This is a genomic window from Halosimplex rarum (assembly GCF_047715405.1).
In the GTDB taxonomy this organism is placed as follows: Archaea; Halobacteriota; Halobacteria; order Halobacteriales; family Haloarculaceae; genus Halosimplex; species Halosimplex rarum.
On sequence record NZ_CP180412.1, the window covers coordinates 1,506,485 to 1,561,169 of the forward strand.

The 54,685-nt window shown below is 68.7% G+C and carries 56 protein-coding genes and 1 tRNA gene (2 of these 57 cut by a window edge); 30 read left to right on the forward strand and 27 right to left on the reverse strand.

Translation table 11 applies throughout. The features are described 5' to 3' along the window. The 3 genes from ACMGFH_RS07235 to ACMGFH_RS07245 all read left to right on the forward strand — a co-directional run. On the forward strand, nucleotides 1-96 hold the final stretch of the coding sequence (locus ACMGFH_RS07235) for a hypothetical protein (RefSeq protein WP_415382242.1). Its footprint begins 186 nt before the window's first position; only the last 96 of its 282 coding nucleotides appear in the window; its start codon lies off the left edge, out of view; its stop codon occupies nucleotides 94-96. 84 nt (nucleotides 97-180) lie between these two features. Further along, a complete protein-coding gene (locus ACMGFH_RS07240) occupies nucleotides 181-516 on the forward strand; it encodes a hypothetical protein (protein WP_415382243.1) in 336 nt (111 codons plus the stop codon). A 189-nt stretch (nucleotides 517-705) separates the two neighbouring features. Continuing rightward, nucleotides 706-1,344, forward strand: a complete 639-nt coding sequence (locus ACMGFH_RS07245) for a hypothetical protein (protein WP_415382244.1) — start codon at nucleotides 706-708, stop codon at nucleotides 1,342-1,344. Nucleotides 1,345-1,482: 138 nt separating this feature from the next. Here ACMGFH_RS07245 and ACMGFH_RS07250 read toward each other — a convergent pair whose 3' ends face one another. Continuing rightward, nucleotides 1,483-2,820 (reverse strand): aminotransferase class III-fold pyridoxal phosphate-dependent enzyme, encoded by a 1,338-nt coding sequence (locus tag ACMGFH_RS07250; protein WP_415382246.1) that lies wholly within the window; start codon nucleotides 2,818-2,820, stop codon nucleotides 1,483-1,485. Between the two features lie 75 nt (nucleotides 2,821-2,895). Continuing rightward, complete coding sequence (locus ACMGFH_RS07255; RefSeq protein WP_415382248.1) at nucleotides 2,896-4,167, reverse strand: MgtC/SapB family protein; 1,272 nt, start codon at nucleotides 4,165-4,167, stop codon at nucleotides 2,896-2,898. 137 nt (nucleotides 4,168-4,304) lie between these two features. On the opposite strand from ACMGFH_RS07255, the gene ACMGFH_RS07260 reads away from it, so the two are divergent. Continuing rightward, a complete protein-coding gene (locus tag ACMGFH_RS07260) occupies nucleotides 4,305-5,627 on the forward strand; it encodes an AI-2E family transporter (RefSeq protein ID WP_415382250.1) in 1,323 nt (440 codons plus the stop codon). Nucleotides 5,628-5,707: 80 nt separating this feature from the next. On the opposite strand, the gene ACMGFH_RS07265 is transcribed toward ACMGFH_RS07260, so the two are convergent. Then, nucleotides 5,708-5,983, reverse strand: coding sequence for a PadR family transcriptional regulator (locus ACMGFH_RS07265; RefSeq protein WP_274323010.1), 276 nt, complete (start codon nucleotides 5,981-5,983; stop codon nucleotides 5,708-5,710). A 305-nt stretch (nucleotides 5,984-6,288) separates the two neighbouring features. Here ACMGFH_RS07265 and ACMGFH_RS07270 point away from each other — a divergent pair, with 305 nt between their 5' ends. Together ACMGFH_RS07270 and ACMGFH_RS07275 are read left to right on the forward strand one after the other, a co-directional pair. Beyond that, nucleotides 6,289-6,561, forward strand: a complete 273-nt coding sequence (locus tag ACMGFH_RS07270) for an amphi-Trp domain-containing protein (RefSeq protein ID WP_415382251.1) — start codon at nucleotides 6,289-6,291, stop codon at nucleotides 6,559-6,561. A gap of 425 nt (nucleotides 6,562-6,986) precedes the next feature. Continuing rightward, the gene (locus tag ACMGFH_RS07275) at nucleotides 6,987-7,706 is read left to right on the forward strand and encodes a TFIIB-type zinc ribbon-containing protein (RefSeq protein WP_415382252.1); all 720 of its coding nucleotides are present in this window, start codon (nucleotides 6,987-6,989) and stop codon (nucleotides 7,704-7,706) included. 49 nt (nucleotides 7,707-7,755) lie between these two features. On the opposite strand, the gene ACMGFH_RS07280 is transcribed toward ACMGFH_RS07275, so the two are convergent. Further along, the gene (locus tag ACMGFH_RS07280) at nucleotides 7,756-8,646 is read right to left on the reverse strand and encodes a tetrahydrofolate dehydrogenase/cyclohydrolase catalytic domain-containing protein (protein ID WP_415382253.1); all 891 of its coding nucleotides are present in this window, start codon (nucleotides 8,644-8,646) and stop codon (nucleotides 7,756-7,758) included. Nucleotides 8,647-8,765: 119 nt separating this feature from the next. Between ACMGFH_RS07280 and ACMGFH_RS07285 the strand changes: the two genes are divergently transcribed. The 4 genes from ACMGFH_RS07285 to ACMGFH_RS07300 all read left to right on the forward strand — a co-directional run bounded on the left by ACMGFH_RS07285 (nucleotide 8,766) and on the right by ACMGFH_RS07300 (nucleotide 11,916). Continuing rightward, the gene (locus ACMGFH_RS07285; RefSeq protein ID WP_415382254.1) at nucleotides 8,766-8,960 is read left to right on the forward strand and encodes a hypothetical protein; all 195 of its coding nucleotides are present in this window, start codon (nucleotides 8,766-8,768) and stop codon (nucleotides 8,958-8,960) included. A 34-nt stretch (nucleotides 8,961-8,994) separates the two neighbouring features. Continuing rightward, a complete protein-coding gene (locus ACMGFH_RS07290) occupies nucleotides 8,995-10,095 on the forward strand; it encodes an mRNA surveillance protein pelota (protein ID WP_415382256.1) in 1,101 nt (366 codons plus the stop codon). 109 nt (nucleotides 10,096-10,204) lie between these two features. Beyond that, entirely contained in the window at nucleotides 10,205-11,383 is a 1,179-nt protein-coding gene (locus ACMGFH_RS07295; RefSeq protein ID WP_415382257.1) for an ATP-binding protein, read from the forward strand. A gap of 80 nt (nucleotides 11,384-11,463) precedes the next feature. Further along, nucleotides 11,464-11,916, forward strand: coding sequence for a pyridoxamine 5'-phosphate oxidase family protein (locus ACMGFH_RS07300; protein ID WP_415382259.1), 453 nt, complete (start codon nucleotides 11,464-11,466; stop codon nucleotides 11,914-11,916). Nucleotides 11,917-11,942: 26 nt separating this feature from the next. Here the strand turns inward: ACMGFH_RS07300 and ACMGFH_RS07305 are convergent, their stop codons facing one another. The 4 genes from ACMGFH_RS07305 to ACMGFH_RS07320 form a co-directional block, all read right to left on the reverse strand. Continuing rightward, nucleotides 11,943-12,374 (reverse strand): hypothetical protein, encoded by a 432-nt coding sequence (locus ACMGFH_RS07305; RefSeq protein WP_415382261.1) that lies wholly within the window; start codon nucleotides 12,372-12,374, stop codon nucleotides 11,943-11,945. A 189-nt stretch (nucleotides 12,375-12,563) separates the two neighbouring features. After that, a complete protein-coding gene (locus tag ACMGFH_RS07310; RefSeq protein ID WP_415382263.1) occupies nucleotides 12,564-12,938 on the reverse strand; it encodes a hypothetical protein in 375 nt (124 codons plus the stop codon). A 380-nt stretch (nucleotides 12,939-13,318) separates the two neighbouring features. Continuing rightward, nucleotides 13,319-14,122, reverse strand: coding sequence for an MBL fold metallo-hydrolase (locus ACMGFH_RS07315; protein WP_415382264.1), 804 nt, complete (start codon nucleotides 14,120-14,122; stop codon nucleotides 13,319-13,321). Further along, on the reverse strand, nucleotides 14,076-14,345 hold the full coding sequence (locus ACMGFH_RS07320) for a dihydrodipicolinate synthase family protein (protein ID WP_415382266.1): 270 nt from the start codon (nucleotides 14,343-14,345) through the stop codon (nucleotides 14,076-14,078). The genes ACMGFH_RS07315 and ACMGFH_RS07320 overlap by 47 nt, the downstream gene beginning before the upstream one ends. Nucleotides 14,346-14,455: 110 nt before the next feature. Here ACMGFH_RS07320 and ACMGFH_RS07325 point away from each other — a divergent pair, with 110 nt between their 5' ends. Together ACMGFH_RS07325 and ACMGFH_RS07330 are read left to right on the forward strand one after the other, a co-directional pair. Then, on the forward strand, nucleotides 14,456-14,662 hold the full coding sequence (locus ACMGFH_RS07325; RefSeq protein WP_415382267.1) for a hypothetical protein: 207 nt from the start codon (nucleotides 14,456-14,458) through the stop codon (nucleotides 14,660-14,662). 68 nt (nucleotides 14,663-14,730) lie between these two features. Further along, nucleotides 14,731-17,478, forward strand: coding sequence for an ATP-dependent helicase (locus ACMGFH_RS07330; protein WP_415382269.1), 2,748 nt, complete (start codon nucleotides 14,731-14,733; stop codon nucleotides 17,476-17,478). 46 nt (nucleotides 17,479-17,524) lie between these two features. Here ACMGFH_RS07330 and ACMGFH_RS07335 read toward each other — a convergent pair whose 3' ends face one another. The 9 genes from ACMGFH_RS07335 to ACMGFH_RS07375 form a co-directional block, all read right to left on the reverse strand. Further along, nucleotides 17,525-17,992, reverse strand: a complete 468-nt coding sequence (locus ACMGFH_RS07335) for a hypothetical protein (RefSeq protein WP_415382270.1) — start codon at nucleotides 17,990-17,992, stop codon at nucleotides 17,525-17,527. A gap of 135 nt (nucleotides 17,993-18,127) precedes the next feature. Further along, nucleotides 18,128-19,351 (reverse strand): lactate racemase domain-containing protein, encoded by a 1,224-nt coding sequence (locus ACMGFH_RS07340; RefSeq protein ID WP_415382272.1) that lies wholly within the window; start codon nucleotides 19,349-19,351, stop codon nucleotides 18,128-18,130. Nucleotides 19,352-19,424: 73 nt separating this feature from the next. Continuing rightward, nucleotides 19,425-20,273 (reverse strand): phosphatase PAP2 family protein, encoded by an 849-nt coding sequence (locus tag ACMGFH_RS07345; RefSeq protein ID WP_415382273.1) that lies wholly within the window; start codon nucleotides 20,271-20,273, stop codon nucleotides 19,425-19,427. Nucleotides 20,274-20,655: 382 nt separating this feature from the next. Beyond that, on the reverse strand, nucleotides 20,656-23,436 hold the full coding sequence (locus ACMGFH_RS07350) for an AAA domain-containing protein (RefSeq protein WP_415382275.1): 2,781 nt from the start codon (nucleotides 23,434-23,436) through the stop codon (nucleotides 20,656-20,658). 39 nt (nucleotides 23,437-23,475) lie between these two features. Continuing rightward, nucleotides 23,476-24,588: an AAA family ATPase gene (locus ACMGFH_RS07355; protein WP_415382276.1), complete on the reverse strand. Its 1,113-nt coding sequence runs from the start codon at nucleotides 24,586-24,588 to the stop codon at nucleotides 23,476-23,478. A 90-nt stretch (nucleotides 24,589-24,678) separates the two neighbouring features. Continuing rightward, a complete protein-coding gene (locus ACMGFH_RS07360) occupies nucleotides 24,679-26,109 on the reverse strand; it encodes a glycosyl transferase (RefSeq protein ID WP_415382278.1) in 1,431 nt (476 codons plus the stop codon). After that, the gene (locus tag ACMGFH_RS07365; RefSeq protein ID WP_415382279.1) at nucleotides 26,109-27,416 is read right to left on the reverse strand and encodes a DUF58 domain-containing protein; all 1,308 of its coding nucleotides are present in this window, start codon (nucleotides 27,414-27,416) and stop codon (nucleotides 26,109-26,111) included. The genes ACMGFH_RS07360 and ACMGFH_RS07365 overlap by 1 nt, the downstream gene beginning before the upstream one ends. Then, the gene (locus tag ACMGFH_RS07370) at nucleotides 27,409-28,320 is read right to left on the reverse strand and encodes a hypothetical protein (protein WP_415382280.1); all 912 of its coding nucleotides are present in this window, start codon (nucleotides 28,318-28,320) and stop codon (nucleotides 27,409-27,411) included. The genes ACMGFH_RS07365 and ACMGFH_RS07370 overlap by 8 nt, the downstream gene beginning before the upstream one ends. Beyond that, nucleotides 28,317-30,593, reverse strand: a complete 2,277-nt coding sequence (locus ACMGFH_RS07375; RefSeq protein ID WP_415382281.1) for a DUF4129 domain-containing protein — start codon at nucleotides 30,591-30,593, stop codon at nucleotides 28,317-28,319. Before ACMGFH_RS07375 ends, ACMGFH_RS07370 begins: the two co-directional genes overlap by 4 nt. 263 nt (nucleotides 30,594-30,856) lie before the next feature. Here ACMGFH_RS07375 and ACMGFH_RS07380 point away from each other — a divergent pair, with 263 nt between their 5' ends. The 3 genes from ACMGFH_RS07380 to ACMGFH_RS07390 are packed head-to-tail and all read left to right on the forward strand — an operon-like array spanning nucleotide 30,857 to nucleotide 32,224. Next, on the forward strand, nucleotides 30,857-31,414 hold the full coding sequence (locus ACMGFH_RS07380) for a hypothetical protein (protein WP_415382282.1): 558 nt from the start codon (nucleotides 30,857-30,859) through the stop codon (nucleotides 31,412-31,414). Then, nucleotides 31,414-31,824, forward strand: a complete 411-nt coding sequence (locus tag ACMGFH_RS07385; protein WP_415382283.1) for a nuclear transport factor 2 family protein — start codon at nucleotides 31,414-31,416, stop codon at nucleotides 31,822-31,824. Before ACMGFH_RS07380 ends, ACMGFH_RS07385 begins: the two co-directional genes overlap by 1 nt. Nucleotides 31,825-31,855: 31 nt before the next feature. Next, complete coding sequence (locus ACMGFH_RS07390) at nucleotides 31,856-32,224, forward strand: hypothetical protein (RefSeq protein WP_415382284.1); 369 nt, start codon at nucleotides 31,856-31,858, stop codon at nucleotides 32,222-32,224. 40 nt (nucleotides 32,225-32,264) lie between these two features. On the opposite strand, the gene ACMGFH_RS07395 is transcribed toward ACMGFH_RS07390, so the two are convergent. Further along, the gene (locus ACMGFH_RS07395; protein ID WP_415382285.1) at nucleotides 32,265-33,215 is read right to left on the reverse strand and encodes a zinc-dependent metalloprotease; all 951 of its coding nucleotides are present in this window, start codon (nucleotides 33,213-33,215) and stop codon (nucleotides 32,265-32,267) included. Nucleotides 33,216-33,266: 51 nt separating this feature from the next. Then, the gene (locus ACMGFH_RS07400) at nucleotides 33,267-33,575 is read right to left on the reverse strand and encodes a hypothetical protein (protein ID WP_415382286.1); all 309 of its coding nucleotides are present in this window, start codon (nucleotides 33,573-33,575) and stop codon (nucleotides 33,267-33,269) included. A 125-nt stretch (nucleotides 33,576-33,700) separates the two neighbouring features. Here ACMGFH_RS07400 and ACMGFH_RS07405 point away from each other — a divergent pair, with 125 nt between their 5' ends. From ACMGFH_RS07405 to purF, 7 genes are all read left to right on the forward strand, one after another. Then, a complete protein-coding gene (locus ACMGFH_RS07405; RefSeq protein ID WP_415382288.1) occupies nucleotides 33,701-34,876 on the forward strand; it encodes an enolase C-terminal domain-like protein in 1,176 nt (391 codons plus the stop codon). Between the two features lie 126 nt (nucleotides 34,877-35,002). After that, nucleotides 35,003-36,421 carry an alpha-L-fucosidase gene (locus ACMGFH_RS07410; protein ID WP_415382290.1) on the forward strand — a complete coding sequence of 473 codons (1,419 nt, stop codon included), beginning with the start codon at nucleotides 35,003-35,005 and terminating at the stop codon, nucleotides 36,419-36,421. Nucleotides 36,422-36,469: 48 nt separating this feature from the next. Next, a complete protein-coding gene (locus ACMGFH_RS07415) occupies nucleotides 36,470-37,576 on the forward strand; it encodes a Gfo/Idh/MocA family protein (protein WP_415382291.1) in 1,107 nt (368 codons plus the stop codon). Between the two features lie 78 nt (nucleotides 37,577-37,654). Beyond that, a complete protein-coding gene (locus ACMGFH_RS07420) occupies nucleotides 37,655-38,722 on the forward strand; it encodes a M20/M25/M40 family metallo-hydrolase (RefSeq protein WP_415382293.1) in 1,068 nt (355 codons plus the stop codon). 119 nt (nucleotides 38,723-38,841) lie between these two features. Next, a complete protein-coding gene (locus ACMGFH_RS07425; RefSeq protein WP_274323039.1) occupies nucleotides 38,842-39,027 on the forward strand; it encodes an LSM domain-containing protein in 186 nt (61 codons plus the stop codon). Continuing rightward, on the forward strand, nucleotides 39,024-39,197 hold the full coding sequence (locus ACMGFH_RS07430; protein WP_415382295.1) for a 50S ribosomal protein L37e: 174 nt from the start codon (nucleotides 39,024-39,026) through the stop codon (nucleotides 39,195-39,197). The genes ACMGFH_RS07425 and ACMGFH_RS07430 overlap by 4 nt, the downstream gene beginning before the upstream one ends. Before the next feature lie 3 nt (nucleotides 39,198-39,200). Further along, the gene (gene purF, locus ACMGFH_RS07435) at nucleotides 39,201-40,628 is read left to right on the forward strand and encodes an amidophosphoribosyltransferase (RefSeq protein ID WP_415382297.1); all 1,428 of its coding nucleotides are present in this window, start codon (nucleotides 39,201-39,203) and stop codon (nucleotides 40,626-40,628) included. 45 nt (nucleotides 40,629-40,673) lie between these two features. On the opposite strand, the gene ACMGFH_RS07440 is transcribed toward purF, so the two are convergent. Continuing rightward, a complete protein-coding gene (locus ACMGFH_RS07440; RefSeq protein ID WP_415382299.1) occupies nucleotides 40,674-40,865 on the reverse strand; it encodes a XapX domain-containing protein in 192 nt (63 codons plus the stop codon). Between the two features lie 399 nt (nucleotides 40,866-41,264). On the opposite strand from ACMGFH_RS07440, the gene ACMGFH_RS07445 reads away from it, so the two are divergent. Further along, nucleotides 41,265-41,858, forward strand: coding sequence for a response regulator transcription factor (locus tag ACMGFH_RS07445; protein WP_415382301.1), 594 nt, complete (start codon nucleotides 41,265-41,267; stop codon nucleotides 41,856-41,858). A 291-nt stretch (nucleotides 41,859-42,149) separates the two neighbouring features. Here the strand turns inward: ACMGFH_RS07445 and ACMGFH_RS07450 are convergent. After that, nucleotides 42,150-42,234: transfer RNA gene (locus tag ACMGFH_RS07450), tRNA-Leu, on the reverse strand. A 148-nt stretch (nucleotides 42,235-42,382) separates the two neighbouring features. Between ACMGFH_RS07450 and ACMGFH_RS07455 the strand changes: the two genes are divergently transcribed. The 3 genes from ACMGFH_RS07455 to ACMGFH_RS07465 all read left to right on the forward strand — a co-directional run bounded on the left by ACMGFH_RS07455 (nucleotide 42,383) and on the right by ACMGFH_RS07465 (nucleotide 44,760). Then, on the forward strand, nucleotides 42,383-42,877 hold the full coding sequence (locus ACMGFH_RS07455; RefSeq protein ID WP_415382302.1) for a helix-turn-helix domain-containing protein: 495 nt from the start codon (nucleotides 42,383-42,385) through the stop codon (nucleotides 42,875-42,877). Between the two features lie 115 nt (nucleotides 42,878-42,992). Then, a complete protein-coding gene (locus ACMGFH_RS07460; protein ID WP_415382303.1) occupies nucleotides 42,993-44,129 on the forward strand; it encodes an acyl-CoA dehydrogenase family protein in 1,137 nt (378 codons plus the stop codon). Between the two features lie 103 nt (nucleotides 44,130-44,232). Beyond that, nucleotides 44,233-44,760 (forward strand): HAD family hydrolase, encoded by a 528-nt coding sequence (locus tag ACMGFH_RS07465; RefSeq protein WP_415382305.1) that lies wholly within the window; start codon nucleotides 44,233-44,235, stop codon nucleotides 44,758-44,760. A gap of 57 nt (nucleotides 44,761-44,817) precedes the next feature. Here the strand turns inward: ACMGFH_RS07465 and ACMGFH_RS07470 are convergent, their stop codons facing one another. The 3 genes from ACMGFH_RS07470 to ACMGFH_RS07480 all read right to left on the reverse strand — a co-directional run bounded on the left by ACMGFH_RS07470 (nucleotide 44,818) and on the right by ACMGFH_RS07480 (nucleotide 47,199). Further along, complete coding sequence (locus ACMGFH_RS07470) at nucleotides 44,818-45,051, reverse strand: DUF5822 domain-containing protein (protein WP_415382306.1); 234 nt, start codon at nucleotides 45,049-45,051, stop codon at nucleotides 44,818-44,820. Between the two features lie 76 nt (nucleotides 45,052-45,127). Further along, nucleotides 45,128-45,907: an alpha/beta fold hydrolase gene (locus tag ACMGFH_RS07475; protein ID WP_415382307.1), complete on the reverse strand. Its 780-nt coding sequence runs from the start codon at nucleotides 45,905-45,907 to the stop codon at nucleotides 45,128-45,130. 80 nt (nucleotides 45,908-45,987) lie between these two features. Beyond that, nucleotides 45,988-47,199, reverse strand: a complete 1,212-nt coding sequence (locus ACMGFH_RS07480; protein ID WP_415382308.1) for a PQQ-binding-like beta-propeller repeat protein — start codon at nucleotides 47,197-47,199, stop codon at nucleotides 45,988-45,990. 233 nt (nucleotides 47,200-47,432) lie between these two features. On the opposite strand from ACMGFH_RS07480, the gene ACMGFH_RS07485 reads away from it, so the two are divergent. The 3 genes from ACMGFH_RS07485 to ACMGFH_RS07495 all read left to right on the forward strand — a co-directional run bounded on the left by ACMGFH_RS07485 (nucleotide 47,433) and on the right by ACMGFH_RS07495 (nucleotide 50,620). Beyond that, entirely contained in the window at nucleotides 47,433-47,660 is a 228-nt protein-coding gene (locus ACMGFH_RS07485) for a hypothetical protein (protein ID WP_415382309.1), read from the forward strand. Continuing rightward, nucleotides 47,657-49,924, forward strand: a complete 2,268-nt coding sequence (locus ACMGFH_RS07490) for a CDC48 family AAA ATPase (protein ID WP_415382310.1) — start codon at nucleotides 47,657-47,659, stop codon at nucleotides 49,922-49,924. Before ACMGFH_RS07485 ends, ACMGFH_RS07490 begins: the two co-directional genes overlap by 4 nt. A 141-nt stretch (nucleotides 49,925-50,065) precedes the next feature. Next, entirely contained in the window at nucleotides 50,066-50,620 is a 555-nt protein-coding gene (locus ACMGFH_RS07495; RefSeq protein ID WP_415382311.1) for a DUF420 domain-containing protein, read from the forward strand. Between the two features lie 9 nt (nucleotides 50,621-50,629). Here the strand turns inward: ACMGFH_RS07495 and ACMGFH_RS07500 are convergent, their stop codons facing one another. After that, nucleotides 50,630-51,352 carry an alpha/beta hydrolase gene (locus ACMGFH_RS07500; protein WP_415382312.1) on the reverse strand — a complete coding sequence of 241 codons (723 nt, stop codon included), beginning with the start codon at nucleotides 51,350-51,352 and terminating at the stop codon, nucleotides 50,630-50,632. A gap of 135 nt (nucleotides 51,353-51,487) precedes the next feature. Next, the gene (locus ACMGFH_RS07505) at nucleotides 51,488-52,594 is read right to left on the reverse strand and encodes a Gfo/Idh/MocA family protein (protein ID WP_415382313.1); all 1,107 of its coding nucleotides are present in this window, start codon (nucleotides 52,592-52,594) and stop codon (nucleotides 51,488-51,490) included. Nucleotides 52,595-52,810: 216 nt separating this feature from the next. Here ACMGFH_RS07505 and ACMGFH_RS07510 point away from each other — a divergent pair, with 216 nt between their 5' ends. Then, a complete protein-coding gene (locus ACMGFH_RS07510) occupies nucleotides 52,811-53,440 on the forward strand; it encodes a hypothetical protein (RefSeq protein WP_415382314.1) in 630 nt (209 codons plus the stop codon). A 293-nt stretch (nucleotides 53,441-53,733) separates the two neighbouring features. Here the strand turns inward: ACMGFH_RS07510 and ACMGFH_RS07515 are convergent, their stop codons facing one another. Beyond that, nucleotides 53,734-54,685, reverse strand: partial view of an FAD-binding protein gene (locus tag ACMGFH_RS07515; RefSeq protein ID WP_415382315.1) — the 3' portion only. Its footprint extends 872 nt past the window's final position; 952 of the gene's 1,824 nt are visible here — the last part of the coding sequence; its start codon lies beyond the right edge, outside the window; it ends in the stop codon at nucleotides 53,734-53,736.

The window sequence follows — 54,685 nt, forward strand, 5'->3', positions numbered from 1 at the left end:
CGCTCGCGCGGCGAGTCGGGCGACTTCGTCCTCGTCGCCGACCTCTGGGACCGCACGTTCGTCCTCACGCCCGAGGCCATCGAGGTGTATCCCTGACCGCCCGTTCAGGCGCGACGGACGCCCCGCACCGACCACGGTCGGAACGTAAGGTGTTTGCGAGCGCCCCGCCCACTCCGTGGTATGAGCCTCGACGATCTCCAGGACGACGTCCAGTCCGAGTACGGCGACCTCGACGAGGAGTTGTCCGTCGACACCGACCGCGAGACTCGCAACGAGCTCGCCATGCTGCTGGCAGCCTTGGACACCGACGACCCCGACGAACTCGTCCGACGCGGCGTCCACCTGCTGTTCCAGTCCGCCGTCGAGACCGGCAACCTCGACTTCCACCTTCGCAGCGAGTACGACGTCACCTACGACGAGTACCTCTCCGGCATGACTTTCGAAGAGATGACCGGCGGCGCCGACCTGCCCCAGACCGGCACCGGCGATCCCGACGACCGCCGGTATCAGTTCTAGGGACCCCATCTTTTTCCGCGCGGGGTTTCCTCGGTCGCCTTCGGCGACCTGCGGGAACCCCGCACGCAAAAACATGGGTGAAAAAGGCCGGAGCCTCGCTCTGCTCGGCTCCGGTGAACCGCGCTCGCTTCGCTCGCGCGGATGCTCAGTACAGACAAAGTATTTACTGAACGCAAGATCGGTCCTGATATGGAGCTATCACGACGCAGTGTTCTCTCGGCGCTCGGAGTGGTACTTTCTTTCTCCGTTAGCGGATGCTCGTCTGACTCATCTGAGTCGCCTACTCCCGCTTCGCCTCCTGCGACGAAAGCTGAGGGAACGAGACAAACACCGCCTCCAGTAACGCACTCACCGACACAGACCGCTACACACACGACTGAGCCGATCCCTACGCCACGGAACTGTCCCGACGAACCACTTGTTGATGACGCCGAACGAGACGACATCTCACCCGTTCCGGAACCACCCGAGTCACTCGACGACGGGGCTACACTCGCCGAATACGTTGCGGACTACGAGAAGGCGTATCAGTGGCAGGAGTGGAAGGGGTACGGCGAGAAGATTCACGAGTTCGTTCTGGAGATTGAGTCGGAAGTGACTCGACTCAGCGATACCGCGGTGATCGTCAAGTCAGATTTCGCCGTAGTATCCGGGCGAGTCGATCACACCGGTGACGGGACGCCTGGCCACTTCGACGGCGCGCCCTACGCCGTTAGATACCTCCTGACCACGGAAGCAGTCTGGCGGACTGCGAAGCGATACGACACCGTTCGTACCGTGCCCGAACCCGACCCGCGCGAAAACGGTGTACTTCTAGAGTGTTACTGACAAGTAATATGTACTATCGGTAGAAACGGGAATCTGTACATCGCGTCTGTGTGTCGCTCCGCTCGCGGATGTTCAACTTGCACGGCTACTGAACAGAATTCATCGGATCGTAATGGGGTGTCTTCCCGCTCTACTCCGTCACGCGGCGTCCGCGATAGCGTCGGTTAGCAGGTCGACGCCGAGGTCGATCTCCCGTTCGGTCACGTCCATCGGCGGGAGGATCCGGAGCACATCGTGGCCGCAGCCGAGCGTCAGGAGGCCGCGCTGCATCGCCGCCTCCTGCACGTCGTCACGGCGCTCCTTCGTATCGAACTCGACGGCGAGCATGAGGCCCTTGCCGCGCACGTCGACGACCGGGTCGAGGTCGGCGTCGCGCATCGACTCCTTGAACTGCCGACCGCGGACGACGGCGTTGTCCATGAGGTCGTAGTCGTCGATAACGTCGAGCGTGAGCGCTCCCTGCAACGCTGCGACGATGTCCCCGCCGCCCCACGTCGAGGAGAGGCGGCTCTTCTGCTCGGGGAACACCTCCTCGCGGGAGATGGTCGCGCCGACGCGCAGGCCCTTGGCGCTCGCGATGACGTCCGGTTCGAACGGGTAGTGGTCCGACGCCCAGAACTCGCCGGTCCGCCCGACGCCGGACTGGATCTCGTCGACGACGAGCGTCAGGTCGTGTTCGTCGCACAGGTCGGCGATCTCTTCCGCGAAGGCGTCGCTGGGGAAGCGGTACCCGCCCTCGCCCTGGACCGGTTCGAGGATCAGGTAGGCCACGTCGTCGGGATCGATCGCACCGCGCTGGGGGTGGAGCAGTTTCCGCAGCTGAGACCCCTTTCCGGTGAAGAAGCCGCACGTGCAGGACTGCGCGTCGCAGGCGCGGTCGTCGCAGAACGGCACGCCGTGGATCTTCGATATCTCGGGGAACTCCCGCCGGTAGACCGACTTCGACCGGTTGAGCGAGAGCGCGCCGAGGGTGCGCCCGTGGAAGCCGCCGCGGAACGTGATGCCGTAGTCGGCGCCCGTGTGGTCGTAGGATATCTTGATCGCGTTCTCGACGGCCTCGGCGCCGCTGTTCGAGAGGAAGACGGTGTCCATCCCGTAGTGGTCGCTCCGGTCGGTCAACCGGTGCATGAGGTCGGTGGGCGTCGGGAACGGATGGTCGTCCAACTCGCCGCTGGTGACGTAGAAGTCCTGGCCGGCCATCTTCAGCGGGTCGACGAGGTCGAACCCCTCCATCCGCTCCATCAGCTTGGGGTTGTCGTACCCCAGCGGGGCGGCCGCGACGTGGCTGGTGAAGTCCATGAGGACGTTGCCGTCGACGTCGGTGCAGAACGGCCCCTCCGCCGGTTCGGTGTAGTCCCAGACGAAGTCGTAGACGTAGGTGCTCGTGGCGGCCGACTCGTGGTGGTAGTCGACCCACTCGCGGGCGAGTTCGCCAGGCAGGGACCCCACTGTCGGCTCGGCCGTGTCCCGGTTCATGTCGGCAAGAGGGTCAGTCGCCAGTTAAATGATGTGACTACCGCAGGGAAGCGGGATACGGGTAGCCGGACGGCGCTAAATCGTCGCGACGGCGGTCACGACGCCGGCGGCGACGAGCAGGACCGTGCTGACCGTCATCGTCTTGACCGCGAACTCCCGGTTGGGACTGGCGAAGGTCAGCCCGGCCTTGACGACGATACTCGACGCGGTCGCGAGCAGGATAGCGAATACTGCCGCGTCGGCGGAAAGTCCCCCGCCGCGATAGAGGATCACCGCCGAGGTGGTCGCGCCGGCGCTGGAGACCAGCCCGGTGAGCGCCGCGGTGACGTAGAACCCCAGGCGACCGAACTGGGCTGCCGCGAGACCGCCGGCGACGACGACGAACAGGAACAGGCCGCCGAACCCGAGGACCTTGCGCAGCGAGAACGGACTATCCATGTCCATTTCGAGGTTCTCCGACCAGTCGGCGGTGTAGGCGGCGATGGCGAAGCTCCCGACGATGACGCCGCCGAGGGGGACGACCGCCCCGAGAAGCACCCCCGTCTCGAACGTGAACAGCAGGGCGATGGCGAGGTTGCGGGCGGCCATCGCGGCGTCGGCGAGCAGGATGGCCGCGACGGCGTAGGAGCTGACCGCCGGTCGCTGTTCGACGTGGTCGAGCATGGCGCCGACCACCGCCGTCGAGGAGGCCAGTCCGCCGAAGAATCCCGTCACCGCGATGCCGCGGCTGCCGTAGGTCTGGACGATGGCGTAGTTGACGATGCCGATGGCGGCGACGGTGACGACCATCAGCCAGATGACGCGCGGCTCGATCTCCACGGCCAGGTTCGCGGTGCCGACGTCGTAGCTCTCCGCGGGGAGCAGCGGGTAGATGACGAACGCGAGGATCGCGAACTCGGCCGCCGAGCGCAGTTCCGTCCGGGTCATCCCCCAGGCGAACGAGTGGAGCTCGCGCTTGAGCACGAGCAACAGCGCCGAGAAGACGGTGACGGTCACCGCTTCCAGGGTGAAGCCCGAGGCGACGAGGGTGCCGACGCCGTAGGCGACGAGCATCGACATCGACGTCGTCAGCGAGAGCCCCTCGTCCTCGTCGTCGATGAGCCCGCGGACCGCCAGGAGCGTCCCCTGCACGATGACGAGGACTCCCCCGACGACGACCAGCGGGACCGACCCGAGCACGGTGAACGCCGCGCCGAGAATGCTGATGAGCGAGAACGTTCGCACGCCGGCCGACTTGTGTGACCACTCGCGCTCCAGCCCCAGGAACAGACCCAGGACTCCAGAGAGCGTTATCTGGAGCACCTCCGTGTCCAGCGGGATCGACGCGAACTGCGCGACTCCGTGCACTCCCCGACGTAGACGACTGTCGGTAATAAATATCGGGCCGCTACCCTGCGGACCGCGCCGCCGACCCGCTCGATATCGCGCGCGGACTTCGCCGCGTCGGCCGGTATTTATGTGTCGCCCCGATGATAGCGAGGACGATGGTCGAGTTCGAGTTCAATCCGAACTGGGGGCGGATCGGCTGGGTCACGGTCGGGGCTGTCCTCGGGATCACGGTGCTGTGGGTGTTCTACTCGTTCGTCGGCACCTTCGTGTTCGCGCTGTTCATCTACTACTCGACCCGGCGGGTCAACGGGCACATCCGCGACCGCGTCGGCCAGCGGTCGGTGTCGGCGGCGCTGGCGCTCGTCGCGCTCGCGCTCCCGGCGGTCCTGCTGTTGCTCTACGCGACTGCCATCGGGTTCCAGGAGCTCCAGGAGTTCGCCGGCAACACGGACCTCGGAGAGTACATCGAGGTCGCCGGGCCGTATCTCAACGTGTCCGAGGCCGTGGAGAACCCGCGCGACGTGTTCGACAGCGCGGGCGGTGTGGGCCTGCTCCAAACGGCGCTGACCCGTGGAACCAGCTACCTCGGCCTCCTCGCGACCGGACTCCTCCACCTGTTCATCATGTTCGCGGTCGCGTTCTACCTGCTGCGCGACGACCACAAACTCGCTGACTGGGTATCGAACTTCGACGGCGACGGGCCTACCGTGTTCGAAGCGTTCGCCCGCGAGATCGACGATAGCCTGGAGCTGATCTTCGCCGGGAACATCCTCAACGCCATCGTCACGGGCACGGCCGGAGCCATCACGTACAGCATCTTGAACATCTTCGCGCCGCCCGAGGTCGCGATCCCTTACGCCGCGCTCGTCGGCCTGCTGACCGGTATCGCGAGCCTCATCCCGGTCGTCGGGATGAAGCTCGTCTACATCCCGATGACCGGCTATATCGCGGTGACCGCCTTCTCCGAGGGGTCCGGCTGGGGCTTCGTCGTCGCCTTCGGGGCCGTCTCGTTCGTCATTGTCGACGTCATCCCGGACCTGATGGTCCGGCCGTACGTCACCGGCGGGACCCTCCACACCGGCAGCGTCATGTTCGCCTACATCCTCGGGTCGCTCCTGTTCGGCTGGTACGGGCTGTTCCTCGGGCCGATGATCCTCGTCTTCGTGACCCACTTCGCCAAAGTCGTCGTCCCGGAACTGTTCTGGGCGGACGACGACGAGCCCGGACCGGCCCCATCGGCGCAGGGCCCGGGCACGGCCGAAGCGCCGCTCGACGGTGCGAACGACGAGCGCGGTGCCTCCGCTCGGCCCGCCGACAGCGACCCGGTCGCCGGCGGCGAACCCGCCGCCGACAGCGATTCCGCGACGGATTCGCCACAGGACGGCGCGGCGGACGAACGAGCGGACGGCTCAGACGACGGAGAATCCGCGGGCGACTCCGGGAGCGGGGAGTCGTCGGGCGACTCGCGGGCGGACTGACGGCGAGATAGAGTCCACGGGCGACAGAGCGCGGAAATGCGGCCATCAGTCGGTGAACGCGGTGTTCGCGTGCGGACCGACTACAGGTCGACGTACTGTTCTTCCCAGTCGCGGCGGGCTTCGATCTCGCGGCGACCGCGGCGGGTGAGGCTGTAGAAGTTGGTCCGCCGGTCGCGCTGACCCTTCTCGACGAGTCCCTTGTCGACGAGCGTGTCCAGGTTCGGATAGAGACGGCCGTGGTGGATCTCCTTCTCGTAGTACTCCTCGAGTTCCTCCTTGATGGCGAGCCCGTGTGGCTCCTCCTTCCCAGCGATGACGTACAGCAGGTCTCGCTGGAATCCTGTCAGGTCGTACATCGGTAATGTCCGTGTAGACGTTACTGTCTGATATTCATAAATATGTCGACTGATGATCCAGGTACATCTCCGAACGTCGGCATTAGTCCGCTGTTACTCCCATTCGAATAGTTAAATCAGCTGATATTCTCGGAGTAGTGCTCGTATTCGTTGGATTTCAGGTATCGACTCCGAGACGTTGCGACGGGGGGTTTCGACGAACCCGCGAACCCGGTCGATCGGCACGTGGGCCAGCATCAGTCGACACGCAGCCCGTCGTCGGTCGGCACGGTGATACTTATGCCGCCGGTGCGTCTAGCAGACGTATGCCCGAAGAAGTCCTCTTCGAAGACGAACGGAATCTGACCCGGACCGACGTGGCGTCGTACCTCCGGACCGTGGCCGACCGGCTAGACAGCGGCGAGTCGCTCACTCTGGAAACCAGCACCGACTCGATCACCGTCGACGTCCCGCGCGACGTCGAGTTCGAGGTGAAAGTCGAACGCGAGGGACCGGCCGGCGGCCCCGGCGAACTGGGTCTCGAACTGGAACTCGAGTGGGACGAGAACGCGACCGACGACTCGCTGTCTATCCAGTAGGGGTCGCTGACTGAGCGGCCCGTCTCTCCCCGAGACGTCCGGACAGTCTCTCCCCGAGACGCACGGATATCGTGGGTCCGACCGGCCGAGCGGTTGCAGTAACGAGGCGTTACTCGGTATAGAACGAGGCAGTGGCTGTCTGGTTCGTGACGTTCGAAAGGAATGGAAAGCGAACGCGTGGGTGAAAAGCCCACGCGAACGCTTGCCGCCCTGAATTGGTCCCCGCTGACGCTTCGGCCCTCCAAGCGAAGCGTCATCCGAAATTCTGGCCGGGAATCACATAAAGGTACCGGCACCGGCCGCCATCGCCACCTGTGTATTCGTTGTCTCGTCCGGACAGGCGAGCGGATCCGGCCGCCGCGGCGGCCTGTCTCTGCGCGGGACCGACCGGGCGGATTTTAGGCGCCCGGGCGTTACGGACGCGTATGAAGATCCGCGGCGAGCGCGAGTGTCAGTCCTGCGGAACCCGCTGGTCGTATTACGAGACGGGGAGCGTGGTCTGCCCGGAGTGCGGGAGCATGCGCAGCGTCGGCCTCGACGACCCAACCGAGCACACGGCCAGCCCGGCCGCGCTGGAGTTGAGCGCGATCAGGAACCTCGTGGACGAGCAGCCGCTCGCGGACGTGGCCGAGGCCACCGCCGAGACGTGCCGCGAGTACGTCCGCAAGCGCGGCTTCGTCCGCGGCGGCGACCTCCAGCCGCTCGACGATACGTACCTCGCCGCCGCCGAACTCCGGCTCGCCGCCGAGGAGCTCACCCACGCCATGCGCGTCACCGACGACGAGGAGTACTACTTCCTCGAACTGCTGCGCGGGGCGGACGACGGCGAACGGCCCCCCGCCGACGGCGTGCCCGAGTCGCTGCGCGCCGTCCGCGGCCTCGCGTACGCCCGTGCCGTCGACGCCTACCGCTCGGACGTGCGCCGGTACCTCGACGACCACCCCGACGAGACCGTCCGGGGGCTCCTGTCGACGCTCCGCGACCAGCAGAAACGCGTCGAAGCGCTCGACGGCGACGTGTCCCCGCGGACCGCCGGCGAACTCGTCTACGTCGCCCGGTCGATCGGTCGCGCCCTGATCGACGACGACGAGACCGCGCTCGCAGAAGCGCAGCGCCGGCTCGACGAGTTCGACATCGAACTCTGAGGACCGACCGCTGAGAAGCGTCCGCCACCGAACCTGACGCGCGCGCGGCCTACAGCGCGCTCTCGGTGCCGGACTGCAGCGCGGCCGCGTTGACGGTGTTGTACAGCAACATGGCGCGCGTCATCGGGCCGACACCACCGGGGACGGGCGTGATGGCAGCGGCTTTCTCCTTCGCGCTCTCGAAGTCCACGTCGCCGACCAGCTCGTAGCCCTTCTCGGTGTCGGCGTCGACCTGGTTGATGCCGACGTCGACCACGACGCTCCCCTCGCCGACCATCGAGCCGTCGATCATCTCCGGCACGCCCGCGGCGGCGACGAGGATGTCCGCGTTTCGGGTCTTCTCGGCGAGATTCTGTGTCCGCGAGTGACAGACCGTCGTCGTGGCGTTCCCGCCCTCGCCGTACTGGATGAACAGGTTCGCCATCGGCTTGCCGACCAGCCGCGAGCGGCCGACCACGACGGCGTCTTTCCCCTCGGTCTCGACGTCCGCGGCGGCGAGCAGGCGCTGGATACCGTGGGGCGTGCAGGGCTTGTAGCGCGCGTCGCCGGCGACGAGCCGACCGATGTTCTCCGGGTGGAGCCCGTCGACGTCCTTCTCGGGGTCGATGCTCCGGAGGACGCGGCGGTCGTCGACGTGGTCCGGCACCGGCATCTGCACGAGGATGCCGTTCACGTCGTCGTCGGCGTTCAGCTCGTCGATGGTGTCGTACAGCTCCTCGGCCGGCGCGTCGGAGTCGATGTCCACGTCGACCGTGTCGATGCCGACCTCCTCGCAGTCGCTCTGCTTCATCGAGACGTACGTCTCGCTGGCGGGGTCGTCGCTCATCAGCACCGTCGCGAGCGTCGGCGTGACGCCCTCGTCGGCGAGTTCGTCTACCGCGTCACTGACCTCCGCGCGCACGTCCTCGGCCACCGCGTTGCCGTCGATGATCTCGGTCATACTCGAACGGGCGAGGCGCGACGGTATGAAGCTCCCGGAAACAGGGGCGCGACAGACGACACAATCGACACAGTATTCTCGTCCGACAAGACTATTCCGCAGTCCTCTCAACGCGGGGTATGGACGTTCCGTGGTGGACCTGGCTCGGCTTCAGTGCCTGTTTCCTCGCTATCGCCTGGGGACAGGCGTACGTCGGCAATTCGTTGCTGAGCGTCGGGTTCGTCGTGGTCGCGCTGCTCCACGCCGGCAGGGCCGTCTGGGAACGGATGGGTGAGACGGTTCTCGGTGGAGAGGATCGGTACCAGACAGAATAACAGCACACTTGCCGACGGACGCTGAAATCCGGGTATGCAGATCAACGACCGCCACCACACGACCGAGGGGCGCGAGCGCGTGACGCTCGTCCCCGAGAGTCTGGACGATCTGTGGCATCTCACCTACGTCGTCGAGCCGGGGGACCTGGTGGCCGGCGACACGACGCGGCGGATCCAGCGCAACGACGACGACATGCGCGACACCGGCGGCGAGCGCGAGCCCATGTGGATCGAGGTCGAAGTCGACGACGTGGAGTTCGCCAAGTTCGCCAACCGCCTGCGCGTCGGCGGCGTCATCGTCGACTGCTCCCGCGAGGACCAACTGGACTTCCACCACACGCTCAACGTCGAACCGCTCACCGAGATCGAGGTCGAGAAGGTGTGGAAACCGGACCAGGACGACCGCCTCGCCGAGGCCGTCGAGGCCACCGAGAACCCCGACGTGGCCATCGCCACCGTCGAGGAAGGCCAGGCGTACGTCCACACCGTCGCCCAGTACGGGACCGAGGAGCGGGCGAGCCTCACGGGGTCGAGCGGGAAGGGTCAGTCGACGCTCACCGGCTCGATGGGGTCGAGCGGCGGCGGGAGTTCCCGCGAGGACCTCTACGAGGAACTCACGGAGGTGCTCGGCCGAATGGACGTCGACGCGGTTATCCTCGCCGGCCCCGGGTTCACGAAACAGCAAGCGCTCGACTATATCGAGGAAAACGACCCCGACCTGGCGAGTCTGATCACGACCGTCGACACGGCCGGCGTCGGCGATCGCGGCGTCCACGAGGTGCTCAAACGCGGCGCCGTCGACGAGGTGCAGACCGAGACCCGTATCTCGAAGGAAGCCGACCTCGTGGACGAGCTGACCGAGCGCATCGCGACGGGATCTGAAGTCGCCTACGGCCCGGACGGAGTCGCCGAGGCCGCCGAGTTCGGCGCCATCGAGACGTTGCTCGTCCTCGACGAACGGCTGCGCGCCGAACGCGGCGACGAGGGCGAGTGGGTGATCGACGTCGACGACGTCATCGAGACGACCGAACAGAAAGGGGGCGAGGTGACCGTCTTCTCCGGCGAATTCGACCCCGGCCAGCAGCTCCGGAACCTCGGCGGGATCGCCGCACTGCTGCGCTATCGGATCGACTGACTGGCCCCGGTGCGTCCGGATCACCGGAGATCTCATCGCTGATAACACCACCGGAACTGCTTTGCTGCCGGTTCGGGATCGATCGGCAACGATCGGTCAGGAGACGCCGATGGGATTCGAACAACGCCAGGACTTCGCGCGGCAGGTCGCCGACCTCAACAAGTACGGACAGGCGCTGAACCAGTGCGAGACGGTCGACGAGGTGGTCTCGCTCACGCTGGAGGCGATCACCATCCTGTTCGAGCTAACGGACGTGACCGTGGTCGAGGTCCGCGGGAGCGACGGTGCGGTCGACGACGACCTCCGCGTCGCCGGGAGCACGAACCCGGAGCTATCGGCGGACGCGCCGCCGAGCGAGGTCGCCCGACGAGCCCACGAAACGGGCGAGACCGTCGTCCTGACCGACGACGAGGCGGGGATCGAGCCGGACTCGGACACGACCGCGACCCTCGCGGTCCCCGAGGGGATCGTCGACGAGACGATCTGCGTGATCGTCGTCCGATCGGCGGCGGTCACCGAGTTCGGCGACGAGTTCGTGCGGCCGATGGAGATCCTGGCGACCCACGCCGCGACGGCGATCAGCAACATCCGGTCGCGCGAGCGCCTCGAACGCGCGAGGCGGGACCTGGAGACCCGCAAGGAGATGATCGAGCTCTACGACCGACTGCTGCGACACGACATCGGCAACGACCTGCAGATCATCGCCGGGTTCGCCGACGTCGTCGCCGACGAGGTCGAGGACGAGCAGGCCGCCGAGTACGTCGCGAAGATCGAACGCGCCGCCGCCAACTCGGTCGACCTCGTCGAACGCGTGGGCGACCTGGTGTCGACGCTCGAAGCGCAGTGCGAGCCCGAAGCCAGGGACCTGCGCGCGCTCCTCGAGCGGTCCGTCGAAGACGCGACCGACCAACACGAGTCCCTCTCCGTCGCGTTCGACCCCGCCGACTTCGACTACCGCGTCTACGCCGGCGACCTGATCGACTCGGTGTTCGGGAACGTCCTCTCGAACGCCGCGGTCCACAACGACGGGGCCGTGACCGTTCGCCTGATCGCCGTCGAATCGACGTCGGACGACGTCACCGTCGCTCTCGCCGACGACGGCGCGGGCATCCCGCCCGACATCCGCGGCGACATCTTCGAGATGGGCGTCAAAGGCGCGGACAGCGACGGGACCGGGTTCGGGCTCGGGTTCGTCCGCGCGCTCACGGAGTCCCACGGCGGCACCGTCGCGGTCGGCGAGAGCGACGCCGGCGGCGCCGAGTTCCAGATCACGCTCGAACGCGCCTGAAACGGGATATCCGGCCGCGACCGATCCAGTTGAAACCCACGTTTATCCCGCCGGCGACCGTTGATCAGAGAGACCGCACTATGGAGACTCTCACCGGCGACTGGACGCGCGAGCGGACCGAACAGTTCCTCGACGAGCGGACGATCCCGGTCCGGCTCGCGATGCACACGCCGGACGGCGGGCTCTGGATGCTCTCGCTGTGGTACCGCTACCGCGAGGGCCGCCTCGAGTGTGCGACCGGCGCGAACGCGAAGGTCGTCCGATACCTCCGGGAGAACCCGCCGGTCGCCTTCGAGGTATCGACCAATCAGCCGCCCTATCGCGGGGTCCGCGGGGCCGGCGCCGCGTCGATATCGCCCGACCCGGACAAGGAGGTCCTGCGCGCGCTCGTCGACCGATACCTCGGCGAGCGCGACGGCGGACTGGCCGAGTCGCTGCTCTCGCCCGAACGCGACGAAGTCGCGATCGAGATCGACATCGACCGGGCGTACACCTGGGATTTCTCCGACCGGATGCGGGCTCGCGAGGAGTAGCGGGGCGCGCAGCCGTCGCTCGCGGTTTACCGAGTCGCGGGGGGAGTCGTGCCGAGCGTTGCCGTCAGCTGCTCGTGCGTCCGGAGGCCAGCGCGGAAGCGCTCGACGATCGCCGACTGGTGGGTGGGGCACGCGGTGACGACGACGCCTCCTTCCCGTACCGGGACGATAGGATGAGACGGCTCGTACCGGGCGTTGCGGCAGCCGGGACAGCGGACTCCGCCGGCCGGTCGGTGGTCGAGGAGGTCGGCGGATCCCTCGGTAGTCAGCCCGCAGACCGAGGTGAACTCCCGAAGGTGGTCGTCGCAGCTGAGAACGGGGATCGTGAGCTGGTCGACGAGGAGGAACGAGACCGTCTGCTCGCTCTCCGACTCGAGCGCCGACCGGCACGCCTCGCAGCGCACGGGCGGTTCCTCGCCGCCGTCCGACTGCGAGGGGTCGAGGTCTGTCGACGGCATCTATCTACGTTGCGGGGGCCCCACACGGGTAAGTGATCGGGTCCGGCGGGTCCGATGACCGCTTCGCGCACCGGAAGACCCGCTGGGTTCTCCCTCCGAGCCCTTCTCGCCGCGACCCTTCGTCTCCGTTCGGACTGACGAGGGAGAGAACCGAGCGGTCGCGTCCGTCGGTTCGCCGCCGCCGCCGCGCTACCGAAGCGGGGCGAGGGGGTCGGTCACGGAGTGCTTCCGTCGCCGGTCGTCCAGCAGTTCGAGGGCCGGTTCCACATCGTCGAAACGCTCGCCCCTCGTGACGAGGTTGTCGGTCGGGTCCCACTCGACGAACTCGTATGCCGCCAGTTTCGGCAGGTGGACGCAGTGCATTCGCAAGAGCGACTCGTCCACGGACGACACCTCCCGCGAACTCGCCAGGTGAGTGCGGAGGAGCCCCCCGTGCGCGTCCGCCAGATCCCGCGAGACGCCCGAGAGCGGAGCGACGAGGTAGATATCGCGGTGGTCGAGCCCGAGCAGCAGCTGGCGCCGCTGCTCGTCCGCCAGCGCGTCGAACACGTCGTCGTAGCTCATCGGTCACCTCGGGACGGGGCGCGTTCGAACCCCCAGTACCTCGCGAGTGCGGTTTCGCGAGCGACCGCTCGACTCCGAACGCCGTCGCGGTAGCCCCTCGGTTCGCGACGGTGGCGACCCGGCCGGCGCTGCTCGCTCGATCCCGGGCCGGAGTGTGACCGTTCGCCTGGACGTGGCGGTACCGATCCGCTCGACGGGTCTCGCTTCGGGAGCGGATCCGAGGCCTGTGGCCCGTCGTCGACCGTACGTAGTTCACCCGTGTCGCGCATGTAGCCGTGTTCCGCTCGGAACCAGATAACGTGTAGACTATTTCCGGTTCACTAGACGTTTGATCAAACGAGTAACACCGTTGGCGAGGCGACCGGCCCGACGCCGCCGCCTCACTCGATGTCGAGCGAGAGCCCGTCCGAGGCGAACCGGACGTCGCCGTCGTAGCGCTCGGCGATCGAGTCCAGCATCGCCTCGTGCTCGCCGTCGGTGTGCGGGTAGAGGTGCGTCAGGTAGACGCGCCCGACGTCCGCGTCGGCGTCAGCCAGCACGCCGCCGAGTTCGTTCGGCGTCGGGTGGTTGTCCACGTCGACGCTGTCCGGGAACGAGCAGTCGTGGGCCAGGACCGCGGCGCCGTCGGCGAACTCGATCAGGTCCGTGAACGCCTCGGTATCGCCGCTGAAGACGAACGCCGGACGGTCGCCGTCGGTGGAGTCAGGCGCGCCCGACGACCCGGCGGACCCGGTCGCAGCCGACGCCTCGAACCGGTACGCGAGACAGTACATCGAGTGGTGGACTTCCATCGCGGACACGTCGAAGCCGGCGAGCGAGAACGAGCCGGGCTCGACCTCCCGGAAGCGGAGATCCATCCGGTCCCGCATGTAGTCGTGGACCTCCAGCAGGTCCGTGACCAGCTCCTCGGTCCCCTCGGGGCCGGCGATGGTGAAGTCGGTCTCCCCCGCCAGCCACCGGGCTTTCAGGAGCGGTAGCAGGTCCGAGACGTGGTCGAGGTGGTGGTGGGTCAGGAGGACGGCGTCGATGCCGTCGTAGCCGACGCCGGTCCGCTGGAGGCCGTGGAGGGCGCCGCTGCCGCAGTCGACGAGCAGGTTCCCGCCCGCGGACTCCAGCAGGAGGCCAGTCTGGAACCGCTCACCGGTTGGCATCGCGCTGCCCGTGCCCAGGAAGGTGACGCGCATACTCGCTGTTCGAACGCCGGGTGAAAAGGCCTTCCTCGACGACCTCGGTGCGTTCGTCCTGGGTCAGACTGGCGAACTCGCCGGTGGTCCCGCAGGGGACGAACCCATCGACGCCGCGGTCCGCCAGATGTTCCACCACCTCCGCGAGCCCGTCGTGGTCGACGGCGCCGTCCTCGAAGGGCGTCACGAGCAGACAGAGGACTCGCGTCTCGTTCGAGAGCACGTGAACCGTTGGGTCGCGATCCCCTTCCTGTCCGCCGGCCCGTCGAGTCCGGCCTCGGCCCCACCTGTCGGCGCACAAGGTATTTGTCCCTCACGCGACGACGTGATCGCATGGGATTCCGCATCGACTCCCCGCTCTCGAAGGCGGCGGGCCTGCTGTTCGCGACCGTCGCGCTCGGCTACGTGGTCATCCGTGAGGCCTGGGGGTTCCGTCTCGACGCGTTCGGCGGTGGCACGGCTGGGACCGCGCTGGCCGTCCTCGCCGTTGTCGTCCTCGCAGTCCTCATGATCACCACCGACAACGCCTTCGAACGGTGAAGACCACTTTCACTCCGCTGTCCAAACCCACTTGACGGCGCGGCTCTAACGGAAGCCACGAAGCCCGAATGGGAGGACGCGAGTTGCTCGACGCGGCGGAGGTGGGTGTCGACCCGGCCGGCGTCGAGATCGACGACGGCGACGTGTTAGACCTGCTGGAGCCGCCGGTCCGCGAGTGGTGGGTCGAGCAGTTCGGCGCGTACGTCCCCGAGAACGGCGGCTTCTTCACGCCGCCGCAGAAGGAGGCCGTCCCGCTCATCCACGAGGGCGACAACGCCCTGATCGCGGCGCCGACCGGCTCCGGCAAGACGCTCGCGAGTTTTACCGGTATCATCAACGAGCTCTTCCGGCGCGACCGCGCCGACGGGCTCGAAAACTCCGTCTACTGCCTGTACGTCTCCCCGCTCAAGTCCCTCGCCAACGACATCCACCGCAACCTGGAGGTACCGCTCGACGGCATCACCGAGAAGCTCGACGAGCGGGGCGAGGACGTCGAGATCCGCCACGCGATCCGCCACGGCGACACCAGCGACGCCGACCGGCAGAAGATGCTGAAACAGACGCCGCACATCCTCAACACGACGCCGGAGACGCTCGCCATCCTCCTCAACTCGCCGAAGTTCCGGGAGAAGCTCCGCACCGTGGAGTACGTGGTCGTCGACGAGATCCACAGCCTCGCCGAGAACAAGCGGGGCACGCACCTCTCGGTCTCGCTCGAACGCCTCGAAGCGCTGGCTCACGGCTCGCCGACGCGCATCGGCTGTTCGGCGACGGTCGAACCGCTCGACGCGATGGCCGAGTTCCTCGTCGGGCAGGAATCGCCCGGTGGCCATCCCCGCGACTACGAGATCGTCGACGCCCGATTCGCCCGCGAGTTCGACATGGAACTCGTCTGTCCGACCGACGACCTGGTGAACACACCCCCCGACGTCGTTAACGACCGGTTCTACCGCGACTTGCACGACCTGATTCAGGACCACACGAACACGCTCGTGTTCACCAACACCCGCTCCGGCGCCGAGCGCGTGCTTCACAACCTGCGCGAGCGCAACGACGAGTACGACGAGGAAAACTCCGGCTGCCACCACGGCAGCCTCTCGAAGGACCGCCGTCAGGCGATCGAGGAACGACTGAAATCGGGCGACCTCGACGTGGTCACCACCTCGACGAGCCTGGAACTCGGCATCGACATGCCCCACATCGACCTCGTGGTGCAGGTCGGCTCGCCGAAATCAGTCGCGTCGCTGCTCCAGCGTGTCGGCCGCGCCGGTCACCAGCTCGGCGAGACGGTGACCGGTCGAGTCGTCGCGCTCGACCGCGACGAACTCGTCGAGTGCGCGGTGATGCTGAAGAAGGCGACCGAGGGGTTCGTCGACCGGGTGTTCGTCCCGGAGAACGCCCAGGACGTGGCCGCCCAGCACGTCTACGGCATGGCCATCGCCGAGATCCGGCCAGAAGCCGACGTCCGCGGGATCCTCGAACGTGCCTACCCCTATCGGAACTACGGCGACGAAGGGTGGGAGTCGCTCATGCGGTACCTCACGGCTGACTACGACGGGATGGAGGACCGACACGTCTACGCGAAGGTCTGGCGCGACACGAACGACGCGCCCGACGGGGAGCACCACTACGAGGAGTACCCCGTCGGCGAGCACCTGCTGGGCAAGCGCGGCCGCCTCGCCCGGGTCATCTACATGACCAACATCGGAACGATCCCGGACTCGTTCACCTGCGACGTGTTCACCCGCTCGGGCGACGACTGGGTCGGGCAACTGGACGAGTCCTACCTCGACACGCTCGATTCGGGCGACGTGTTCGTCCTCGGGGGCGACCGCTTCGAGTACCGCTACCGCCGCGGGTCGAAGGTGTACGCCGACCGGACGAACGCCCGCCCGACGGTGCCCTCGTGGTTCTCCGAGCGCCTGCCCCTCTCGTACGACCTCGGTCGGGAGATCCTCGCCTTCCAGCGGGACCTCCTCGACAGGCTCGACCGCGGCGGCGCCGGCGCGGTGCGTCACTGGCTCCGAGAGTATCCGCTCGACGAGAACAGCGTTCGCGCGGTGACGCGCATGTTCGAGGAGCAGGTCAAGTTCGCGGGCTTCGAGAGCGTGAGCACCGACGAGCGCCTCGTCGTCGAGGAGGAACTCGACCGCGAGGAGTACGAGCGCCGGTACTACGTCCACTCGAACTACGGTCGGCGATTCAACGACGGCTTCTCGCGGCTGCTGGCCTACCGCGTCGCCCAGGAGGCCGACGCCAACGTGCAGGTCGCCGTGGCCGACAACGGCTTCACGCTCTCGATGCCACTCAACCGGAAGGTCGACGTGACGGGCGTCCTCGCCGATCTCGAACCCGTGGACGCGCGCCCGGACCTCCGGGCGAGCCTCGACGGCACGGACCTGCTCCAGCGATACTTCCGGATCAACGCCACCCGGGCACTGATGATCCTCAAGCGCTACAAGGGCTACGAGAAGTCCGCGAGCGAGCAGCAGATGAACTCCGAGATGCTGCTCGGGTTCGCGGAGGACCTCGAAGAGTTCGCCGTCATCGAGGAGACCTACCGGGAGATCCTCGAAGACAAACTGAACGTGGACGCCATCGAAGACGTGATCGACGCGATCAGAGCCGGCGCGGTCACGATCGAACACCACCGCGTCGACACGCCGTCACCGCGGGCGTTCGGTCTGGCGACCCTGATGGCCTCGGACGTGGTGCTCGCCGAAGACGAGAGCGAAGTGCTCCAGCGCTTCCACGAGCGCGTCATGGCCGAGATCGACGGCGAGGGGACGCCCGAGCGCGAACCCGGGACGAACTGACCGGCCCGTCAGCGGTATCGCACCGTCATCGCCCAGCGTTAGTCGCTTACATCCCGTCGTCCGTCTCGGTCGACTCGTCCATCGTCTGGTCGCCGCTCATTCCGTCGTCCATCCCGTTCTCCGTTTCGTTCATCTCACCGTCCGTCTCGTTCATCCCGCCCATTCCGGCATCTGTCGCTTCCATTCCGCCCATGCCGCCGTCGGTCTCGGTCATCTCGCTCATTCCGTTGTCCATCCCCTCAGTCGTCGTCTCGTCCATTCCGCCGTCCATGCCGCTCTCGCCGTCCATGGAGTCCTCATCGTCCATCGACTCAGTCATCGATTCGTTGTCGTCCATCGATCCGTCGCCGTCGTCCATGGAATTCCCACCCTCGTCCATCGAGCCCTCGCCGGGTTCGGTCGTCTGGCTGTCACTGCCGTCGTCGCCGCCGGTCGAACAGCCGGCCACTGCGCCGGCCGCGACGGTTGCGATCGCGCCACTCACGAACGTGCGTCGAGTCGTCTCGTCTGCCATGATTCGTTCGCGTCGGCGCCCGGATCGGGGATAAGGAATTTTCAAACTCTGCTCGGAGGCCCCGCAAACTCCGTTCGGACCGCGTCCGGACTCCCTTCGAACTCCGTTCAAAATTCGGCCGGGCGACCGCGCCGCTCAGACCAGCAGCGTGTCGAGCGCGTCGGGGACGACGAGCACGTCGCTCCCCGGTTCGACGGCCTCGTCGACGGACTCGCGGGCGTGCATCAGGCACGCCTCGACCACGTCGGGGCTGTCGCTGTTCGTGACGTAGATGTCGTGGTCGCGTAGCGCGCGGGCGACGACGAAGGCCCGCTGAGCGCCGGGCTCGTAGCCCTCCAGCATCTCCGCGTAGAGCGCCTGGGCGCTCTCGGCCGACGAGAGCCGGTCGTAGAACCGGCGCTCGCCCGTGCCGTCGCCGGCGCCCTCGGGGAGCGCTGCCGGGATGACGACGCGACCGCCCTCCCGCAGGGGGTTGTGCGCACCCAGGGTCACGTACGTCGCCGCGCGCGTCGTCTGGTAGAGGTTCGCGTCCTTCGGGGCGCCGACGCCGGCGACGACCACGTCGTATCCGTCTTCGACGGGAGTCGCGAGCGCGTCGCGGGCCGTGTCGGCCAGGTCACGGACGACCGAGCGCGGGTCGCCCGCCGCCGCACCGAGGATCCCGCTCGGACCGTGAGTGACGTTGAGCGAGAACTCGACGCCGACGAGGTCACCGGCCGCGTCGACGAACTCCCTGAACGGGTTGTCGTCGACGCGGCCGAGGCGGACGCCCTCCCGTCCGAGTAGCTCCGGGCCGTGGGAGTAGCCGATCTGCGACTCGCCGCCGGCGCCGACGACGACGGTCTTCGCGCCGCCGGAGAAACCGGCGTACTGGTGGGGTTCGACCATCCCCGTGGCGAGGACGGTGTCGGTCTTCGCCAGCGTCTCGTTGATCTCGATCGGCGTTCCCTCGATCGTTCCCGCCTCGACGGTCGCGTCTGGGTCGTGATTCCGCGCGAGGTCGGCGTGGTCGCCGAGCGCCTCCTCTATCTCGGCGTCGCTCATCGGCCGATGGAGGCCGAGACCGAGGACCACCGTGACCTGCTCTCGGGCGACGCCCGCGACCGCGAGTTCGTCCAGGAGCACGCCGAGCAACACGTCGTCGGGCGTCGCGCGAGTCACGTCCGTGACGACGATCCCGACGGTGTCGTCCGGGTCGACGCGGCGGGCGAGGCGCGGGCCGTGCGGGTCGGCGACGGCCGCCTCGGCCGCCTCGCGGACGTCGACCGGATCGCCGCCAGGTGGGCGACAGACCGTCACGTTGCAGTCCGGGAGCGAGACGGAGACGGTCCCCTCGCCCAGTGGGAGTTCGACAGGCACGGCCGGTCCTACGGCGCCCCCGTCCGAGAGCCTACCGGTCACACAGACGTGACCGAGAACGAAGTGACGGCCCTCAGTCCGTCGCAGTCGTGCGCTGTAACCGCTCGAACCGGCCGACGATCGACGGGAGCGCGACGATGCCGAACGCGAGCGCGGCGTTCGCGACGCTCGCGACGGCCAGTTGCGTCTCGATGGCTTCGACGACGATCAGCGCGACGCCGACGAACCCGACGCCGGCGACGTTGACCATCGCGCGCTCGGCCCGGGAGCGGAATCGCTCGGCGCTGGTCTGCCAGAGCGCGCCGGCGAGACCGCCGACGCTGCCGCCGATCGCGAGCGCCGCGTCGCCGGTCTCCGTGGTCACGAGGACGGCGGGGACCGAGAGGACGACGGCGAGTCCGAACACGACCGCGGCCCCCTCGTCGATAGCGACGGCGAGCACCCCGAGCATCACCAGCCCGACGGCGAAGCCCGCGAGGATGTCCCCAAGGTAGTGAACGCCGAGGACGACGCGGGAGAGCCCGATGAGCGCCACCAGCGCACCGACCCCGAGGATCGTCCGTCGGTCGCGGTACTCGTCCATCGCGATGAGCGCGCCGCCGTAGACCGTCGTTGCGGCGATGGCGTGCCCGCTCGGGAACCCGACGGGGCTGGGTTCGATCGGATAGCGCTGGACTGCGGCCGGCGGCCTCGGTAAGCCGAACCAGTACTTGAGCGCGAGCGTCACCGAGACAGCAACGAAGGCCACGCTGATCACGGCCAGCAGTTCCCGACGCCGCCGCTGGTCGTTCCAGTACGCGAGCGACAGGCCGACCATCAGGAACTTCGCGCTCCCGAGGAGCGTGATCACCCAGAACACCGGTACGAGCTCTGCCGGCACCGCCTCGCGGATCGCGCGACTCGCCTCGACCAGCCGGATCATACCGTGTTCCCTGCGGCGACGGGGCTTATATCCTTTCCTGAGGGGCCGCAAGAGCGGTCAGAATCTAGGTATAAAAGTCCGCCACGCGGTGAAAGTGGAACCGAAACCGACTGATAACTCCTCGCCACGGAGTGAAAGTGAACCGTTCGAGAACTAGTCATAAATGTCCGCCTCGGAGTGAAAGTGGAATATCCAAACCTAGACATAAATGTCCGCCACACGGTGAAAGTGGAGCGACGGCTCTCTAGTCAAAAGTGATAGCCACGGGGCGAAAGTGAAATTCGACGTGCTGTCTCCGCTCGACGACAATTGTGCGTATCGAGGAGAACCGAGGCTGTCGATGAACTCCGACGCTCTCGTCGAGAACCGGAGGCGGTCCGATTTACCGCGCCCAGTCGACCATGCGGCCGTACGTCTCGTCGGTACCGAGCGCCTCGGCGTCGCCGACGAGGACGAGCGCCTTCTTCGCCCGGGTGAGCGCGACGTTGACGCGGCGGTAGTCCTCGAATATCGGGCTCTCCAGCGACCCGGTCGCGACGAAGGAGATGACGATGACTTCCTTGCTCGACCCCTGGAAGCGGTCGACCGTGTCGACGGCGACGCCGTCGGGCACGTGCTTGCCGATCTCGGCGACCTGCGCCCGGAACGGCGCGATGACGCCGATCTCCTCGGCGGGGACGCCCGCCTCGCGGTACGCTCGGACGGTCTCCGCGACGGTCGCCGCTTCGGTGGGATTCGTGTTCCCCTCGGCGCGGCCGTCGGGGTCGACGAACGCGACCTGGTTTCGGAGGTGGCCGGGGAGCGCCTCGACGTCGACGCCGGACAGGTCGCGGAGGTGCTGGGCGGCCACCTCGCCCGTCGCGGGCCTGAGCTGGCCGTCGTAGAACTCCCTGGACGCGAACGCCTGGATCCGCTGGGCCATGCGGTACTGCCGGGCGAGCATGACCGAGGCGTCCGGGTAGCGTTCGATGAGCCGCTGGAACAGCGACCGCGAGAGCGTCGCACCGGGCGCGGGCGCGTCGTCGTCGTCGCCCGCACCGCCGTCGGCTCCGGTTTCCGGTTCCGGCTCGTCGGCCTGGACGACCGGCGGCAACTGCTGGTGGTCGCCGACGAGGACGAACCGTTCGGCCAAGTTCGTCGCGGCGAGCGTGCCCGGTTCGGTGAGCTGTCCCGCCTCGTCGACGACGGCCACGTCGAAGTCCTGTTCGCGCATGATCCGGGACCCGCAGGTCGCCGTCGTCGCCGCGACGACCTGCGCGTCCCGCAGTTCCGCGACTCGCTCGTCGGGGTCGCCGGCGCGTTCGAGACGGTACTGTTGCATGTCCTCGCGGACGCCGCTCTCCGTGCCGACGCGGACGAACTCCTCGAATCCCTGGTCGACGAGCGCTTCGAGCGCGTTGTCCACGGCTCGGTTCGTGAACGCCGACAGCAGCACGCGCTCGCCGTCCTCGACCAGTGCTTGCACGATGTGTGCCAGCGTATACGTCTTCCCGGTGCCCGGCGGGCCGTGGATTATCGCGCAATCTTCGCAGCCGACCGACAACCGCACGGCCTCGTTCTGCGCGTCGTTGTTCTCGATGTACGTCTCCGCCACCTCGTCGAAGTCGAACTCGGGCTCTCGGCGACCGAACAGCACGTCCTTCTCCGCCTGCGATTGGGTGAGAATCGCGTCGTGCAGCGCCGTGAGCATCCGGTCGGTCGACAGCTCCGAGGGGTAGACGTCGATACGACGCAGTTCGACCGGTTCGTCGGCGGTGACGACGATCTCCGGGCGGGGATCGGTGTCGCCCCCACTGTCGTCGCCGCCCTCGTCGTCGACGTCACCGCCCAATCGCTCGACCCGGGCGAGTTCGGCCTCCCCGCGGATCGGGTCGCCGTCGCTCGCGAGCACGAGGTCGCCCTCGCGGATCTTCGAGACCGCGCCGGTTCCGCGGGCGCGCAGCTCCCAGTTGCCGCCGTCGAGTTCGCGTCGTTCTGTCGGTTCGAGGTCCACGAGCGCGCGGTCGTCGTCGGCCCGTTCCTCGGGCGTCTGCTCCCAGAGCTTCGCGTACTCGCGGTGGACCGCGCGGCGCTCGCGCTCGATGGACTGGTACACTCGATCGAAGTACTCGCGCTCTTCGTCCGGGACGGGTGACCCGACGACCCCGGCCTTGGACTCCTGGTCCAACCGGCCGGAGACGGCCATGCAGGTGTCCTGTTCGAAGCAGTACTCGCATTTCGCGTCGGCCTCGTAGCCGGTCGGGACGCTCGCGTCGTACTCCATCGCGGCCAGGGCGTTTCGCGTCCGCAGGACGAACTTCAGGAAGCCCGAGCCGATGGAGAACTCCTTGGCCGGCGAGAGGTCGCCGGTCTCCTCGTTGCGCTCGACCGCGGCGTTCTTGGTGTAGAGCAGGGTGCCCGTATCGGGCGGTTCGCCCCGGCGCTCGCCGAGGATGAGCGCGTAGCAGGTCGCCTGCACCTTGTCGTGAAAGCGGGGTTCGCGCTTCGTGTTCTTCCCCGTCTTCAGTTCGACCGGCATCCCGCGGCGGACGGCGTCGGCCCGTCCTTTCAGCCCGTACGTCTCGCTGACGAGCGTCATCTCGGAGCGCCACTCGTCTTCGTCCGTGAGGGTCCCCTGCTGGAGCCAGCCCTCGATGGCCGAGGCGTTCTGGCGCACTTCCTCGCGGACCTCCTCGGCGCTCCGACCGAGCATCCCGAGTTCGAGGCCGGCCTCCTCGACCCGTTCGTCGATGGACTCGTCGAGGTCCCGCCCTCTGAGCAGGTCGCCGAACACCTCGTGGACGATGGTCCCCTTGACGACGGGGTAGGCGTTGGGCACCCCGCCGATCTTGTTGAGGTAGTACATCCGCGGGCACTGTACCCACGAGCGCACGTCTGTCACGTCCACGAGGAAGTCGGGCTCGACGACGACCATCGAGTCGCCGGTCGTCGAGAACTGCTGTTCGCCGCGGTACTCCCGTTCCTCGGGGTTCGTGACGGCCAGTTCCATCCCGGGTTCGAGGTACGTCGCCGTCTCGGTCCACTTGTCCCAGAGCGTCACCGTGGTCGGTTCGCCCCGCCCCCGGTCGGGCCGCAGGCTCACCTCGACGAGTTCGCTCTCGCCGTACTGTGTCGAGACCGTCTTCGGGTCGCTCACGTCGACGACGACGCCGCGGAGTGTCACGCTCAGTTCTCGGGACGGCCGCGGGAAAAACGCTGTCGGTTAGACGGGGTCGTCGCCACCGGCGTCGGGTCTGCCCCCGCCCGACCGCTCGGGCGTCGGTCGCCCTTCGCGGCCCTCTTCCTCGGCGCCGTCCGCGCCGCCGGATCGGTCTCCGCCCTGGGAGTCGCCCAGATCGGGCGCGTCCGGCGAGACGGCGGGCACGTCGACCGCGGCCAGCGCGTCGGCGATCACGTCTTCGGGGTCGACGCCCTCGACGGTCGCCTCGGTCGTGAGGACGAGCCGGTGGGCCATCGTCGCGCGAGCGAGTCGCTTCACGTCGTCCGGCGTCGTGTACTCGCGGCCGGCGACCACCGCTCCCGCTCGTACGGCCTCGAACACCCGCTGGACGCCCCGCGGCGAGACGCCGATCTCGGTCCGCTCGTCGGCACGGGTCTCCCGCGCGATGTCGATGATGTACCGCCGCACCTTATCGTCAACGCGCACGTCCTCGGCGAGGTCCTGGAGGGCGAGCACCGTTCCGGGACCGACGACGGGGTCGACGCTCGGCGCGAGCGACCGCCGGTCGGCGCGCTTGTCGAGCAGATCCATCTCGCCGTCCACGTCGGGGTAGCCCATCGCGGTCTTGACCGCGAAGCGGTCCCGCTGGGCTTCGGGCAGGCGGAACGTCCCCTCCTGCTCGACGGGGTTCTGCGTCGCGATGACGACGAACGGCTCCGGCAGGTCGTGGGTCGTCCCGTCGACGCTGACCTGGCGCTCCTCCATCGACTCCAGCAGCGCGGCCTGGGTCTTCGGCGGCGCGCGGTTGATCTCGTCGGCCAGCACGACGTTCGTGAAGACGGGCCCCTGGGCGAACTCGAACTCCCGCTCGTGCTCGTTGTAGACGTTCGAGCCCGTTACGTCCGCGGGAAGCAGGTCGGGCGTGAACTGGACGCGAGTGAACCCCAGCCCCAGCGATTCCGCGAGCACGCGCGCCAGCACCGTCTTGCCCGTCCCCGGCACGTCCTCGACGAGCACGTGCCCGCGAGCGATGACGGCCGCGAGCGTCTCGAACAGCACCGACCGCTCGACGACGACAGCCTCCTCCACCCGTTCCACCACGTCGAGGCACACCTCCGTCGCCTCGTCGACGGTCAGCTCCTCCTGGTCGGCCATGGCCGTTCCGTGTGACGCCACCGACATGAATCTGTGCGATCCCCGACTCGGAACCGCGAGGCCGGACGGTAGCGGCGGATTCTGGGTGACCTATCCGCGGAGTAGCGCCGCCAGTACGAGCGTGCCGACGACGGCGGCGGTCATCGCTGCCGTGTTGCCCGCCGGTCCCAGGGCGGTCGTCCGGAGCGCGTACAGGCCAGTGGCGCCCAGCACGGCGACCGCACCGATCCCGACGGCGAAGACGCCGTGGTAGAGCTCCAGCCGCCGGGTCTCCGGGCGGTGGCCCAGCTCGGCCGTGAGACCGAGGCCGAACGATCCCGCGTCCCACACGACGAGCGCGCCGGCGACGCAGGCGAACACGAGCGGCGCGGGGAGTCCGGCACTGTCCGCGCCGATAGCGGCTATCACCAGACCCGCGGCGGCCAGCGCCGGTCCGCCTGCTCGGTCGGGGAACACGTCCAGGCGGACGGCGATCAGCGCCAGGCCGACGACGACGAACACGGCCAGCGGCGCGAGCAACACGGCGACCAGGAACAGTATCGGACTGAGGAGGACGAGCACGGCCGTCTGCGGGACGACGCCGAAGACGAGGGCCACCACGTAGCCGGCACCGGCGATGGCGCCCGCGACGGTCCGGGTCTTGCGCTCGTCGAACTGCCGGGTGATCTGCCGGGCGCCGACGGCGACACCCGCCGCGAGGAGCGCGAGCGTGCCCACAGCGAGTAGCGGTCCGAGGACGTACACCGACGCGAGCGCGCCGACGACCGTCGCCGCGCCCGGAACCAGCCCCAGCGCCGGCGACGACGTCGCGAGGAAGACCAGCGAGACGAGCGCGGTCCCGACCCCGCCCAGGGCCGTCAGCGTGAGCGCGCGCTTGGCCCGGCCGAGGGTCGCCCGGACGGCGTCGCGTCGGTCGCGCGGTGTCAACTGCACGATCGGGAACGCACGGAGCGAAACCCTGACCGCAGCGGCGACGAGGCCGACGACCGCCAGGACGCCGATGGCTGCGGCCGTCGGGTTCGACGCCGCGGTCGTCCCGGTCGCGAGCTGCCAGCAGAGGAACAGGCCTGCCAGGACGATCCCGCTGCCGAACAGCCAGCAGAGGCCGAACACGTACGAGAGAATACCCTGCGAGAGCGCGGACTCCAGCGGCTCGTCGCTGGCGACGTCCGCCCAGCAACTCGCCGTCCCGAGCAGCGCGAGCGCGAAGCCGCCGATCAGCAGGGTCTGCCCGCCCGGATAGAGGGCCACGAGTACGCCCAGCAGTATCGCTCCGGGGAGGAAGCAGAGGTGACCGACGATCTTCTCGCCGAGGGTGTCCCTGTCGAGCAGGGCGACGCCCGCCGCCGCCAGCCCCGAGACGAGGGCGAACCCCGTGAGGAAGGTCGGTCGGCCGACTGCGAACCCGGCCGCCAGCGCGAGCGCGACCACCGTCACCGCGACGATGCCGAGGCTCGTCTCGCGCGGTCGCCCCTCGTCGCCGACGGCCGACGGTCTGTCGAGGCGGGGGCCGAACGGCATCAGCGCGCACCTCCCGTGGCTGCACCCGCGGGCCGGCGCGCCTCGACGGCGAGCGCGTACTCCAGGACGAGCGCCAGCGGCGTCCCCCGGCGCCAGTCGATAGTCCGCGCCCCGCTGGACTGACACCGCGCCAGGCGAGTCCGCCGCCGGACGGCGTCGAGTTGACCGCCGACGGTGGTCCCCGACACCACGTCCGGCGAGAGGGCGATCCGCGAGCGACCGAGCGCGCCCCACGACGAGACCGCCTGCGCGGGTTCCTCGTCGAGCAGCGGCGAGATCAGCGCGAGCTGCGAGCGCGGACTCGCGAGTTCGGCGACCTTGCGGAACTGGTAGCTCGGGTCCACGTCGCTGGGGACGTCCACCTCGACCGCCCGCTCGATGCTCGCCAGCAGCCGCGAGCGGTGGTCCGAGCCGGTCCCCGGCGACACCCAGTCCAGCCCACCCGGTCCCGAGGTGTCGCGGCCCACCACCGCCAGGCCGACGTCGTGGCCGACCCGCAGGAGCGCGGAGACCGTCCGGACGGCGGCGTACGCCGAGCGCTCGACGGCCGTGGGTCGGCCCGGTCCGGCCGCGACCCGACAGACGTCGCGGGCGTCGAGGACGACCACGACCGAGGTCGAGACCCACCGCTCGTAATTGACGGTCGCGAGTTCGCCCCGCTGGGCGTACTGGCGCCAGTCGATCCGGTCGGCGGCGTCGCCGTGACGGTACTCCCGCGTCGAGTGGAACTGGACGCCGCGCCCCGGCTGATCGCTCGTGAGCCGGCCGACGAAGTCGTCGCCGCGGTCTGCCAGCGGCGGCGCGTCGGCGTCCAGCCGGCAGACCAGTCGGTCGTCGCCGACGGTCGCGAGGGCGGTCGTCGCGACCATCCCCGCGCCGCCGGAGCGGAGCCGCGCTCGCGGCCGCTCGAAGTCGTACTCGCCGCGGCGGGCGACGACCGTGTACTCGACAGTACAGGACTCGCCGGGTTCGAGTGTCGTCCCCGCCCGCGGCGACCCGTCGACGACCTGCAGGTCGTCCGGCACGGGGTCGACGACGCGCAGGTCCGACAGCGTCCGGTCGCCCTCGTTCGTCGCGGTCACCGTGACCGTGACGGGGCGGCCCGGCGGCGCCGGCGTGGGGTCGACCGTCCGCTCGACCGCGAGCGAACGCGGCGAGTCCACGGTCGAGATCGTGCCGTAGGCCACGTAGACGAGCGGGACGGCGGCGGCGAGCACGAGCGCGGCGCTGCGGTTCCACAGCCCCGCGACCGCCAGGACGAGCGTCGCGGCGACCGCACCCCGCCAGCGGACGCGACGCCTACGCATCTTCCCACACCTCCCCGACGAGGTTCGCGACCGCCGCGTCACCGTCGCTCGCCTCGTCGGTGTCCTCGACCGCGCTGGCGGTGGTCCCTTCGCCGCCGGATTCGTCTGGCGTCGTGTCGGCGGTCGTACCGGCGTTCGCGTCGTCAGCGTTCCCGTCGGCAGCGTTCGCGGCCGAGCCGGCGCGGCGCGACGCGCTGGCAGACTGGAGCGTTCCGTCCGCCGAGCGCTGGAGGCTGCCGAACGCCGGCGCGAGCGTCGGCACCGTCCGCGGGGCCCGCTGACCGACGACCGGCGGGAGTTCCGCGTCGGCCGCGTCGGCGACGGCCCCGACCGCCCGCGCCGCCTGCCGGCGGACGATCCGCTCGGGGAACAGCCACGCCCGGATCCGCCCGCGAAGCGACATCGGGGGCCGCTCGACGCGCTCGTCGATGACCGCCGCAGCCATCGGGTCGTCTGTCCACGCGCCCGACGCGAGGAGGTCCGCTACCGCCTCGCGGTCGGTCCCGCCCGCGACGAGGACGCGCGTCAGCGTCTCCCGGAGCGGCGGACGGACCACCTCGAACCCGTCTTCGACGGTCTCTCCCGCGGCCGCCCGCTCGCAGGCGTCGTCGACCAGTTTCGCGAACGACTCGCCGGTCACGTCGGCCGGGTCGGCCGTCTCCTCGGGCGTCCCGGGGACGAGCGCGCCGTCGTCGGTCCACGGCGCCGGCGCGACCGTCTCGTCGTCGTCGCCCGAGCGATAGAGCTTCGCGACCGCGACCGCGCCGCCGAGGAGCGCGACGACCGCCGCGCCGGCCCCGGCCTCGGAGGCGGTCACGGGCGTCAGCAGCACGGCCAGCGCGAGCGCCGTGGCGATGGCGACCGTCCCGATCAGGGCCGCCAGCGCGACGAGGACTCGCTTCACGCGTCCTCGCCCTCCCGCTCGCGTTCGATCGATTCGAAGGCCTCGCGGGCCCGCTCGCTCCGATCGCTCGACGAGCGGTCGCCGTACTCCACCTCGCGGAAGGCCTCGGTGAGGACCCGCACCGGCCGCTCGGGGAAACCCCGTTCGATGGCCGCCCGCGACACTTCGCCGGGGGTCGACTGGCGCCACGAGTTCGGACGCACCCACCGCGCGAACCGCCGCCAGAGAGCTCGGAGCGACCGATGCGCGCGGCTATCGTCGGGGTTCGTTCGCCGACCGCCACCTCCCAGGTCGAGTCCGGCGTCAGCGTCGGTGTCCCCGTCACTGTCGGACTCCTCGCGCGTCCACCAGCGATAGGTGAGAAACGCGACGAACAGCGCGACGAGCGATCCCAGGAATCCGAGCGCGCCGAACCGCACGGTGAGTGCGGCGACGAACGCGAGCGCGAGGATTGTCGTGACGACGCGAGCGACGGAGAGGCGAGTCGTCGCGAACGCCCGAACCCGTCCCGGGAGCGCCCGGAGCCAGCCCCACAGCCGCGCGGCGAGCCCGCGGACGGACAGCGGGAGCGCGGCGATACGGGCCGCGAGCCGGCCGAGCACTGCCCACGCCCTGTCCAGCGCGACCGCGACCCAGTCCGCGACCGCGAGAGCCGTCCGGCGGACGAACGCGACGAGCGCCTGCAGGGACTCGGCCAGCGAGCTCCCGCCCGACTGGACCCGCTGGCGGTTCAACAGGGCCGCACCGAGCAACACGACGCCCGTCGAGACGAGCAACCCGAGCAGTTCGCCGACCACGAGGCCGACGAACATCGTCGCGACACCGGCCCACACGAGGGCCGCGCGACGGGCCGCCCCACGTCCGCGAACGCGGGCAGTGACGCCCACGCCGACGACACCGACGAGGAGGAGAAACGCGCTCGGCGTGATCGTCGCCAGGTACGCGCTCCACAGCGACGTCGTCGCGGTCTGTCGCTCGGTCCGGACCGTGACGGTCTGTCGGGGGTCGGCCGGGAGCGCGAACCCGACGCTGCCGCCGTCGTCCGTCCGTCCGATTCGCGAGCCGTCGAGGGAGACGCGGGCCTCGGTCACGGGCGGTCCGCCCACGGTCGCGTTGACGAGCGCTGGTTCGCCCGGGAAGGGGAACCCCTCCTGGGGTACCACTCTCGCGTCGAGCAGCCACACGTCGACGGTCGTCGAGCCCGCGAAGTCGCCGCGCTCGACTGCAACAGTGACCTGTTCCCGGTCCCGGGGGACGGTGAGTTCGTAACTGCCGTTCGCGGTCGTTTGCCCGACGCGCTCGCCGTCGACGCTGACGGTCGCGTGCCGCATGGGCACGCGCTCGACCGTCGCGACGAGGGTCACGGTCTCGCCGGGGTAGGGTTCGCCGCCGACGGTGACGTTGACCGACCCGTGGACGGCGTACGGCGCGGTGTCGTTCTCCTCGTCGTCGGTCGGCTGCGTCGACTGTGCCGGCGCACTCTGGCCTCCGGCGTCACTCCCGCCGAGCGCCAGCGGACTCGCGTCCAGTGGATCGAGGGTCGACCGGAGCGAACTCGCTCGACTCGGCCCGTCGACGGCCGACTGCGCTTCGTCCTCGTACTGCCGACGGAAGAACTCGCAGTCGGCGCCGGGCATCTCGACGGTCACGTTCATCTCACGCGTGTACGGCGCTCGGCCGGTCACGCTGCCGCTCTCGTCGGTCCGACCGACGAACCGTTCGCCGAACCAGACCGGTACGTCCGCGGCGGGTTGCAGGTCGTCGTAGACGCTCACTTCGACGGTCCCGCCGGGGATCGGTTCGTTCTCGACGACGACCCCGCAGCCCCGTTCGGTCGGCGGTGCGTCGCCGCCCGGGATCGGGATCGGGTCGCCTTCGTCGCGAATCACGTCGCCCTCGCCGTCACCCTGCCCCTCACTATCGCCGTCTGCTCCCTCACCGTCCCCGTTCGCCCCCTCGCCGTCGCCCTTCTGCCCACCGCCGCCACCGTTCCCGTCGCGACTCCCCGCACCCCCTCCGGCGGTCTCCCGGGCTTCGCCGGATCCGCTTCCGTCGCCGGATTCGCCGTCGCCCTCGCCCGAACCCTCCCCGTCTCCGAACCCGCCGCCGGCATCGCCGACGACGCCAGCGTTCGGGACGATCGGCGCGACGAAGGCCGCGACGACGAGCCCGAGGAGACAGAGGACGACGAGCGCGACCTGTCGGCGGTCGACACCTGCGGCTCCCGCGCCCGCCTCCCCGGCCGCGTCGCCCGTCGCGTCTGTCTCTGACACCGTTGTGGCCCCACTCGTCCGGCGCCGGACGGGTCCGGTCGCCGGGCTGTTGTACACCTGTCAGGTGTCCCGGATTATCAAACGTCCGGTCCGCCGGTTCGCTCCGGCGGTGCCCGGTTGGACAGGGGACCGTGGCCACGCGGCGATCCGGCGGCGAACGGGCCGACCGCCGACGCGCGGATCGAGCCGAGAACCCGGCGTCTGGACGCTGATCGACCGAGACCGATGCCTTCATTCCCACCGGCGTCCAAGGCGCGACCGACATGCGCGTCCGCGACTGGCAGGATATACTGGAGGACGTCGTGGAAAGCGACGCCGAACCGAACGGCTGGCGCGCGACCGGCGGCGACCGCGCGAGCGGCATCGGCGAGGACCTGTACTTCGGCCACCCTTCGGTCGGGGTGTTCCACGTCAAGACCTACGCGAAGAACCCCTACGAGGTGCAGGGCGTGGGCGCCGAGGTCGCGCGGAAGATCGACGACGAACTCGACCCTCTGTTCCCGGAGGAGCCGGGCGACGGCGGGATGTTCGGCGTCCGGCAAGGGATGGAAGACGAGGACGAGGACGAGGCCGAGGACGCGGCCTCCCGGCTGGAAGACGTCGTCCAGGCGCACGCCGACGCGCCGACGACGCCCGACGCCCTCTTCGAGGACGTGATGGACGCCCTCGACTCGCCGGCGTACGGTCCGATGGAGTACGACCAGTACGGCCGCCCCGACTCGGTTGACGAACTCGCGGACACCTTCGACGAGGCCGAAGAGCTACTCGACACCGAACTCGACGACCTGATCGACGAATCGGTCGACCGGGGCTTTCAGTGATGGGCGCCGCCGACCGCGTTCGGGCGTACTACGACGCGCTCCGCGCCGGCGAGGCGCTCGGTCCCTTCTTCGCCCGGGACGAGGACGTCGTCAAGGTCGGCATCTCCGAGCGGCTGGTCGGCGGCGAGGAGGTCGCCGACGGCCTGCGCGAACAGACGGAGACGACGACCGGCTGGCAGGTCGAGAGCAGCGACCTGCGCGTCACCGAGCGCGACCGCCACGCCTGGTTCGCCGACCGCGTCTCGCTCTCGTGGACCGACACCGAGCGACAGATCCGCTACGAGTTCGACACGCGCTGGAGCGGGACGCTCGAACGGCGTGACGGGGCCGAAGACGCGGACGACGAGACTCCCGACGAGCGCTGGCTGTTCGTCGGCATGCACGTCAGCACCGCGAGGGACCTCGGATGAGTCGGGTGGGATCGTCGCTCGGGTGGTGTCGGTGGTAGGGCCCATCTCGGACGAGGAGCGGTCGTCGTTCAGCCGGCGCGTCACCGTCGGCGTGACTCTCCTCGTCGGCGCGTCCGGCGGACTCGTCGCGCTGCAGGTCGACCCCACGCCGCTGCAGGCGCTGGGCGCCGTCGCCCTCGGACTGGTCGTCGGCTACCCGCTCGCGCGGTTCGTCGTCCCGACCGGTTCGTCGCCGGCGACCCGCCAGCGTCAGCGCCGCCGCGAACAGCGACGCCGCATCGAGGAGAACCCGTTCGCCGACGGGGGCGACGACGAGGAGAGCGACGACGGGAGCCAGTCGAACGGTGACGGCGGCGGAGCCGGTGCGGGGTCGCGGTCGCGCGACCGCGGTCGGCGCTGATCGGTATCGGGATCGAAGTCGAAAACCGGTTTCTGCGACGTTACTCGCCGACGCGGGCGAGCCACACCGCCGGGTCGTCGAGTTCGGCGTCTGTCGGTAGGTTGGCGGGGTCCTCCCAGACGACGGAGGCGCCGGCGATGCCGCGGCTGTCGGCGACGGCGTCGAAGAAGGCCTTGCCGCGCTCGTACTGGCGGCGCTTCATCCCGAGACCGAGCAGTCGGCGGATGACGCGAGCGACTGGGCCGCGGCCGCGGCGGCGCGCCTCGACCTTCTCGCGGAGGTCCGCGTACTCGTCGTCGAACGCCCGGTCCATCACGAGTTCGGCGTACCCCTCGACGGCGGTCATCGTCGTGTCGAGTTCCTTGAGCGCGTCGCGGTCGAGCGACCCCTCGCCGAGGGCCGCCACGGCGCCTTCCATGGTCGTTTCGAGGTGGTCGGAGAGCCACGGGGCCGCGCCGAACTCCGCGGCGTGGGCGACCTCGTGGAAGGCGATCCACCGGCGGAACCGATCGAAGTCGACCTCCAGATCGGCCGCCACCTTCTCGATGTTCGGGTGGACGAAGTACAGCGCGTGGTCGTCGCTCTCGGCGAGCAAGAGGGGGTCGTACTGCCCGAGGACGTTGTTCCCGAGGAAGGCGAGCGCGACGCTCATCGTCCCGGTGTTGACGACGCGGCTCGCGCCGGGGAACATCGTGACCTGCTCCTCTAGCGGTCGCATGACGCGCTCGAACGTGGCGACGTTGGCGTCGATCCAGTGGTGGCGGTTCTGGATCTCGACCATCTCGGGCAGGTCGAAGTCCACGGCGGCGACCGACCGGACGCGGTCCCGGGCGTCGCGCACGTCGTCGGCGTACCCCGCCTCCTCGGCCTCGGTCAGGGCCAGCGAGCCCGGGTCGGTCGACGCCTTCGCGGCGTCCGCGACGGAGCGCCAGTCGACCGGGCCGTCGCCCGACGCCGTCGTGACAGCGCGGACACTCTCGTACAGTCCCATACTCGAATCAGGTGACGCCGCCGGATATGCCTTCTCCCCGCCCGGTCGCGGTCAGAACCGCGCCAGGAGGCCGCTGCTCTCCGCGTCTTCGGCTTCCGTCATTTCGAGCGCGGGCTCGCCCGACCCGCCGAGGAGTCGCCGGATCGCGACGACGGCGAGGATCATCCCGGCGAAGGTGAGGACGATCCCGAACGGGTTCGACCCGTCGTCGGTCGCCGTCTCGATCCCCTCGTCCCCGTCTCCACCGAACGGGAGGCCCCCCAGTCCGCCCGTTTCGGCGGACTCGGCGTCGCTGTACGGTGCGTTCGCGGTGAACTCGGCGTCGTCGAGGTGAACTTCCAGAAGCGTGAACTTCGCCATAGGTGACATTCGGCGAGCGACCGGAAAGGGGTTTCGCCGGCAACAGCCGGTCCCCAGACCCCGCCCGACTCCGGCTCCGCGCCGACATCCCAACCCTTCTTGGGTTCGCCCCTCGACCCCCGGATATGGCACCGGAGATAACGAAAATAGAGAGCACGGAGTTCAGCTACGAGATACCGGACATGGGGACGGACCAGCACGGGTTCAACCTGGTCTACGAACCCGGGAGCAGCGTCGAGCGGAAACTGTTCGCGATCGAGGTCCACACCGACGAGGGGATCACCGGCGAGTACGTCGGCGGCAACTCGCCGGGCGCGGCGCAGTACAACACGTTCGCGAACTACCTCATCGGCAAGAATCCGCTGGAGCGGGAGAAACACTGGTCGGAGGTCAAACGCGCCCTCCGCAAGTACGACCGGATGGGCATCGGCCCCATCGACATCGCCCTCTGGGACTTCGCCGGAAAGTACTACGACGCGCCGATCCACGAGCTCCTGGGCACCTACCGCGAGCGCATCCCCGCGTACGCATCGACCTACCACGGCGACGAGAACGGCGGGCTGGAGACGCCCGAGGACTTCGCCGACTTCGCCGAGGAGTGCCAAGACATCGGCTACGACGCGTTCAAGATCCACGGCTGGGGCGGCAGCGACGGTTCGCGCGACCTCGACCGCGAGGTCGCGGCGGTCCACGCCGTCGGCGAGCGCGTCGGCGACGAGATGGACCTGATGCACGACCCCGCCTGCGAACTGGAGACGCTGGCCGACGCGCTGAAGCTCGGTCGCGCCCTCGACGAGGAGGGATTCTACTGGTACGAGGATCCCTACCGCGACGGCGGCATCTCCCAGCACGCCCACCGCAAGCTCCGCCAGCAGCTCGACACCCCGATCCTCCAGACCGAGCACGTCCGCGGGCTGGAGCCGTTCACCGACTTCATCGACGCAGAGTCGACGGACTTCACCCGCGCCGACCCCGAGTACGACGGCGGCATCACCGGCGCCATCAAGCGCGCTCGCGTCGCCGAGGGTCACGGCCTCGACGTCGAGTTCCACGCGCCCGGCCCCGCCCAGCGCCACTGCATCGCCGCCGTTCGCAACAGCAACTACTACGAGATGGCGCTGGTCCACCCGGACGCGCCGAACACGACCCCGCCCGTGTACGCCGGCGACTACGAGGACCAGCTAGAGACCGTCGACGACGAGGGCACGGTCCCGGTCCCCGACGGTCCCGGCCTCGGCGTCGATTACGATTGGGACTACATCGAGGCGAACGCCACCGGCAGCGTCCACACCTACGAATAACGGTCGCGTCGGCGTCCCACCCCCTCTCGCTCGCGTTCGACCGCTTTCGCCTGCGATCTCCCGTTCTCGTCCGGTATCGTTCGTTCTCGCCCCAACGCTGATTAGCCGTCCGACGGAGTCCCGGCCATGGACGAGTACGAACCGACCTGGGCGTCCCTCGACGCCCATCCGGTCCCGGAGTGGTACCACGACGCGAAGCTCGGCATCTTCATCCACTGGGGCGCCTACTCCGTCCCCGCGTGGGCGCCGAAAGACGCCGACATCACCGCCTCGGAGGGGTCGCCCTACGCCGAGTGGTACCCCTACTACATGTACGAGGAGGGCTCGGAAACCTACGAGTACCACCGCGAACAGTACGGCGAGGACGTCGAGTACGACGACTTCGTCGACGAGTGGGACGCCGAGAACTGGGATCCGGAGCGCTGGGCCGATCTGTTCGCCGACGTGGGGGCTCGCTACGTCGTCCTCACGGGCGAGCACCACGACGGGTTCCCGCTGTGGGATTGCGCCTACACCGCCCACGGCGCCGCCGAGCGAGGGCCGGAACGCGACATCGTGGGCGACCTGGCGGCCGCCGTCCGAGAGCGGGACCTCCGGTTCGGCGCCTCCTACCACGCCAACTACAACTACTACCAGTCGGGCTTCGACGGACCAGAGGGCCACCCCGCGTTCCCCCGTGGACCGCTCGGCGAACCCGAGACGACGCCCGGCCAGGAGTACGTCGACTACATGAACGCCAAACACCGGGAGCTGATCCGGAAGTACGACCCCGACCTCCTGTGGTTCGACACGCCGACCGCCGACAGCGACCACTTGCGCACGAAGGAACTGATCGCGGAGTTCTACAACGACGCGGCCGAGCACGGCCGTGGCGTGGTCGTCAACGACCGCGCCGGGGTCGACGCTATCGGGACGACGATCGATCCCGACAGCGACCCAGCGGAGATCCACGGCGACTTCTTCACGCCGGAGTACCACACGCTCGAGGAACCCGCCGACCGCAAGTGGGAGGCCTGCCGCGGCATCGGCCACTCGTTCGGCTACAACCGCGCCGAGGGCGAGGGCGACCACCTCTCGGCGGGCGAGCTCGTGCGGACCTTCGTCGACGTGGTCTCGAAGAACGGCAACCTCCTGCTCAACGTCGGGCCGAAGGCCGACGGGACGATCCCCGCCCTCCAGCGCGAGCCGCTCCGGCGACTGGGCGCGTGGCTCGACGTCAACGGCGGGGCTATCTTCGGCTCCCGTCCCTGGATCGCCGCCGAGGACGACCGGAGTGACGTACCGGTCCGGTACACGTGGCGCGACGGCACGCTGTACGCGACGGCGTTCGAGTGGCCAGGTACTGACCTGTCGCTGGCCCCCTCGACCGCGGCGGCGAACGCTCGGGCGACACTCGACGACGCGGCGCTGCTGACGGCGGACGGCCCGCTCGCTTGCGAGGTGACCACCGACCGGGACGGTGCGACCGTCGCCCTCCCCGAACGGCCGGCCCACGACCACGCTTTCGTCGTCCGATTCGACGGCGTGACCTGCCCCGAGCGTTGACAGGTCGACCACGAAACGGCCAAGACCCCTCCCCGTCATGCCGGAGACATGCCGAACTACCGCGCAGGGATCATCGGTGCCGGTGGGATCGCAGGGCTGGGTATCCTGGGGATGCACGACGAGGAGGACATCGGTGAGAAGAAGTTCACTGCCAGCCACGCCGGCGGGTACGAGGCCGCCGAGGACATCGAACTCGTGGCCGTCGCCGACGTCGACGAGGAGAAACTCGACCGGTTCGGCGACGCCTGGGACATCCCCGAAGAAGGCCGCTACGTGGGCCACGAGGCCATGCTCGAATCAGAGGACCTGGACGTGGTCTCGGTGTGCACGCCGTCGTATCTCCACCACGAGCCCGTCGTCGACGCGGCCCGCTCGGCCGCCGACCCGTCCGCGATCTGGTGCGAGAAACCGATCGCGTCCTCGGTCAGCGACGCCAACGAGATGGTCACCGTCTGCGACGAGACCGACACCGAACTCGTCGTCAACCACTCGTTCCGGTTCACCGAGAAGCAGCGACGGCTGGCCGAACTCGTCCGCGAGGAGGACCTCCTCGGCGAGGTCCACTCCGTCTCGATGCAGTTCCGGATGGAACTACTGCGCAACTCGACGCACCTGCTCGACACGCTGGTGCAGTTGCTCGACGCCCGCGCCGAGCGCGTGGCCGGGCACATCACCGGCGAGAACGAGGCCGTCGATAGCCTGGAAGCGGGCGAGACGGTCGACGACGCCGGCGGCGGCGGGTTCGTCGTCATGGACGACGGCTCGTTCGCGACCGTCGACTGCACGATCCCGCGCGCGGACTCCTCGATGACGATGCAGTTCGTCGGCAGCGAGGGGAAGCTCTACCTGAACAACGACGACGGCGAGTGGCGCTACTGGCGCCTCGACGACGGCGACCACGTCGAGGTCGACCTCGCCGAGTACGGGATCGAAGGCGCCTGGACCTGGGAAGAGGACTACGAGCGCGCGTTCCCCAACGCGGCCCGACACATCCAGGACGTCCTCGACGGCGAGGCCGAGAACCGCTCGCCCGGCGACGTGGCGACCCGCTCGCTGGAGATCATCGTCGGGTTCTACCTCTCGCACTACACCGGCGGACAGGTCTCGATCCCGCTGGACCGCCCCCTGCGGGACGTCGAGATCACCTCGTGGTAGACGAGGACCCGGCGAGCGGCGGATACGGTGTCAGCCGCCGGTAGCCACGTTCAAGGCGGTTCAGCCGTAGATGGCCCCATGGACGAACCACACCGCGCGTTTCTGGACGATCTGCTCGCGACTTCCAGCCCATCGGGGTACGAGGTTCCCGGCCAGCGGGTCTGGGTCGACTACGTCGAGGCGTTCGCCGACGAGGTCCGCACCGACGAGTACGGCAACGCCGTCGCGGTCCACGAGGGCAGCGACGACTGCGACACGTCGATCGCGTTCACCGGCCACGGGGACGAGATCGGCTTCATCGTCCGCGAGGTCACCGACGACGGCTTCCTGCGGATCGGGCGGGTCGGCGGCTCGGACAAGACCGTCGCACAGGGCCAGCACGTGACCGTTCACACCGACGACGGACCGGTCCCCGGCGTGATCGGCCAGATGGCGATCCACCTGCGGGACGGTGACGACGGGGACGCGCCGGACATCGCCGAGCAACACGTCGACGTCGGCGTCGCCGACGGCGAAGACGCCGCGGATCTCGTCGAGGTCGGCGACCCGGTGACGTTCGAACAGCGCGTGCGCGAACTCGAAGACGGGCGGCTGACCGCCCGGGGGATGGACAACCGCGTCGGGATCTGGGCGGCCGCCGAGGGGCTGCGTCGGGCCGCCGAAGCGGACGCCGAGGCGACCGTCTACGCGGTCAGCACGGTCCAGGAAGAGGTCGGTCTGCAGGGCGCGCGGATGGTCGGGTTCGACCTCGACCCCGACGCCGTGATCGCCTGCGACGTGACCCACGCGACGGACTCCCCGGGCGTGCCGGGCAAGAAGTCGACCGGCGTCGAACTCGGCGAGGGACCGGTCGTCGCTCGCGGGAGCGCGAACCACCCGGCGCTGGTCGCCGCCGTCCGGGACGTGGCCGACGAGCGGGACGTCGACGTCCAGTTGCAGGCGACGGGGTCGCGGACGGGGACGGACGCGGACGCTTTCTACGTCTCCCGCGGCGGGACGCCGACGCTCAGCCTCGGACTGCCGAACCGCTACATGCACACGCCCGTCGAAGTGATCGAGGCCGACGACCTGGACGCGACGGCGGACCTGCTGGGCGCGGTGGGCGCGCGGGCGGAGTCGTACGCGCCGTTCGACGTGGGGCTGTAGCCGGTCTCCGCGGTCGGCCGAGCGACGGCGGTACGCGGCGATCCGGGGCTCGAATCGGGGTGTCGAGGGTCGATTGGGCAAGCGGTACGTTTATGCACGCGACGACAGGCAGTTCGGGTATGAGTGGACGACCGCTGGACGTACTCGAGGCGTCGCTCGGCGAGGAGGTCACGGTTCGTCTGAAGGGCGGCGAGGAGTACGTCGGCGACCTCTCAGGCTACGACCAGCACATGAACCTGGTCATCGAGGACGACGAAGACACAACGATTATACGCGGCGATAACGTCGTCTCGATCAACCCATGACTGGCGCAGGAACCCCGAGTCAGGGGAAGAAAAACACCACGACACACGTCAAGTGTCGCCGGTGCGGTGAGAAGTCGTATCACGTCAAGAACAAAGTCTGTGCGTCCTGCGGGTTCGGCGACTCGGCCAAACGCCGGGACTACGCCTGGCAGGACAAAGCGGGCGAGTAAGGAATGCACGAGAAGTGCGGCGTCGTCGGCATCTCGACTACCGACCGTGACGTCGCCCGCCCCCTCTACTATTCGCTCTACGCCCTCCAGCACCGCGGCCAGGAGTCCGCCGGCATCGTCACGCACGACGGCTTCCAGCAGTACGAACACGTCGAGATGGGCCTCGTCGGCGACGTCTTCGACGAGGACGACCTCGACTCGCTCAATGGTTCGAACGGCATCGGTCACGTCCGCTATCCCACGTCGGGGAGCGTCAACAACTGCTGTGCCCAGCCGTTCTCCGTCTCCTTCAAGAGCGGGTCCCTCGGACTCGCCCACAACGGCAACCTGATCAACACCGACGAGATCCGCGAGGAACTCGCCGGCCTGGGTCACGCCTTCACCTCCGACGGCGACACCGAGGTCATCGCCCACGACCTGGCGCGCAACCTGCTCGAAGAAGACCTGGTTCGCGCGGTCAAGCGGACGATGAGCCGCATCCACGGCTCGTACTCGCTGACGATCACCCACGACGAGACGGTCCTCGGCGTGCGGGATCCCCAGGGCAACCGCCCGCTCTGTATCGGCGAGCTCGACGACGGCTACGTCCTCGCCTCCGAGAGCGCGGCCATCGACACGCTGGACGGCGAACTCGTCCGCGACGTGCGCCCGGGCGAACTCGTCGTCCTCCACGACGACGGGACCGGCTTCGACACCTACCAGCTCGTGGAGACCGAGAACACCGCGAACTGTTTCTTCGAACACGTCTACTTCGCGCGGCCGGACTCGGTCATCGACGACGAGCTGGTCTACGAGGTGCGACGCGACCTGGGTCGCGCACTCTGGGAGGAGTCGGGCATCGAGACGGACGTCGTGATGCCCGTCCCCGACTCCGGGCGCGCGTTCGCGTCGGGCTACGCCGACGCCGCCCCCGAGGGCGTCGAGTTCGCCGAGGGGCTGATGAAGAACCGCTACGTCGGGCGGACGTTCATCATGCCGACGCAGGACGAGCGTGAGCGCGCGGTCCGGCTGAAGCTCAACCCGATCAAGAGCACGGTGGAGGGCAAGACCGTCACGGTCATCGACGACTCCATCGTCCGCGGGACCACGTCCTCGCAGCTCGTCGAACTGCTCTACGAGGCGGGAGCCGAGGAGGTCCACGTCCGCATCGGCGCGCCGCCGATCATCGCGCCCTGTTACATGGGCATCGACATGGCGAGCCGCGAGGAGCTCATCGCGGCCGACCGCTCGGTCGAGGAGATCCGCGAGGAGATCCGGGCCGACTCGCTGTCGTACCTCTCCATCGAGGCCATCGCCGAGTCGCTCGGCAAGAGCGACTCCGACCTCTGCCTGGGCTGCGTGACCGGCGAGTATCCCTACGACATCGAGGGCGAGGAGACGGACCGCGAGGTCCAGCGACCGGCCGTCGGCCACTCCTCGGCCGACGACTGAATCGTCCTCCCGTTCGCCGGACGGGAGCGCCGCTTTCTCTCCCGATCAGAAGAAGTTGAGCACGTCGATCCCGACCTCGAAGTGGTCGAGGACGACGTAGCCGAGGTAGATACCGACGATCCCGAGCACGCCGGCCGCGTTCGGCGGCGCGGGGATCGGGACGTTCAGGAACCGAAAGACCGCGCCGGTCAGAAAGCCTGTCAGCAAGGCGAGCGCCACAGTCGAAGCCGAGGTCATGCCGCCTCTACAGACGGTCGCTACTCACTTCTTTCGACACGGTCCGGCCGCTCGGTCGGCGAATCGCCTCGGCCGAGGCTAGCCGGTTCGGGTCCCGCAAAAGGTGGGTGGGTGTGGGGTGGGTGGGTGATGTGGCACCGAACTGGTGCCGCACATGTCTCTAACCGCGAGGGAGTAATAAAACCACCGACTTAATTATCGGATATGATAATGTCTCGCCCATGCACGAACAGAAATGGGGACCTGCAGTAGTTTGAATGTCAATTCCCACCTCTACGATCCGGCTCCCGATATCATCTCTGTTAATGGGAGAACAACGTATTTGCGGCGGCTCTCGAAAGAGAGACCGATGAAACGGACCGGCCAGTCAGACGACGGGATCCCTCGGTGGGCGGTACCGTGACCGACGCCGGACCGGCCGTGCTCGTCGTCGACGACAATCAGATCATCGCCGACACTTACGCGCAGTTCCTCACGGACGACTACGAGGTCCAGGCGGTCACGAGCGGATCGGCGGCGCTCGAAACGCTCGGGCCGGCGACCGAGGTAGTCGTGCTCGACCGGCGCATGCCGGGCCTGTCCGGCGACGAGGTGCTGACCCGGATCGCCGACCGCGCGATCGACTGTCGAGTGGTCGTGGTCACCGCGGTCGAACCCGACGTCGACGTCGTCGACCTGCCGTTCGACGGCTACCTGGTCAAGCCCGTCGGTCGCGACGAGCTGGTCGCGTCGGTCGACGAGATGGCGCGGCGGGCGGACTCCGACGACGCGCTCCGGCAGTTCCTCGCGCTCGCCTCGAAGAAAGCGACCCTCGAAGTCCGCGCCGACGACGGCGAACTGGCCGAGAGCGACGCCTACGCTCGCATCGAGGAGCGACTCGCGGCAAAGCGCGAGGCCCTCGGCGTCGAGACCGAGACGCTGGAGCGAGTCGTCGGCGGCGACGCCCCCGACATCGCCGAGGTCGACCACACCGACCCGCTGCGAACGGACTGAGACCGTCCGCGTGGCCCCGCTCGTCGCACAGCTACGTCTCTCGACGGGTAGCGTCGGTAGGACGTTTGCGTGGGTGCAGTTCCGATGGGCCCGATTCGCTTCGCCCATCGGCCCCATCGGCGTCACACTCGATCCGCTCGCGTGACTCCCAAGGGAGTGCACCTGCAGCGTGGTCCGCGGTCAGAGAAGCGGCGGGGCTGTCGCTCGGGACGTTGCTTCGGTAGGAAGTTTGCGTGGGTGCAGTCCCAAGGGAGTGCACCTGCACTGTGGTCCGCGTGAGCGGACCGGTAGTGCGTGGGACCGGATTTGAACCGGCGGACCCCTACGGGACAGCGCCCTCAACGCTGCGCCGTTGGCCTGGCTTGGCTACCCACGCACCGGGTGTCTGTCTGCCTGCGATTATTGCTTGCCCTGGCCCCGATAAAAGCCCTTTCGTTTACGTCCGACGACTCCGGTCATCTGTCAGGTCATGTCGACGAGAGAAAACGGGCCATTCAAATAGGCCCTGTCCACTACCCCCCAGCATGGCGAAGTATTCGACCGGTGGCGCCGGCTCCAGCGCCAGCGACAGTTGCGAGCTCTGCGGCGCCGAGAACGTCGACCTCCAGACGGCCAGCGTCGCGGGGGCGACACTCAGCGTCTGTTCCGAGTGCGCCCACCACGACGAGACGTCCTCCAAGGCCTCGGGTTCCGACGACGACGGCGACCGGAAGCGCCGCGCCGCCCAGAACGCCGCGCGACTGCAGGACGCGAACGCGCCCGACGCCGAACACTGGGAGGACGGCGCCGACTACGACGACGACCAGCTCCCCTACCTCGTCAGCGACTACGGCGACGTCCTCGTCGAGGCCCGCCAGGACGCCGGCCTCCAGACCGCCGAACTCGCCGACGCGGTCGGCGCCGACGAGTCGGACGTGCTCGCCGTCGAGCAGGGCCGCGCGACCCAGGCCAACGTCGGCGGCTCGCTCATCGCCGCCCTCGAAGCCGAGCTCGACCTTCAGCTGGTCGACTCGAACTGACCGGTACGCCGGCGAACTCCGTCTCACTTCGACTTCGACTCGCTCTATCTCTGTTCTCCCGGTCGCCGCTATCTCGGGCGGGCAATTTTTGCCGGCGGTAGCCGAAGAGGAGTCCATGGAGCTTTCGGCCACCCAGGAGGCGGTCCGCGACGCGGTCCGCGAGTTCGCCGCCGAGGAGATCCGACCGGTCGCCGCCGCGGCCGACCGCGAGGCGTCCTTCCCGGAAGACGTGTGGGACGGTCTCGCCGATCTCGACCTGACCGGGCTGACCGTCCCGGAGGCGTACGACGGGTACGACGCCGACCGGCTGACCTACGCCGTCGTGAACGAGGAGGTCGCACACGGCTCGCTCGCCGTGGCGACTGCGCTGTCCGTTCACTGCCTCGCCACGTCGTGCATCGCGGAGTTCGCCGACGAGTCGGTCCGCGAGGAGTGGCTCCCGGAGATGGTCGACGGTCGACCCGTGGGTGCGTTCGCGCTCTCGGAACCCGACGCTGGATCGAACCCCGCAGAGATGTCGACGACCGCGCGGGAGACCGACGGCGGCGACGGCTACGTCCTCGACGGCAAGAAGCAGTGGATCACCAATGGCGAGCGCGCGGGCGTCGCCGTCGTCTTCGCCAAGACCGACGCCGACGATCCGGGGTCGGTGACGCAGTTTCTCGTCCCCACCGACGCGGAGGGGCTCGAAATCGGGAAGAAAGAGGACAAGCTCGGTCTCCGAGCCAGCGACACGACGAGCCTGATCTTCGACGGCGTGGAGGTCCCGGCCCGGTATCGCCTCACCGAACCGGGCCGCGGGCTCGCCGCGGCGTTCTCGATTTTGACCGGCGGCCGGATCGGCATCGCCGCCCAGTCGGTCGGGCTGGCGCAGGCGGCGCTCGACGAGGCGGTCGACTGCGCGGGCGAGCGCGAGCAGTTCGATCGCCGGATCGCGGACTTCCAGTCGATTCGTCACAAGCTCGCGGACATGTGGACGGACGTGCGAGCGGCGCGGGCGCTGACGTGGGAGGCGGCGACGGCCCAGGACCGCGGCGAGGACGCCCGGACCGCCGCGAGCGTGGCGAAGTACTTCGCGAGCGAGGCGGCCGTCGACGTGACGAACGAGGCCGTCCAGATCCACGGCGGGTACGGCTATACCACTGACTTCCCGGTCGAGCGGTTCTACCGCGACGCGAAGGTCACGACCATCTACGAGGGGACCAGCCAGATCCAGAAAAACATCATCGCGCGGGATCTCCTGGGCGAGTGACGAGGCGGGGCCCGCGGCGGGTGCGGGCTCGACCGCGGGCGCGGGCGACGTTCCTCCGGCCCCGGTCGAAGCGCATTTGCTGACTCGTCGCCTACCGAAGCGCGTGACGGAGTACGACGCTATCGTCTACGACCTGGACGGGACGCTCGTCCGCCTCGACGTGGACTGGGGGGCCGTCGCCGACCGCTGTGCGGCGATTCTGAGCGCGCGCGGTCACGACCCCGCCGGGGCGGACATCTGGGAGATGCGGGAGCTGGCGGCCGAACACGGGCTCCTCGACCGCCTCGACGAGGCCATCGCCGAGTTCGAGCGCGACGGCGCCCGGAGCGCCCGCCGCCTGGCGCTGGCCGACGCGCTGCCGCACTCTGTGCCCGTCGGGGTATGTTCGCTCAACTGCGAGTCGGCCTGCCGGATCGCGCTGGAACTACACGGGCTGGACGGCCACGTCGACGTCGTCGTCGGTCGCGACTCCCACGAACTCGTCAAGCCGGACCCCGAACCGCTCCTGCACGCCGTGGAGTCGCTGGGCGCTGCACCCGAGCGGTCGCTGTTCGTCGGGGACTCGGCGTCGGACAGGGAGGCGGCCCGCGCGGCCGGCGCCGACTTCCAGTGGGTCGAAGACCGGGTCTGAGGAAGACTGCAGTCGAGCCTAAGCGGGACTAGCGGTCGAGCCGAACGAGACCCCGAGTCACTCCGTTCGGCGGCGCTCGTAGGCGTACATCGCCAGCGCGGTGACGATCCAGACGACGGCGCCGACGCGAACGGCGAAGAGCACGCGATCGATCCAGGTCGGCAGCGCGACGGTGAGCGAGAGCACGGCGACGATCGGGGCTCCCGCGATAATGGTGACTACGAAGGTGAGCTGCATCACCCGGCCGTAGTCGACCCCGTCGGGATCGGTCCGCTCGACGCGCGCTGGCACGTCAGAGTCTTTCGGCGACGGCCCCTTGAGTCTCCTGTTTTCGCCCGGAGGCTCCGGTGGCGGGACCGAACAGACGCTACGTGTCCACCGACCCGAGGAACTCGGCGACGGCCCGGTTGAACGCGTCCGGCCGCTCGGCCATCGCGAGGTGGGCCGCATCGGGGATCTCGGCGTATGCGCCGTTCGGCAGGGTCTCCGCGAGGTACTCGTGGTAGGCCGGCGGCGTGAGCGAGTCGTGCTCACCGACGACCGCGAGCGTGGGCGCGCCGATCTCGCCGAGGCGGTCGCGCACGTCGAACGCGTGGCACGTCAGGAAGTCCCTGCGGGTGACCGCTCGACCCGTGGCGAGCAGTTGCGACTTCGACCGCTCGCCCGCGCGTTCGCCGACGTCGTGGAAGAGTCGGTCGTCGCCGTGCAGGAACTCGACGGCGCGCTCGAAATCGTCGGCCAGCCACTCGCGGAGGGGCTCGTGCACGGCGAGTTTCGCGCCGGTCCCGGCCAGGATCAGCGCCTCCGGGTCGAGATCGGTGTCGAGAGCGACGCGCAGGACGACGGCCCCGCCCAGCGAGTTGCCCGCGAGCACGTCCGCGTCCGTCTCACGCGCGACGGCGACCACGTCTCGCGCGTATGCGTCGAGCGTGTCGGGGCCGGGTCCGGCGTCGACGTCCTCGGAGTCCCCGTGGCCGCTCAGGTCGAGCGCGGCGGCCGGATGGCTCGGCCCCCTCGCGCCGTACTGGGCGGCCCACACGCGGTGTGTGGCGCCGCTCCCGTGGACGTAGAGCGCTACCGGTCCGTCCGCGTCGGGCCGAGTCGCCCTGTAGGCCGTCGTCCGTCCGTCGTGGTCGAGCGTCTGCACGCGCGGATCTTCGGCCCCCCGGTACGTGGGTGTTGGGCCCGGTCGTCCCGGAACCGTCGGGCCCCGTCGAGTCGGCGCTCTCACTCGGCGGGACCGAGCGCGCGGAGGGTGGTCCCCGTCTTGAAGAAGACGCGGTCACCCGCGACGAGCAGTTCGTCGATCTCCAAGTGGGAGTCCGTGTGCTCCCATCGCATCTCATCGGCCTCCAGGTCGTACGCGTATATGCCCGAATCCGCCGAATAGTACAGCGTCTCGTCGGCGACGACGGGCTGGTTGCCCCAGAAGGACGTGACGCCGGACAGCTCCTCGATCCGGTCTCCGGTCGCCGGGTCGAGTGCGAAGACGCCGGCGTCGTCGCCGTCGTCGGTTTTCTGATCCGCGTACAGGCGGTCGGCAGTCACTCCCGACATGATCCCGACGGTGTCGGTCCACTGTACGTCGCCGCTCGAAGCGTCTATCGCGCGGAGCGTCGGCTTTCCGCTCGCCCCGAGGACGGTCGCCAGATACACCGTTCCGCCGGCGACACTCAAGGTGAACGTGCTGTCGTCGATGTACGCCGAGGAGAGTGTCCACTGTCTCTCGCCGCCGTCCAGACTGTACGCGCTCACTTCGCCGACGCCCTCGACGGTGTAGACGTGCGAGCCGTCGGCGGCGACGTCTATCAGGTAGTTCCCGTCGGCCGTGTCTTCCGATTCGAGCGGAGACGTCCAGCGCATCTCGCGGTCGCCGAGATCGAACGCGAAGACGTCGTCTCCGTTGGCGCCGTAGAGGACACCGTCTCGCGGGACCGGGAATCCACCGGTCACCGTGTCGTCCGTCCAGCGGTGGGTCCCGTCTTCCGGGTCCAGCGCGGTCAGTCCCCCTCCGTCGAACGTGTAGAGCGCGTCCTCCGTGACCATCGGAGTCATACTCCCATCGCTCTCGGACTCGCGCTCCCACAGTACGTCGCCCGTGGCCGCGTCGAGGGCGTAGTACGCCGAGGAACTGTCTACGTAGACGGTCCCGTCGCGGACGCTGGGTGAGACGTAGTGGCTCTCGAAGGTCCACTCCTCGCGGACCGGTCCCTCGGGACCACTGGTCCCAGTGAGCACCGGATTCCGTTCCGCGTTCGCCCCGAACATCGGCCAATCGGCCTCGTTCGTGGCATCGAGCGGCCCGGACCTGTCCGAACTGCCGCCACCGTTTTCGTCTCCCCCCACGCCGACCGCGTCCGTACAGCCCGCCAACCCGAGAGAGACCGCGGCCCCCGCGCCCGCGAGCAATTCTCGTCTCCCCAAGTGTTTCTCTCGCATCAATATCGTCTTGCTATAACAGTACAATAAGCTAACTGATCTCCTGGTCGTGGATTTCACCCCGGACCCGACCGGATCGACACGGCGGGACTGGACACTGGCGGGGAACTGACGTCGCCCAAATCAGAGGGCTGTCAGTGTGAACCGCAATCAAGTATGTCTTCTGAAACCCGGAGTTCTTTAAGTGTTCCACCGTTAGATTTATATACTTATCTAGCTAACTACGAGTTAGTATGACTGGAAAACAGCAGCTGGCTGACGACGTCGGTCTGCGTCGGTACGACTACGGCGACGAGACCGTGCTGGCGGCGGACATCGGTCCGGGCCGGGACGCGTCCGTAGACGTACTCGACGACGCGGTCATCGTCGTCGTGGACGACGAGCAGTACGATCTGGACCTTGCTGGAGACGCGCAAGCGTTTATCCGCAACGGCGTCCTCACCATCGAGGTGAACGCATGAGACTCACTGTCAAGCCCCTGAAACAGAAGGACGCGGGTCGCGGACTCGCCGCCATCGACCGGGCGGCGATGGCCGAACTCGACCTGGAGAACGGCGACTACATCGTCATCGAGGGGAAGGAGTCCCGCGCGGTCGCGCGCGTCTGGCCCGGCTACCCCGAGGACGAGGGCCGCGGCGTCATCCGCATCGACGGGCGCCTCCGCCAGGAGGCGGACGTCGGTATCGACGACAACGTCGACGTCGAGAAGGCCGACGTGAAGCCCGCGACGCGAGTCAGCGTCGCGCTCCCGCAGAACCTCCGCGTTCGCGGGAACGTCGGTCCGATGATCCGGAACAACCTCAGCGGTCAGGCCGTCACGGAGGGCCAGACCGTGCCCGTCAGCTTCGGGCTCGGTCCGCTCTCCTCGATGAGCGGCCAGAAGATCCCGCTGAAGATCGCCGAGACCGATCCCTCGGGCACCGTGGTCGTCACGGACTCGACGGAGGTCGACGTGGCAGAGAAGCCCGCCGAGCAGATCCAGGAGGGCGCCGGCCCCGCCGAGGCGGGCGGCGCCCCCGACATCACGTACGAGGACATCGGCGGCCTGGACGACGAGCTCGAACAGGTCCGCGAGATGATCGAACTGCCGATGCGCCACCCGGAGCTGTTCGAGACGCTCGGCATCGAGCCGCCGAAGGGCGTCCTGCTCCACGGGCCGCCCGGCACCGGGAAGACGCTCATGGCGAAAGCGGTGGCCAACGAGATCGACGCGTACTTCACCGACATCTCCGGGCCGGAGATCATGTCGAAGTACTACGGGGAGAGCGAGGAGCAGCTCCGCGAGATCTTCGACGAGGCCGAGGAGAACTCGCCCGCCATCGTCTTCATCGACGAGATCGACTCCATCGCGCCCAAGCGCGGTGAGACCCAGGGCGACGTGGAGCGCCGCGTCGTCGCCCAGCTCCTGAGCCTGATGGACGGCCTCGAATCGCGCGGGCAGGTCATCGTCATCGGCGCGACCAACCGCGTCGACGCCGTCGACCCCGCCCTGCGCCGCGGCGGTCGCTTCGACCGCGAGATCGAGATCGGCGTCCCGGACAAGAACGGCCGCAAGGAGATACTGCAGGTTCACACCCGCGGGATGCCGCTCGTCGAGGGCATCGACCTCGACCAGTACGCCGAGAGCACGCACGGCTTCGTCGGCGCGGACCTCGAGTCGCTGGCCAAGGAGTCGGCGATGAACGCGCTCCGGCGCATCCGGCCGGAACTCGACCTCGAGTCCGACCAGATCGACGCCGAGGTGCTCGAACACCTGGAAGTCACGGAAGACGACTTCAAGCAGGCGCTGAAGGGGATCGAGCCCTCGGCCCTGCGCGAGGTGTTCGTCGAAGTGCCCGACGTGACCTGGGACCAGGTCGGCGGGCTCGAAGACACGAAAGAGCGCCTCCGCGAGACGATCCAGTGGCCGCTGGACTACCCCGAGGTGTTCGAGGCCATGGACATGGAGGCCGCGAAGGGCGTCCTCATGTACGGCCCGCCGGGCACCGGGAAGACCCTGCTCGCCAAGGCCATCGCCAACGAGGCCCAGTCGAACTTCATCTCGATCAAGGGTCCCGAACTGCTGAACAAGTTCGTGGGCGAGTCCGAGAAGGGCGTCCGCGAGGTGTTCGAGAAGGCTCGCGCGAACGCACCCACCGTGGTGTTCTTCGACGAGATCGACTCCATCGCGGGCGAACGCGGCGGTAACACCACCGACTCCGGCGTCGGCGAGCGCGTCGTCTCGCAGCTCCTGACGGAGCTCGACGGGCTCGAAGAGCTGGAGGACGTGGTGGTCATCGCGACGACCAACCGTCCGGACCTCATCGACTCCGCGCTGCTGCGCCCGGGTCGACTCGACAGGCACGTCCACGTGCCCGTGCCCGACGAGGACGCGCGCCGGAAGATCCTCGAAGTCCACACCCGCGACAAGCCGCTCGCGGACGACGTGGACCTCGACGAACTGGCGAGCCGCACCGAGGGCTACGTCGGCGCCGACATCGAAGCGGTCACCCGCGAGGCCTCGATGGCCGCGACCCGCGAGTTCATCGCGAGCGTCGACCCCGAGGACATCGACGACTCCGTCCGCAACGTGAAGGTCACGATGGACCACTTCGAGCACGCGCTCAACGAGGTCACCCCGAGCGTCGACGAGGAGACCAAGGAGCGCTACGAGGAGATCGAGGAGCGCTTCGGTCCCGGCGAAGCCGAGGTGGAGGAGAAGGAAGTCGGCCGCACCTTCCACTGACGACCGGTCGCAGTCCGCGGTCGTTTCACCGCGGTCGTTTTTCGCGGTTCCGTACCCGGCAGCGACGGCACCGCCCGGGCTGTCGGTCGCGGCGACTCCGAAGCGCAACGCCATTGACCGTCGAGTCCGCAGTTTCGGGCGATGAACGTCAGGGAGCACGTCCCGGCGGTGTCGGGCATCCTCTCGGTCGCGGCGCTGGCGCTCGTGTTCGCAGCGGCGCTCCAGGTCATCCCGCAGGCGCTCCTCCCGCGGGCGCCCGACGCGGTGCTACACGCGATCCCCCACGTCAACGCCGTCGTTAGCGCAACGGCCGTCGGCGCCATCGTCGTCGGCTGGCGGGCGATCCGCCGCGGCGACGTGGCCCGACACCGCGCGGCCATGCTCGCCACCACCGCGCTGTTCGCGCTGTTCCTCGTGGCGTACCTCTACCGCGTCGCCATCCTCGGCCCGTCGGAGTTCAGCGGGCCCCCGCTGGTCGAGGGCGTGATCTATCCCGCCGTCCTGGGCATCCACATCGTCCTCGCCGTCGTTTGCGTCCCGCTGGTCATCTACGTCCTCCTGCTGGCGCTCACCCACTCCGTCGCGGAACTGCCCGGCACCCGTCACCCGACCGTCGGTCGCGTCGCCGCGGCGCTGTGGCTCGTTTCCTTCACGCTCGGCGTCGTCGTCTATCTCATGCTGTACGTCCTGTTCTGAGCGCCCCGCTCACTCGGGGCGGGACGGATCAACGCGGACCGGCCCAGCCAGCGCGTCGGGCCCGTCGGCGAGCGCGGCGAGCACCCACTCGAGGGTCCGGTCGCGCGACCCGGACGTGAAGAACTCGTGGCCGCCGTCGTAGAGGACGATCCGCTCGGCGGGGGCGTGCTCGCCGATGGCGTCCACGCCGACGACGCTGTCCGTGAGCGAGCAGAAGACGACGCTGTCCTCGCGGAAGTTCGGAAGCCGTTCCTGCGCGTCGGCGACCGTCCGCAGGAACGCCGGCGCGATCCTGTCGGGCCCGTCCGAGAGCTGGTCCTCGGTCGCGAGGTCCCCGAGCGCGTCGTCGTCCATCGGGACCGGGATGATCGGTCGAGCGGTCGGCAGCGAGACCAGCAACCGCTGGAGCGGACCGGACTCGCCGGCCATGCCCCACCAGGGGCTCAGGTAGACGCGCGGCGCCGCCGAGTCGAGGTGAGCCGCGACCAGCCCGCCGGTACTGTGCGAGAGGACCCTGTCCGGGTCGGTCGCGTCGTGGCGGCGCTGGGTTGGCCGGACGTACTGGGCGTCGAAGTCGTCCCCGTGGTCGGGGATCGTCCCGACGTCGACCGTGTAGCCCGCGGCGACCAGTTCGTCGACCAGCCAGCGGACGTTCTCGTGGTGCGCTCTGTTCCCCCACCCGAGGACGAAGAGGACGCGCTCGTCGCCGTCGCCGAACTCCGTGAACTCCATGCGCAACGACTGGGGAGCGGTGCCACAAAAGTTCGGGGCCGGTCGGCCGCTCCGGGCGTTCGTGCGTGGTCGCCTCCTGGCGCTCGGTTTCGCTCGTCGTTCGGCGCTCGGTCCCGCTCGTCGCTCGGTGCTCGCTCAGTCGTCGCTCTCGTCGGAGTCGACTTCGAGGTCGCCGGCCGCGACGAGCGCCTCGAACGCGTTGTCCTCGGCCTCCAGCGGGAAGTCGACGCGGCCGCGCTTGCGGGCCGACTCGTAGGCGCCGAAGATTATCTCGGCCGTCTTGAGGCCGTTTCTCGCCCCGAGTTCGGACTCGCGACCCTCGCGGAGCGCGGCGAGCACTTCCGCGGCGGCGCGGTCGATGTACTCGCTGCCGTACCGACCGTCGTCGGCGTCCGTCCCGTGGAGGTGCTCGCCGTCCACGTCGACGGCCTGCCAGTCGCCGTCGCCCGCCCGGCGGATCTCCAGCATGTTGCCCGTCTCGCTGTCGATGCGGATCTCCCCGTCCGTCCCGCGGAGGACGTGCGCGGCGTCGGCGAAGCCGCTTCCCGTCCCGCCGGAGATGACCCCCTGGACGCCCGTCTCGTACTCCCAGAGCGCCCAGGCCTGGTTCTCCTGGTGCATCCCGAAGCGGACGTCCTCCTCGCGGTAGTCGATCTGGGCGATGACCCAGGCGGGTTCGGCCTCGCCGGCGAACATACCCGTCAGGTCGATGGTGTGCGCGCCGGTGTCGTAGAGGTCGCTCCAGGTGGTCTCGACGCGCTGCAGGTCGCCGATCTCGCCGTCGTCGATCATGCGCCTGGCCTCGCGGAAGGGCTTCCCGAAGCGGCGCTGGCGGTTGAAAGTGAGCTGGACGTCGCGGCGCCAACAGGCCTGGGCCATCCGCTGGGCCGAGCCCCAGGTGTGAGCCATCGGCTTCTCGGCGTGGATCGCGGAGACGACGCCGCTGCGGGCGCAGTCGACCACGACGTCCTCGTGGATCTGCGGCGGTACCGCGACGGTGACGATATCGGGCTCGACCGCGTCGAGCATGGCCTGGTAGTCCTCGAAGACGTGTTCGTCGGGGAGTTCGAACGCCCGCGCGAACGCTTCCCCGTTCTCGGGGACGATGTCGGCGCAGGCGACGACCTCGCAGTCGGGCTGGTTCTCGAACGACTCGGCGTGGCGATACCCCATCGCGAACCCCTCGACGGTGGGGTTCTCCGGGTCCGGTCCCGTTCCGATGACTGCGACCGTTTCGGTCATGCCCGTCCAGAGTCAGAACGCGCAGAAGCCTCTTTCGGTCGATTTCGTCACGCACAGTCTATGTGTAGCCCGATAGTGGTAGATCGAGCCGGCGATCGGGCGAAACTGTCACGGGAAATGGTGGTGTCAGTTACCAGAATCGGCCGTCGTACCAGACGAGTTCAATAAGATATATCACTGACTTCTCACCAACGTTACAACAGCTGAGCTATCGACATGCCTACGATAACTGTCGACGGATCCGAATTTGAGTACGAGAGACAGGCGAAGAACAGGTCCGAGAGCGTCTTCGAGGCCAGAGTCATCTGCGAGTCCCGGACCGGCGAGCGGTCCATCAGGTCCTTCGAGATCGACGTGAAGGCTCGCGACGACCTCACGGCCACCCGGATCGAGACCGCGCTCGAGGAGTGGAAGCGGACCCACCCGACGCTGACGGTCGAGCAGATCGTCATCGAGGAGACCAAACGGTGCGGGTTCGGCCAGCGGACCGGAGAGGCCGACGGCGAGGCGAGCGCCGATGCATCCTCGGACGGAGCCACCGGTCAGACCCAGCCGCTGTACCGCGGCGGCGGGCGTTCGGTGCCCCGCTCCCCGGTCGGGTTCGGCGACGTCCCCGTCGAGCGCGGTGAAGAGGTCACGTTCCACGTCGCGGGCCCCGACTCGTCGGTCTACGGCACCAGCAGCGGGACGGTCACCGGCGTCAAGACCGGGACCGAGGACTACAACATCCTCATCATCGAGACGGACTCGGGGACCAAGCGGGTCCGCGAGGACTGGATCGTCGAGGAGAGCGAGGACGAAGCCGAGGACGCGGGAAGCGAAGTCGACGAAGACGACGAGGAGTAGCGGCCGAGACGAGGTAGTTCCGTGACGTGGGGTTCCGGAACGCAGAACCGACCGTTTCCTGTGGGTGATCGTGGCGCCATAGCCTGAGCGGCAGTGCTGATAGCTGCGTGGAGAATCAGTGGTAGTCTAGCATACGCCGAGCGGAGCTCTGACGAGCCCACAGTCGTTCGCGGTGCTCACTCCTGCGGATACCGGAACCGAGCGAAGCGAGGTTCCGGCCTTTTTCACCCATGTTTTTGGCTCGGGGGTCGCCACAGGCGACCCCCGAGCGAAAAAGCTGGAAACTAGATGGTTTAGTAGGACCGTTCTTTCGGCTCGTACTCCTTCTCGCCTTCGAGGAGGACGGGCTTGTAGTACAGGCGCGGGTTGCCGTCGTTCCAGGCGAGCAGGGTGTGTTTGAGCCAGTTCTCGTCGTCGCGGAACTGGTATTGCTCGCGCCAGTGGGCGCCGCGGAACTCCTCGCGGGCGAGGGCCCCGACGGTGATGGCCTCGGCGACGTCGATGATGTTGCGGGTCTCCATCGTGTGCATCAGGTCGGTGTTGTAGGTGCGCGAGGGGTCCGACGCGGCGACGTGCTGGTAGCGCTCGCGGGCCTCGCGGATGTCCGCGAGGGCGTCCTTGAGGTTCTCCTCGCGGCGGAACACGTTGACGTTGGCCGTCATCGTCTCCTGGATGTCGTCGCGGACGTGGGCGTGGTTGATGCCCTCGTCTTCGAGGAGGCGCTCGACGCGTTCGCGCTGGCGCTCGACCTCCGACTCGACGACCGACTGGGCGTCGACCGCGGCACCGTCGGCGGCGACGCTCTCGTCGGTGGACCCGACGGCGCCGACCTCGACGCCTTCGGGGATCTCACCGGCCTCGCTCTCGGCGCTCGGGCCGGTCTGGATCTCGGCTTCCTTCATGTCGCCACCGGCGGCGTGCTTGCCGGCGCGCGCGCCGAACACGAGGAGTTCCGGCAGTGCGTTGCCGCCGAGGCGGTTGCCGCCGTGCAGGGAGACGCAGGCCGTCTCGCCGGCGGCGTAGAGGCCGTCGATGCAGGTGTGGCCGTTCTCGTCGACCTCAACGCCGCCCATCTGGTAGTGCTGGCCGGGCTTGACAGGCATCGGCTCGTCGAGACCGTCGACGCCCTCGAAGTCCTCCGCGAGGTGGAGGATGTTCTCCAGACGGTCGAGGATGCGCTCCTCGCCGAGGTGGCGCATGTCGAGGTGGACGTACTCGTCTTCGATACCGCGACCGGCGTTGATC

Excerpts from the sequence above, each read along its gene's own strand:
- ACMGFH_RS07240 (WP_415382243.1), top strand. The coding sequence starts at position 181 with ATGAGCCTCGACGATCTCCAGGACGACGTCCAGTCCGAGTACGGCGAC.
- ACMGFH_RS07245 (WP_415382244.1), top strand. The coding sequence starts at position 706 with ATGGAGCTATCACGACGCAGTGTTCTCTCGGCGCTCGGAGTGGTACTT.
- ACMGFH_RS07250 (WP_415382246.1), bottom strand. The coding sequence starts at position 2,820 with ATGAACCGGGACACGGCCGAGCCGACAGTGGGGTCCCTGCCTGGCGAA.
- ACMGFH_RS07260 (WP_415382250.1), top strand. The coding sequence starts at position 4,305 with ATGGTCGAGTTCGAGTTCAATCCGAACTGGGGGCGGATCGGCTGGGTC.
- ACMGFH_RS07265 (WP_274323010.1), bottom strand. The coding sequence starts at position 5,983 with ATGTACGACCTGACAGGATTCCAGCGAGACCTGCTGTACGTCATCGCT.
- ACMGFH_RS07270 (WP_415382251.1), top strand. The coding sequence starts at position 6,289 with ATGCCCGAAGAAGTCCTCTTCGAAGACGAACGGAATCTGACCCGGACC.
- ACMGFH_RS07275 (WP_415382252.1), top strand. The coding sequence starts at position 6,987 with ATGAAGATCCGCGGCGAGCGCGAGTGTCAGTCCTGCGGAACCCGCTGG.
- ACMGFH_RS07280 (WP_415382253.1), bottom strand. The coding sequence starts at position 8,646 with ATGACCGAGATCATCGACGGCAACGCGGTGGCCGAGGACGTGCGCGCG.
- ACMGFH_RS07285 (WP_415382254.1), top strand. The coding sequence starts at position 8,766 with ATGGACGTTCCGTGGTGGACCTGGCTCGGCTTCAGTGCCTGTTTCCTC.
- ACMGFH_RS07290 (WP_415382256.1), top strand. The coding sequence starts at position 8,995 with ATGCAGATCAACGACCGCCACCACACGACCGAGGGGCGCGAGCGCGTG.
- ACMGFH_RS07295 (WP_415382257.1), top strand. The coding sequence starts at position 10,205 with ATGGGATTCGAACAACGCCAGGACTTCGCGCGGCAGGTCGCCGACCTC.
- ACMGFH_RS07300 (WP_415382259.1), top strand. The coding sequence starts at position 11,464 with ATGGAGACTCTCACCGGCGACTGGACGCGCGAGCGGACCGAACAGTTC.
- ACMGFH_RS07305 (WP_415382261.1), bottom strand. The coding sequence starts at position 12,374 with ATGCCGTCGACAGACCTCGACCCCTCGCAGTCGGACGGCGGCGAGGAA.
- ACMGFH_RS07310 (WP_415382263.1), bottom strand. The coding sequence starts at position 12,938 with ATGAGCTACGACGACGTGTTCGACGCGCTGGCGGACGAGCAGCGGCGC.
- ACMGFH_RS07315 (WP_415382264.1), bottom strand. The coding sequence starts at position 14,122 with ATGCGCGTCACCTTCCTGGGCACGGGCAGCGCGATGCCAACCGGTGAG.
- ACMGFH_RS07325 (WP_415382267.1), top strand. The coding sequence starts at position 14,456 with ATGGGATTCCGCATCGACTCCCCGCTCTCGAAGGCGGCGGGCCTGCTG.
- ACMGFH_RS07330 (WP_415382269.1), top strand. The coding sequence starts at position 14,731 with ATGGGAGGACGCGAGTTGCTCGACGCGGCGGAGGTGGGTGTCGACCCG.
- ACMGFH_RS07335 (WP_415382270.1), bottom strand. The coding sequence starts at position 17,992 with ATGGCAGACGAGACGACTCGACGCACGTTCGTGAGTGGCGCGATCGCA.
- ACMGFH_RS07345 (WP_415382273.1), bottom strand. The coding sequence starts at position 20,273 with ATGATCCGGCTGGTCGAGGCGAGTCGCGCGATCCGCGAGGCGGTGCCG.
- ACMGFH_RS07355 (WP_415382276.1), bottom strand. The coding sequence starts at position 24,588 with ATGGCCGACCAGGAGGAGCTGACCGTCGACGAGGCGACGGAGGTGTGC.
- ACMGFH_RS07360 (WP_415382278.1), bottom strand. The coding sequence starts at position 26,109 with ATGCCGTTCGGCCCCCGCCTCGACAGACCGTCGGCCGTCGGCGACGAG.
- ACMGFH_RS07365 (WP_415382279.1), bottom strand. The coding sequence starts at position 27,416 with ATGCGTAGGCGTCGCGTCCGCTGGCGGGGTGCGGTCGCCGCGACGCTC.
- ACMGFH_RS07380 (WP_415382282.1), top strand. The coding sequence starts at position 30,857 with ATGCGCGTCCGCGACTGGCAGGATATACTGGAGGACGTCGTGGAAAGC.
- ACMGFH_RS07385 (WP_415382283.1), top strand. The coding sequence starts at position 31,414 with ATGGGCGCCGCCGACCGCGTTCGGGCGTACTACGACGCGCTCCGCGCC.
- ACMGFH_RS07395 (WP_415382285.1), bottom strand. The coding sequence starts at position 33,215 with ATGGGACTGTACGAGAGTGTCCGCGCTGTCACGACGGCGTCGGGCGAC.
- ACMGFH_RS07400 (WP_415382286.1), bottom strand. The coding sequence starts at position 33,575 with ATGGCGAAGTTCACGCTTCTGGAAGTTCACCTCGACGACGCCGAGTTC.
- ACMGFH_RS07405 (WP_415382288.1), top strand. The coding sequence starts at position 33,701 with ATGGCACCGGAGATAACGAAAATAGAGAGCACGGAGTTCAGCTACGAG.
- ACMGFH_RS07410 (WP_415382290.1), top strand. The coding sequence starts at position 35,003 with ATGGACGAGTACGAACCGACCTGGGCGTCCCTCGACGCCCATCCGGTC.
- ACMGFH_RS07415 (WP_415382291.1), top strand. The coding sequence starts at position 36,470 with ATGCCGAACTACCGCGCAGGGATCATCGGTGCCGGTGGGATCGCAGGG.
- ACMGFH_RS07420 (WP_415382293.1), top strand. The coding sequence starts at position 37,655 with ATGGACGAACCACACCGCGCGTTTCTGGACGATCTGCTCGCGACTTCC.
- ACMGFH_RS07425 (WP_274323039.1), top strand. The coding sequence starts at position 38,842 with ATGAGTGGACGACCGCTGGACGTACTCGAGGCGTCGCTCGGCGAGGAG.
- ACMGFH_RS07430 (WP_415382295.1), top strand. The coding sequence starts at position 39,024 with ATGACTGGCGCAGGAACCCCGAGTCAGGGGAAGAAAAACACCACGACA.
- purF (WP_415382297.1), top strand. The coding sequence starts at position 39,201 with ATGCACGAGAAGTGCGGCGTCGTCGGCATCTCGACTACCGACCGTGAC.
- ACMGFH_RS07440 (WP_415382299.1), bottom strand. The coding sequence starts at position 40,865 with ATGACCTCGGCTTCGACTGTGGCGCTCGCCTTGCTGACAGGCTTTCTG.
- ACMGFH_RS07455 (WP_415382302.1), top strand. The coding sequence starts at position 42,383 with ATGGCGAAGTATTCGACCGGTGGCGCCGGCTCCAGCGCCAGCGACAGT.
- ACMGFH_RS07460 (WP_415382303.1), top strand. The coding sequence starts at position 42,993 with ATGGAGCTTTCGGCCACCCAGGAGGCGGTCCGCGACGCGGTCCGCGAG.
- ACMGFH_RS07480 (WP_415382308.1), bottom strand. The coding sequence starts at position 47,199 with ATGCGAGAGAAACACTTGGGGAGACGAGAATTGCTCGCGGGCGCGGGG.
- ACMGFH_RS07485 (WP_415382309.1), top strand. The coding sequence starts at position 47,433 with ATGACTGGAAAACAGCAGCTGGCTGACGACGTCGGTCTGCGTCGGTAC.
- ACMGFH_RS07490 (WP_415382310.1), top strand. The coding sequence starts at position 47,657 with ATGAGACTCACTGTCAAGCCCCTGAAACAGAAGGACGCGGGTCGCGGA.
- ACMGFH_RS07495 (WP_415382311.1), top strand. The coding sequence starts at position 50,066 with ATGAACGTCAGGGAGCACGTCCCGGCGGTGTCGGGCATCCTCTCGGTC.
- ACMGFH_RS07500 (WP_415382312.1), bottom strand. The coding sequence starts at position 51,352 with ATGGAGTTCACGGAGTTCGGCGACGGCGACGAGCGCGTCCTCTTCGTC.
- ACMGFH_RS07505 (WP_415382313.1), bottom strand. The coding sequence starts at position 52,594 with ATGACCGAAACGGTCGCAGTCATCGGAACGGGACCGGACCCGGAGAAC.
- ACMGFH_RS07510 (WP_415382314.1), top strand. The coding sequence starts at position 52,811 with ATGCCTACGATAACTGTCGACGGATCCGAATTTGAGTACGAGAGACAG.